Origin of the sequence: Allobosea sp. WAO (assembly GCF_001509835.1) — a bacterium.
Classification (GTDB): Bacteria; Pseudomonadota; Alphaproteobacteria; order Rhizobiales; family Beijerinckiaceae; genus Allobosea.
This window is the reverse complement of record NZ_JXTJ01000006.1, coordinates 166,958-220,855: the sequence shown is the minus strand read 5'-3', so window position 1 is coordinate 220,855 and position 53,898 is coordinate 166,958. Positions and strand designations below refer to the sequence as shown.

The 53,898-nt window shown below is 67.5% G+C and carries 61 protein-coding genes (2 of these 61 only partly in view); 33 read left to right on the top strand and 28 right to left on the bottom strand.

Annotation, left to right across the window (positions count from 1 at the left end; all coding sequences use genetic code 11):
* On the bottom strand, positions 1–1,138 hold the 5' portion of the coding sequence (locus DK26_RS10120) for a lytic murein transglycosylase (RefSeq protein WP_066471350.1). 41 nt of this gene lie to the left of the window's left edge; only the first 1,138 of its 1,179 coding nucleotides appear in the window; its start codon is at positions 1,136–1,138; the stop codon falls past the left edge of the window.
* Positions 1,139–1,303: 165 nt separating this feature from the next.
* On the opposite strand from DK26_RS10120, the gene DK26_RS10115 reads away from it, so the two are divergent.
* From DK26_RS10115 to DK26_RS10100, 4 genes are read left to right on the top strand one after another with little or no spacing between them, the layout of a single operon-like run.
* Complete coding sequence (locus DK26_RS10115) at positions 1,304–1,564, top strand: SemiSWEET transporter (RefSeq protein WP_083533122.1); 261 nt, start codon at positions 1,304–1,306, stop codon at positions 1,562–1,564.
* Between the two features lie 55 nt (positions 1,565–1,619).
* Positions 1,620–1,976 (top strand): DMT family protein, encoded by a 357-nt coding sequence (locus tag DK26_RS10110; protein ID WP_066471346.1) that lies wholly within the window; start codon positions 1,620–1,622, stop codon positions 1,974–1,976.
* A gap of 5 nt (positions 1,977–1,981) precedes the next feature.
* Positions 1,982–2,743, top strand: a complete 762-nt coding sequence (locus DK26_RS10105; protein ID WP_066471345.1) for a class I SAM-dependent methyltransferase — start codon at positions 1,982–1,984, stop codon at positions 2,741–2,743.
* A gap of 28 nt (positions 2,744–2,771) precedes the next feature.
* A complete protein-coding gene (locus tag DK26_RS10100) occupies positions 2,772–3,074 on the top strand; it encodes a hypothetical protein (protein ID WP_066471342.1) in 303 nt (100 codons plus the stop codon).
* 3 nt (positions 3,075–3,077) lie between these two features.
* Here DK26_RS10100 and DK26_RS10095 read toward each other — a convergent pair whose 3' ends face one another.
* The 4 genes from DK26_RS10095 to DK26_RS10080 all read right to left on the bottom strand — a co-directional run bounded on the left by DK26_RS10095 (position 3,078) and on the right by DK26_RS10080 (position 7,877).
* Positions 3,078–4,199, bottom strand: a complete 1,122-nt coding sequence (locus DK26_RS10095; RefSeq protein WP_066471339.1) for a PQQ-dependent sugar dehydrogenase — start codon at positions 4,197–4,199, stop codon at positions 3,078–3,080.
* Positions 4,200–4,390: 191 nt separating this feature from the next.
* Entirely contained in the window at positions 4,391–5,332 is a 942-nt protein-coding gene (locus tag DK26_RS10090) for a phosphatase PAP2 family protein (RefSeq protein WP_066471337.1), read from the bottom strand.
* A gap of 114 nt (positions 5,333–5,446) precedes the next feature.
* A complete protein-coding gene (locus DK26_RS10085) occupies positions 5,447–6,748 on the bottom strand; it encodes a Gfo/Idh/MocA family oxidoreductase (RefSeq protein ID WP_066471335.1) in 1,302 nt (433 codons plus the stop codon).
* Between the two features lie 154 nt (positions 6,749–6,902).
* Positions 6,903–7,877, bottom strand: a complete 975-nt coding sequence (locus DK26_RS10080; protein WP_066471334.1) for a tripartite tricarboxylate transporter substrate binding protein — start codon at positions 7,875–7,877, stop codon at positions 6,903–6,905.
* 138 nt (positions 7,878–8,015) lie between these two features.
* Here DK26_RS10080 and DK26_RS10075 point away from each other — a divergent pair, with 138 nt between their 5' ends.
* The gene (locus tag DK26_RS10075) at positions 8,016–8,828 is read left to right on the top strand and encodes a crotonase/enoyl-CoA hydratase family protein (RefSeq protein WP_066471332.1); all 813 of its coding nucleotides are present in this window, start codon (positions 8,016–8,018) and stop codon (positions 8,826–8,828) included.
* Here the strand turns inward: DK26_RS10075 and DK26_RS10070 are convergent.
* On the bottom strand, positions 8,825–9,304 hold the full coding sequence (locus DK26_RS10070; protein WP_066471330.1) for a YaiI/YqxD family protein: 480 nt from the start codon (positions 9,302–9,304) through the stop codon (positions 8,825–8,827). The two genes, DK26_RS10075 and DK26_RS10070, sit on opposite strands and share 4 nt — an antisense overlap.
* Before the next feature lie 132 nt (positions 9,305–9,436).
* Between DK26_RS10070 and DK26_RS10065 the strand changes: the two genes are divergently transcribed.
* From DK26_RS10065 to DK26_RS10035, 7 genes are all read left to right on the top strand, one after another.
* Positions 9,437–9,622 carry a hypothetical protein gene (locus DK26_RS10065; RefSeq protein WP_066471325.1) on the top strand — a complete coding sequence of 62 codons (186 nt, stop codon included), beginning with the start codon at positions 9,437–9,439 and terminating at the stop codon, positions 9,620–9,622.
* A 9-nt stretch (positions 9,623–9,631) separates the two neighbouring features.
* Positions 9,632–9,862: a hypothetical protein gene (locus tag DK26_RS10060; protein WP_066471322.1), complete on the top strand. Its 231-nt coding sequence runs from the start codon at positions 9,632–9,634 to the stop codon at positions 9,860–9,862.
* A gap of 35 nt (positions 9,863–9,897) precedes the next feature.
* Positions 9,898–10,101, top strand: a complete 204-nt coding sequence (locus DK26_RS10055) for a hypothetical protein (RefSeq protein WP_066471319.1) — start codon at positions 9,898–9,900, stop codon at positions 10,099–10,101.
* Positions 10,102–10,244: 143 nt separating this feature from the next.
* Positions 10,245–11,447: a pyridoxal phosphate-dependent aminotransferase gene (locus DK26_RS10050; protein ID WP_066471318.1), complete on the top strand. Its 1,203-nt coding sequence runs from the start codon at positions 10,245–10,247 to the stop codon at positions 11,445–11,447.
* A gap of 53 nt (positions 11,448–11,500) precedes the next feature.
* A complete protein-coding gene (locus tag DK26_RS10045; RefSeq protein ID WP_066471316.1) occupies positions 11,501–12,100 on the top strand; it encodes a sugar O-acetyltransferase in 600 nt (199 codons plus the stop codon).
* Positions 12,101–12,174: 74 nt separating this feature from the next.
* On the top strand, positions 12,175–12,594 hold the full coding sequence (locus tag DK26_RS10040) for a rhodanese-like domain-containing protein (protein ID WP_066471314.1): 420 nt from the start codon (positions 12,175–12,177) through the stop codon (positions 12,592–12,594).
* A gap of 302 nt (positions 12,595–12,896) precedes the next feature.
* Entirely contained in the window at positions 12,897–13,280 is a 384-nt protein-coding gene (locus DK26_RS10035) for an ACT domain-containing protein (protein ID WP_066471312.1), read from the top strand.
* An 83-nt stretch (positions 13,281–13,363) separates the two neighbouring features.
* On the opposite strand, the gene trmD is transcribed toward DK26_RS10035, so the two are convergent.
* The 6 genes from trmD to ffh all read right to left on the bottom strand — a co-directional run bounded on the left by trmD (position 13,364) and on the right by ffh (position 18,452).
* Positions 13,364–14,053 carry a tRNA (guanosine(37)-N1)-methyltransferase TrmD gene (trmD, locus tag DK26_RS10030; RefSeq protein WP_066471311.1) on the bottom strand — a complete coding sequence of 230 codons (690 nt, stop codon included), beginning with the start codon at positions 14,051–14,053 and terminating at the stop codon, positions 13,364–13,366.
* A 77-nt stretch (positions 14,054–14,130) separates the two neighbouring features.
* The gene (gene catB / locus DK26_RS10025; RefSeq protein ID WP_066472578.1) at positions 14,131–14,775 is read right to left on the bottom strand and encodes a type B chloramphenicol O-acetyltransferase; all 645 of its coding nucleotides are present in this window, start codon (positions 14,773–14,775) and stop codon (positions 14,131–14,133) included.
* A gap of 229 nt (positions 14,776–15,004) precedes the next feature.
* Positions 15,005–15,676: a beta-phosphoglucomutase family hydrolase gene (locus tag DK26_RS10020; RefSeq protein ID WP_066471308.1), complete on the bottom strand. Its 672-nt coding sequence runs from the start codon at positions 15,674–15,676 to the stop codon at positions 15,005–15,007.
* Positions 15,666–16,193 carry a ribosome maturation factor RimM gene (gene rimM, locus DK26_RS10015; protein ID WP_066471305.1) on the bottom strand — a complete coding sequence of 176 codons (528 nt, stop codon included), beginning with the start codon at positions 16,191–16,193 and terminating at the stop codon, positions 15,666–15,668. Before rimM ends, DK26_RS10020 begins: the two co-directional genes overlap by 11 nt.
* Before the next feature lie 150 nt (positions 16,194–16,343).
* The gene (gene rpsP / locus DK26_RS10010) at positions 16,344–16,694 is read right to left on the bottom strand and encodes a 30S ribosomal protein S16 (protein WP_066471303.1); all 351 of its coding nucleotides are present in this window, start codon (positions 16,692–16,694) and stop codon (positions 16,344–16,346) included.
* A gap of 180 nt (positions 16,695–16,874) precedes the next feature.
* Positions 16,875–18,452, bottom strand: a complete 1,578-nt coding sequence (gene ffh, locus DK26_RS10005) for a signal recognition particle protein (protein ID WP_066471300.1) — start codon at positions 18,450–18,452, stop codon at positions 16,875–16,877.
* Between the two features lie 306 nt (positions 18,453–18,758).
* Here ffh and DK26_RS10000 point away from each other — a divergent pair, with 306 nt between their 5' ends.
* Together DK26_RS10000 and DK26_RS09995 are read left to right on the top strand one after the other, a co-directional pair.
* Entirely contained in the window at positions 18,759–19,172 is a 414-nt protein-coding gene (locus DK26_RS10000; RefSeq protein ID WP_066471298.1) for a hypothetical protein, read from the top strand.
* A 99-nt stretch (positions 19,173–19,271) separates the two neighbouring features.
* Positions 19,272–19,859: a CAP domain-containing protein gene (locus DK26_RS09995; protein ID WP_184231652.1), complete on the top strand. Its 588-nt coding sequence runs from the start codon at positions 19,272–19,274 to the stop codon at positions 19,857–19,859.
* 9 nt (positions 19,860–19,868) lie between these two features.
* Here DK26_RS09995 and DK26_RS29335 read toward each other — a convergent pair whose 3' ends face one another.
* Positions 19,869–20,312, bottom strand: coding sequence for a mannan-binding protein (locus DK26_RS29335; protein ID WP_066471293.1), 444 nt, complete (start codon positions 20,310–20,312; stop codon positions 19,869–19,871).
* A gap of 219 nt (positions 20,313–20,531) precedes the next feature.
* On the opposite strand from DK26_RS29335, the gene DK26_RS09985 reads away from it, so the two are divergent.
* From DK26_RS09985 to DK26_RS09975, 3 genes are all read left to right on the top strand, one after another.
* Positions 20,532–21,152: a LysE family translocator gene (locus DK26_RS09985; RefSeq protein ID WP_066471291.1), complete on the top strand. Its 621-nt coding sequence runs from the start codon at positions 20,532–20,534 to the stop codon at positions 21,150–21,152.
* A gap of 10 nt (positions 21,153–21,162) precedes the next feature.
* Positions 21,163–21,762 carry a class I SAM-dependent methyltransferase gene (locus DK26_RS09980; RefSeq protein ID WP_066471289.1) on the top strand — a complete coding sequence of 200 codons (600 nt, stop codon included), beginning with the start codon at positions 21,163–21,165 and terminating at the stop codon, positions 21,760–21,762.
* Between the two features lie 74 nt (positions 21,763–21,836).
* Positions 21,837–22,895 (top strand): MBL fold metallo-hydrolase, encoded by a 1,059-nt coding sequence (locus tag DK26_RS09975; protein WP_066471286.1) that lies wholly within the window; start codon positions 21,837–21,839, stop codon positions 22,893–22,895.
* Between the two features lie 111 nt (positions 22,896–23,006).
* Here the strand turns inward: DK26_RS09975 and DK26_RS09970 are convergent, their stop codons facing one another.
* Complete coding sequence (locus tag DK26_RS09970) at positions 23,007–23,585, bottom strand: GyrI-like domain-containing protein (RefSeq protein WP_066471284.1); 579 nt, start codon at positions 23,583–23,585, stop codon at positions 23,007–23,009.
* Positions 23,586–24,043: 458 nt separating this feature from the next.
* On the opposite strand from DK26_RS09970, the gene dapF reads away from it, so the two are divergent.
* From dapF to DK26_RS09955, 3 genes are all read left to right on the top strand, one after another.
* Complete coding sequence (dapF, locus tag DK26_RS09965; protein WP_066471281.1) at positions 24,044–24,925, top strand: diaminopimelate epimerase; 882 nt, start codon at positions 24,044–24,046, stop codon at positions 24,923–24,925.
* Between the two features lies 1 nt (position 24,926).
* Positions 24,927–26,198 carry a tRNA (N(6)-L-threonylcarbamoyladenosine(37)-C(2))-methylthiotransferase MtaB gene (mtaB, locus tag DK26_RS09960; protein WP_066471279.1) on the top strand — a complete coding sequence of 424 codons (1,272 nt, stop codon included), beginning with the start codon at positions 24,927–24,929 and terminating at the stop codon, positions 26,196–26,198.
* Between the two features lie 82 nt (positions 26,199–26,280).
* A complete protein-coding gene (locus DK26_RS09955) occupies positions 26,281–26,853 on the top strand; it encodes a hypothetical protein (RefSeq protein WP_066471277.1) in 573 nt (190 codons plus the stop codon).
* A 79-nt stretch (positions 26,854–26,932) separates the two neighbouring features.
* Here the strand turns inward: DK26_RS09955 and DK26_RS09950 are convergent, their stop codons facing one another.
* The 4 genes from DK26_RS09950 to DK26_RS09935 all read right to left on the bottom strand — a co-directional run bounded on the left by DK26_RS09950 (position 26,933) and on the right by DK26_RS09935 (position 32,806).
* Complete coding sequence (locus tag DK26_RS09950) at positions 26,933–28,648, bottom strand: AMP-binding protein (RefSeq protein ID WP_066472574.1); 1,716 nt, start codon at positions 28,646–28,648, stop codon at positions 26,933–26,935.
* A gap of 211 nt (positions 28,649–28,859) precedes the next feature.
* Positions 28,860–30,938 (bottom strand): elongation factor G, encoded by a 2,079-nt coding sequence (locus DK26_RS09945; protein WP_066471275.1) that lies wholly within the window; start codon positions 30,936–30,938, stop codon positions 28,860–28,862.
* A 232-nt stretch (positions 30,939–31,170) separates the two neighbouring features.
* Positions 31,171–31,959 carry an SDR family oxidoreductase gene (locus DK26_RS09940; RefSeq protein ID WP_066471273.1) on the bottom strand — a complete coding sequence of 263 codons (789 nt, stop codon included), beginning with the start codon at positions 31,957–31,959 and terminating at the stop codon, positions 31,171–31,173.
* Between the two features lie 106 nt (positions 31,960–32,065).
* The gene (locus DK26_RS09935; protein ID WP_248309924.1) at positions 32,066–32,806 is read right to left on the bottom strand and encodes a sulfite exporter TauE/SafE family protein; all 741 of its coding nucleotides are present in this window, start codon (positions 32,804–32,806) and stop codon (positions 32,066–32,068) included.
* A gap of 216 nt (positions 32,807–33,022) precedes the next feature.
* Here DK26_RS09935 and rplS point away from each other — a divergent pair, with 216 nt between their 5' ends.
* Positions 33,023–33,415 carry a 50S ribosomal protein L19 gene (gene rplS / locus DK26_RS09930; protein WP_066471271.1) on the top strand — a complete coding sequence of 131 codons (393 nt, stop codon included), beginning with the start codon at positions 33,023–33,025 and terminating at the stop codon, positions 33,413–33,415.
* 149 nt (positions 33,416–33,564) lie between these two features.
* The gene (locus DK26_RS09925) at positions 33,565–35,106 is read left to right on the top strand and encodes a hypothetical protein (protein ID WP_066471268.1); all 1,542 of its coding nucleotides are present in this window, start codon (positions 33,565–33,567) and stop codon (positions 35,104–35,106) included.
* 11 nt (positions 35,107–35,117) lie between these two features.
* On the opposite strand, the gene DK26_RS09920 is transcribed toward DK26_RS09925, so the two are convergent.
* The 3 genes from DK26_RS09920 to DK26_RS09910 all read right to left on the bottom strand — a co-directional run bounded on the left by DK26_RS09920 (position 35,118) and on the right by DK26_RS09910 (position 38,305).
* Positions 35,118–35,369 (bottom strand): phosphopantetheine-binding protein, encoded by a 252-nt coding sequence (locus tag DK26_RS09920; protein ID WP_066471266.1) that lies wholly within the window; start codon positions 35,367–35,369, stop codon positions 35,118–35,120.
* Positions 35,370–35,380: 11 nt separating this feature from the next.
* Positions 35,381–36,961 carry an AMP-binding protein gene (locus tag DK26_RS09915; RefSeq protein ID WP_184231653.1) on the bottom strand — a complete coding sequence of 527 codons (1,581 nt, stop codon included), beginning with the start codon at positions 36,959–36,961 and terminating at the stop codon, positions 35,381–35,383.
* A gap of 120 nt (positions 36,962–37,081) precedes the next feature.
* A complete protein-coding gene (locus tag DK26_RS09910; protein ID WP_066471259.1) occupies positions 37,082–38,305 on the bottom strand; it encodes an aminotransferase class V-fold PLP-dependent enzyme in 1,224 nt (407 codons plus the stop codon).
* A gap of 103 nt (positions 38,306–38,408) precedes the next feature.
* Between DK26_RS09910 and kynA the strand changes: the two genes are divergently transcribed.
* Entirely contained in the window at positions 38,409–39,248 is an 840-nt protein-coding gene (gene kynA, locus DK26_RS09905) for a tryptophan 2,3-dioxygenase (protein WP_066471256.1), read from the top strand.
* Positions 39,249–39,391: 143 nt separating this feature from the next.
* Here the strand turns inward: kynA and DK26_RS09900 are convergent, their stop codons facing one another.
* The gene (locus DK26_RS09900) at positions 39,392–39,790 is read right to left on the bottom strand and encodes a hypothetical protein (RefSeq protein WP_066471253.1); all 399 of its coding nucleotides are present in this window, start codon (positions 39,788–39,790) and stop codon (positions 39,392–39,394) included.
* A gap of 223 nt (positions 39,791–40,013) precedes the next feature.
* On the opposite strand from DK26_RS09900, the gene DK26_RS28945 reads away from it, so the two are divergent.
* The 5 genes from DK26_RS28945 to leuD all read left to right on the top strand — a co-directional run bounded on the left by DK26_RS28945 (position 40,014) and on the right by leuD (position 43,087).
* Entirely contained in the window at positions 40,014–40,190 is a 177-nt protein-coding gene (locus DK26_RS28945; RefSeq protein WP_157089604.1) for a hypothetical protein, read from the top strand.
* 90 nt (positions 40,191–40,280) lie between these two features.
* Positions 40,281–41,699 (top strand): 3-isopropylmalate dehydratase large subunit, encoded by a 1,419-nt coding sequence (leuC, locus tag DK26_RS09895; RefSeq protein ID WP_066471251.1) that lies wholly within the window; start codon positions 40,281–40,283, stop codon positions 41,697–41,699.
* 27 nt (positions 41,700–41,726) lie between these two features.
* Positions 41,727–41,972: a hypothetical protein gene (locus DK26_RS09890; RefSeq protein ID WP_066471248.1), complete on the top strand. Its 246-nt coding sequence runs from the start codon at positions 41,727–41,729 to the stop codon at positions 41,970–41,972.
* Positions 41,972–42,436 (top strand): metallopeptidase family protein, encoded by a 465-nt coding sequence (locus DK26_RS09885; RefSeq protein ID WP_083533119.1) that lies wholly within the window; start codon positions 41,972–41,974, stop codon positions 42,434–42,436. Before DK26_RS09890 ends, DK26_RS09885 begins: the two co-directional genes overlap by 1 nt.
* Before the next feature lie 48 nt (positions 42,437–42,484).
* Complete coding sequence (leuD, locus tag DK26_RS09880) at positions 42,485–43,087, top strand: 3-isopropylmalate dehydratase small subunit (RefSeq protein ID WP_066471245.1); 603 nt, start codon at positions 42,485–42,487, stop codon at positions 43,085–43,087.
* A gap of 125 nt (positions 43,088–43,212) precedes the next feature.
* On the opposite strand, the gene DK26_RS09875 is transcribed toward leuD, so the two are convergent.
* The 3 genes from DK26_RS09875 to DK26_RS09865 all read right to left on the bottom strand — a co-directional run bounded on the left by DK26_RS09875 (position 43,213) and on the right by DK26_RS09865 (position 46,954).
* Positions 43,213–44,460, bottom strand: coding sequence for a DUF1501 domain-containing protein (locus tag DK26_RS09875; RefSeq protein WP_248309923.1), 1,248 nt, complete (start codon positions 44,458–44,460; stop codon positions 43,213–43,215).
* Positions 44,461–44,462: 2 nt separating this feature from the next.
* Entirely contained in the window at positions 44,463–45,908 is a 1,446-nt protein-coding gene (locus DK26_RS09870) for a DUF1800 family protein (RefSeq protein ID WP_066471241.1), read from the bottom strand.
* 257 nt (positions 45,909–46,165) lie between these two features.
* Complete coding sequence (locus DK26_RS09865; RefSeq protein WP_066471238.1) at positions 46,166–46,954, bottom strand: DUF4394 domain-containing protein; 789 nt, start codon at positions 46,952–46,954, stop codon at positions 46,166–46,168.
* A 201-nt stretch (positions 46,955–47,155) separates the two neighbouring features.
* On the opposite strand from DK26_RS09865, the gene DK26_RS09860 reads away from it, so the two are divergent.
* The 3 genes from DK26_RS09860 to sugE all read left to right on the top strand — a co-directional run bounded on the left by DK26_RS09860 (position 47,156) and on the right by sugE (position 48,982).
* Entirely contained in the window at positions 47,156–47,719 is a 564-nt protein-coding gene (locus DK26_RS09860) for a sigma-70 family RNA polymerase sigma factor (RefSeq protein WP_066471231.1), read from the top strand.
* On the top strand, positions 47,716–48,471 hold the full coding sequence (locus DK26_RS09855) for an anti-sigma factor (protein ID WP_066471228.1): 756 nt from the start codon (positions 47,716–47,718) through the stop codon (positions 48,469–48,471). Before DK26_RS09860 ends, DK26_RS09855 begins: the two co-directional genes overlap by 4 nt.
* A 193-nt stretch (positions 48,472–48,664) precedes the next feature.
* Positions 48,665–48,982 carry a quaternary ammonium compound efflux SMR transporter SugE gene (gene sugE, locus DK26_RS09850; RefSeq protein WP_066471226.1) on the top strand — a complete coding sequence of 106 codons (318 nt, stop codon included), beginning with the start codon at positions 48,665–48,667 and terminating at the stop codon, positions 48,980–48,982.
* A 112-nt stretch (positions 48,983–49,094) separates the two neighbouring features.
* Here the strand turns inward: sugE and DK26_RS09845 are convergent, their stop codons facing one another.
* Together DK26_RS09845 and DK26_RS09840 are read right to left on the bottom strand one after the other, a co-directional pair.
* On the bottom strand, positions 49,095–50,117 hold the full coding sequence (locus DK26_RS09845; protein ID WP_066471223.1) for an amino acid ABC transporter substrate-binding protein: 1,023 nt from the start codon (positions 50,115–50,117) through the stop codon (positions 49,095–49,097).
* A 48-nt stretch (positions 50,118–50,165) separates the two neighbouring features.
* Positions 50,166–51,146, bottom strand: coding sequence for a N(4)-(beta-N-acetylglucosaminyl)-L-asparaginase (locus DK26_RS09840; RefSeq protein WP_066471220.1), 981 nt, complete (start codon positions 51,144–51,146; stop codon positions 50,166–50,168).
* A 238-nt stretch (positions 51,147–51,384) separates the two neighbouring features.
* Between DK26_RS09840 and DK26_RS09835 the strand changes: the two genes are divergently transcribed.
* Positions 51,385–52,086 (top strand): GntR family transcriptional regulator, encoded by a 702-nt coding sequence (locus tag DK26_RS09835; RefSeq protein WP_066471218.1) that lies wholly within the window; start codon positions 51,385–51,387, stop codon positions 52,084–52,086.
* A 195-nt stretch (positions 52,087–52,281) separates the two neighbouring features.
* Positions 52,282–53,517, top strand: a complete 1,236-nt coding sequence (locus DK26_RS09830) for a hypothetical protein (protein WP_066471211.1) — start codon at positions 52,282–52,284, stop codon at positions 53,515–53,517.
* A gap of 67 nt (positions 53,518–53,584) precedes the next feature.
* Here the strand turns inward: DK26_RS09830 and DK26_RS09825 are convergent, their stop codons facing one another.
* A protein-coding gene (locus tag DK26_RS09825) for an ATP-dependent RecD-like DNA helicase (protein ID WP_066471207.1) crosses the window boundary here: on the bottom strand, positions 53,585–53,898 show its end. Its footprint extends 778 nt past the window's final position; only the last 314 of its 1,092 coding nucleotides appear in the window; the start codon falls outside the window, past its right edge — the gene reads right to left on this strand; the stop codon is at positions 53,585–53,587.

Genomic DNA, 53,898 nt, shown 5'->3' with positions numbered 1-53,898 from the left:
CCGGCCGACCGGTCTGCTCCATGCCGATCTTGCTCTCGATATCCTTGATCGCCGCCCGCGTCAGCGAGCCGACGGCGCCGTCGGGCTCGCCGACATTGTAGCCGCGCGCGATCAGGAGGCGCTGGAGCTCGCGGCGCTGCTCGCGCGACAGCGGCAGGTCGTCGGTCGGCCAATCGCCCTGCACACCCGGCCGGCCGCGCAGCCGGTCGGAAAGCAGGGAGATGGCGAGGGCATAGGAATCCGCGCCATTATAGCTGAAGGCCGCGTCGTAGTTCTTGAAGACCAGGAAGGCCGGACCGTTGCGCCCCGCCGGCATCAGCAGGCCGGCATTGCCGGTGCCGTTCAGGGCCGAGCCGTCGAACTTGACGATGCCCTGGCCCGCCCAATGCGACACCGGCCGCTTCGGGTTGCGCCCGGTCGCGCCGGAGTAGCTGCGCGGCACGCGGACCTCGTAGCCCCAGGTCGCGCCGGTGACCCAGCCGGCCTTGTCCATGAAATTCGCGGTCGAGTGCAGCGCGTCCGGGATCGAATCGACGAGGTCGCGCCGCCCGTCGCCATCCCCGTCGACGCCGAGCCTGAGATAGGTCGAGGGGATGAACTGGGTATGGCCGAAAGCGCCGGCCCAGGAGCCGGTCAGCCGGTCGGCGCGGACATCGCCGCGCTGGATGATCTGCAGGGTCGAGATCAGCTCGCCCTTGAAGAAAGCATTGCGGCGTGGCGCGAGGCAGGCGCCCGTCGCCAGCGCCTGGACCAGCGGCCAGCGGCCCTTGGCCTTGCCGAAATCGCTCTCGACGCCCCAGACCGCGACGATGGTGTGGCGGTCGACCCCAAAGCGGCTTTCGGCGGCTGCCAGCGTTGAGGCGTGCTGGCGCAGCATGGCCCGGCCTTCGGCGACCTTCTCGTCGTCGACCAGCGTGCCGAGATAATCCCAGATCGGCGTCTTGAACTCCGGCTGGTTGTTCATCGCCTCGATGATCTTCATGTCGGGCGTCACGCCCGCCATGGCCCGGTCGAAGGTCGCGCCGGAGACGCCCTTGGCCGCCGCATCCGAGCGCAGGCCGGCGACGCAGCGGTCGAAATTGGCAAAGGCCGCCGGAGCGGCGAGGACGAAAGGCAAGGCCAGGATCAGAGCGCGCATAGGTCCACCGAATCGCAGGAATGGCACGAAACTAGGGCGCTCCGGTTAAAGGAGGTTAACCATGCGGCCTTTCGCGCCCACGCCATTCTCGCGCCTTGCCTGTCGCGCGCAGGCGCGGCCTGATCTATGCCTGCGCAGACAGCGCGAATCGCCCCCGGACCAGCCATGCAGCCTGCTCTGATCGAGACCCTCGGTTTCGCCGCCGCGACGCTGACGACGCTGTGCTGGCTACCACAGGCTGTCCAGACCATCCGCACTCGGGACACCCGCGCGATCTCGCTCTGGACCCAGGCGATGTTCGCCAGCGGCATCGTGCTCTGGCTGGTCTATGGCCTCCTCATCGCCTCCTGGCCGCTGATCGGCGCGAACGCCATCTCGCTTTGCCTGGTTTCGGTCATACTCGCGATGAAGCTGCGCCACGGCTGAGTCGCGCCAGCACCGCTTCGAGACGCCAGGCCCCGCCCGCCACGGAAAACCCGCCATGCCCGCTATCACGACCGCGCATCTCCTGCCGATTGGCATGCTGATCGGCTCGAACGTCTTCATGACTTTCGCCTGGTACGGGCATCTTTCCTACAAGAGCACGGCGATCTGGCTGGCGATCCTGGCGAGCTGGATGATCGCCCTGCCGGAGTACATGCTCGCCGTGCCGGCGAACCGCATCGGCCACGGCGTCTATTCGGCCGCCGAGCTGAAGACGATCCAGGAGGTCGTCACGCTCTGCGTCTTCGCGCTGTTCTCGGTGTTCTGGCTCAAGGAGCAGCTCACCTGGAACCACGCCATCGGCTTCGCGCTGATCGCAGCCGGGGCCTTCTTCATCTTCCACGCCAAGGCCTGAGCGCGATGGCTCCCGTCCCGCAATCCGGCCACCCCGCCGTCGAGGCCTATCTTAACGACGGCTATGAGCGCGTCGTCGGTATGTCCTCGCGCTTTGCCGCCGCGATCTGCGCGCGGCTGCTGCGATTGCAGACCGAGGAAGGCGTCGCCGGGCCGATCGCCGAGATCGGCGCCTTCGAGGGCCGCTTCTTCATCGCCCTGGCACATGCGCTCGAGCCCGGCGAGATCGCCCTCGGCATCGACATCTTCGAATGGCCGAACCCTGAGGTGAAGGACCGTTTCGAGGCCAATTGCCTGAAATACGGCATCGCGCCCGAGCGCCGCGTCACCATCAAGGGCGATGCCGGCGCCATGACGCCGGCCGAGCTACTGGCCCATGCCCGCGGCGAAAAACTGCGCTTCATCCATGTCGACGGCGAGCATTCGCGTGCCGCGCTGTCGAAGGACCTGGCGCTCGCCACCGCCTGCCTTTCGGAGGGCGGGCTGATCGTGCTCGACGACATGCTTCATCCCGGCTACCCGACGCTGATGGTCGCCGTGCAGGACTATCTCGAAGCCAATCCCGGTATCGTTCCCCTGTGCATCATCGACCGCGAGACCATTGTCGGCGCGACCAAGTTCGTGCTTTGCCAGCGCGACTGGTTCGAACGCTACCAGGCGGCACTGCTCGAGATCTTCAAGGAGCAGATCTGGCCGCTCGGTGCCGATTTCGAGCCGCATTGGTGCCTGGTCCTGTCGCTCGACACCAGGCTCGCCGAGATCACCTGACCATCCACATCGATCAAGGGCTACCAAGATGAAGAAACTGGCATTGATCGCCAGCGCGCTGACTGTCGCCGCCGCCCCTGCTCTTGCCGGGCCGACCTGCTCGCCGAGCGACGAGCGCGCCCGCATCCTCGCCTCGGCCTCACCGGCCAACATCCATCGCGACTGGAAGGCACCGAACCATGTCGGCTATGGCTGGTCGCTGCAGGTCGATCGCAGCGTGCGCGATGCCGCCGGCACGGAATACTATGTCGGCGATCTCTACGACACGCGCGGACAGCTCGCGACCCGCAAGGTCTTCGTCGTCGAGCGCGAATGGGATTGCGGGCCGTGAGGCTCAGCGCGCCGGCCGGACCCTCAGGATCTTGCCCTTGGCATCGTCGCTGAGCAGGTAGAGATAGCCGTCCGGCCCTTGCCGGACGTCGCGGATGCGCTCGCCGATATCTGTCAGCAGCCGCTCCTCGCCGGTGACCCTTTCGCCCTGGGTCGAGACCCGGACCAGCATCTGGCCGGCGAGCGCGCCGACGAAGAGCGAGTTCTTCCAGGCCGGCCAGCGCTCGCCGGTGTAGAATGCGGCGCCCGACGGCGCGATCGACGGATCCCAATAGAACAGTGGCTGCTCCAGCCCGGCCTTGGCCGTGCCCTCGCCGATCCGGAGGCCGGAATAATCGATGCCATAGGTGATCACCGGCCAGCCATAGTTCAGCCCGGCCTTCGGGGTGTTGATCTCGTCGCCGCCGCGCGCGCCGTGCTCGGCCGTCCAGAGTTGGCCGGTCTGCGGATGCAGCGCCGCGCCCTGGACATTGCGGTGGCCGATCGACCAGACTTCCGGCTGCCAGCCCGGCTTCTTCGGATTGCCCTCCGCCGCGCCGCCCTCCGGGCGGATGCGGATGATCTTGCCGATATGGTTCTCCGGGTTCTGCGCCTGGTCACGCTGGCTGTAGCGGTCCCCGGTGGTGACGAAGAGCGCGCCGGTCCGGTCGAACACTAGTCGCGAGCCGAAATGCATGTTGCTGCTGACCGTCGGCATCTGCTGGAAGACAACGCTCGTCCCTTCCAGCGCCGTGCCGGCCGCGTTCAGCCGGCCGCGCGCCACGCTGGTACCGTTGCCGCCGGCCCGTGGCTCCGAAAAGGAGAGGTAGACGAAGCGGTTCTGCGCGAAACCGGGATCGAGCACCACGTCTAGCAGGCCGCCCTGGCCGCGCCCGGTGACATTGGGGACGCCGGAGAGCGGCGGCGAGAGCTTGCCGTCGATCGAAACCAGCCGCAGCCGCCCCGGCCGCTCCGTCACCAGCATGCGGCCATCTGGCAGGAAGGCGAGGCCCCAGGGGTTTTCCAGGCCACTTGCCACCGTCTCGACCAGCAGCTCGCCGGCGCTGGACGGGAAGCGTTGCTGGGCGGAGGCTGCATTCAGCGAAAGCCCGAAGGCGACGACAAGGGTTGAGATGATCCCGCGCATTTCGCCTCCGTAGCCCGGCCTGGCCACCTTACATAGGCAGGCCAGCGAGCCTGACAACAGGGGGAAACGCGGTTTGTCCCTCCGCCGAACGAGAGCACTTCCGCGACTCACGGAATCGCGGAAGCACTCTAATTTGTTGTTTTGTCGCGTTTTCTTCACACGAGCCGGTGCCCGATTCGCTCGAACATGCTCTAGGGGCGCACCGGGACGGCAGCGCCCTGCGCGGGCTCCGGCACCGGCGCCACCCGGCTGGGAAACAGGCAACGGCGCGCCGCGGCATGGCAAAGCAGCGCGAGGCCGAGCCCTGCGAAGACGTCGATGAAATAATGGCCGCCATCGATCGGCGTCGCCGCGATCATCAGCAGGTTGATGATCACGAAAGGCCAGCGCAGAAGGGGATGCGTCCAGCCCGCGAGCAACATCAGCAGGGCGAGCGCGGCGTGATAGGACGGAAAGGTGATGATGCCTTCCGCCCTGGACAGGTCGACGAGAAACGACGCGCCCGAACGCAGCGCCTTGATGTCGGCGACATGCACGAAGGCCGCCCCGGGGTTGAGGTTGGGATAGTCCGCCGGAGTCAGGCCCAGATGAACGAACATCGCCACGGCCGGCATCAGCCCGGATATGGCGATCGACACCAGCGCCGAAAGCATCATGGCGAAGACCATGATCCGGGCCGCGTCTCCCCGCCCGGAGAAGGCCAGCGCAATGACCAGGACGACGATCTGCGGCAGGATGCTGGCATAGGCGAGGCCGAACATCGTTCCGAGCCAGGGTCGGGCGTCGATCGCCTTCAGATAGGCAAGCCAGTCGAGACCTAGGCTGCGGTCGAGCGCATAGAACAAGGCGTCCTGCTCGGGAAAGCTCATCGTCGCCGCCAGATAGGACAGCAGCACGCCCGTGATCATGAAGGCCATGACCTGGCCCATGCAATCCAGCGCATCGGCGAGCTTGGTTTCGGCGCGGAACGCCCGATAATAGCCGGCGAGCAGTGCGCAAGCCACGCCCGCTGCAACCGGGCCGATCAGCGACAGCGGCACGATCGAGACATTGGTGAAGGGCAGCCAGGCGAGGCAGGACAGCAGCACTGCGACGATCAGCGCCCAGCTCGCGATGTTTGCGCGGATGCTCACCCGCCTTCCCCCTCGCCATCAGCCGAGACCCGTCGGCTCGGCCCGTTCTAGGCCGGACCGGCTTAAGGCGCGGTCAATCGCGATGGTTAAAGTCTGCCCTATCTGAGCGCCGTTTCAGGGCAGCGTCGCGAGTTCCCGGCGCAACGCGACGATCTGCGAGGCCTCGTCGAGCACGACGTCGTCCGCCGTCACGACCGCTCCGGCTGCCACGTCGCGCTTCAGCTTGACGTGGTGCGCGAGCCCGATCGGCAGCGCGCCGGCAGCGCGGCTCGCGGCGGCCGACATCAGCTTGCCGTAGACGGTGTAGCCGCCCTCCCCATCCAGCGTCTCGCCGGCCTTGAGCGCGCGCTTGGCGGTAGCGACCGCGTCACCACGCCAGCCGCGCGTCGCGCCGGTCGCCTCGCCGCGCAGGGCCGCATTCAGCACCGAGATCGAGAGCTCGAGCCCGATCAGGTGGAAGGGCTTGTACATCGCCGCATAGAGGCCGGTGGAATCGGTCGGCAGGCCGTATTGCTTGAAGCAGGCGGCGGCATAGGCGTTCGGCGCCTTCAGCACGACATAGACGCCCCAGCGCAGGTCGCGGAAGACCGGCCGTCCGTCGCGCTCCAGCGAGGACACCACCTCGACCATGCCGTCGCGCTCGAGCTGGCCGCCAGCCGCCTTCGGCCGCAGCACATGGGCGAGATCGTCGACGCCGCAGGGCGGGAAGGACAGCCCGTCCTCCGGCACGTCGAGCCCGCAGGCATTGGCGATCGCCGCCATCTCGATCGCCGACTTGGTGCCGTCGAGGAAGGAGTTGAACATTTGCGGGTTCATGCCGGCCGCCTTGGCCGCATCCGGCGTCAACCCGTAATGGCCCCAGACCTCGTCAGGCGTCACCCGGTGATAGGCCGGCAGGTATTTGGTGCCCTTGCCGGCGGCAGCGACGGTGAAGCCGGTCGCGCGCGCCCAGTCGACCATCTCGGAGACCAGCGCCGGCTGGTCGCCATAGGCCATCGAATAGACCACGCCAGCGGCCTTGGCCTTCGCCGCCAGCACCGGGCCGACCAAGACGTCGGCCTCGACATTGACCATGACGACATGCCGACCGGCCGCGATCGCTGCAAGCGCGTGCCGTGCACCGGCGGCCGGATGTCCGGTCGCCTCGATCACCACCTCGACGCCGTCCATTTCGGCCGCGGCAAGCCCGTCATCGACGAAGCGGGTTTGGGCGATGCGGGCCTCGTCCCAGCCGACGGTGCCGCAGGCGTTGCGCGCCCGCTCCGGGTCGAGATCGGCGATCGCCGCCACCTCAAGCCCCTCGATATGCGGCACCTGGGCGAGGAACATCGAGCCGAACTTGCCGGCCCCGATCAGGGCGCAGCGAACGGGGCGGCCGGCCTCGGCACGGGCGGCGAGCTTGGGCATCAGGTTCATCCAGTCCTCCCGAAAACAGCGCAGCCCTCATCCTGAGGAGCCGCGCAACGGCGTCTCGAAGGATGTTCCAGAGCACGCTGGAAACATCCTTCGAGACGCGATCTGCGATCGCTCCTCATGGTGAGGGCTGCGGGTATCAAAGCCTGAAACTAAATCACTCCGGCTTCACGCCGGCTTCCTTGATGATCTTCTCCCAGGTCGCGATCTCCTGGAGATGGTAGGGCTTGAAGGCGGCGGGGTCGCGCACCTTCAGGGTGAAGCCGAGCTTCAGGATCTTCTCGGTGATCTCGGGCTTGGCGATCGCCGCGATCACCGACTGCGAGAGCTTCTCCAGCACCGGCGCCGGCGTCGCCGCGGGTGCGAAGAACGCGGCCCAGCTATCGGCGTCGGCATCGGAGACACCCTGCTCGCGCAGCGTCGGAATGTCCTTGGCGCGCGGGTTGCGCTCAGGGGAAGCCAGCGCCAGGGCCCTGAGATTGCCGGCATTGATCTGCTCGAGCACCGAAGGCAGCGTCGAATTGGCGATATCGATGCGCCCGCCGATGATCTCCTGCACCAGCGGCGCCGCGCCGCGGAACGGCACATGCGTCATCCTGATGCCCGTGCGCTGCATGAACAGCTCCATGGCGAGATGCGAGCCGGAGCCGACGCCTGTCGAGCCGTAGTTCAGCTTGTCGGGGTCAGCCTTGGCGAGCGCGATCAGCTCGGCGATGTTCTTGGCAGGCAGGTCCTTGCGCACCACGAAGGCATGCTCGAAGGCGCCGACGCCGGCGACCGGCGCAAAGTCCTTGACCGCGTCATAGCCCGGCTCCTTCAGCAGGAACATGTTGTTCCCATGCGTCTGGTTGTTGCCGAAGATAAAGGTGTGGCCGTCCGGATCGGCCTTGGCGACGGCGCGCGTGCCGACTGCGCCCGAGGCGCCGGCGCGGTTGTCGACCACGACGTTCTGGCCGATCGTCGTCGACATCTCCTGCGCCACGAAACGGGCGATCGCATCGGTCGGCCCGCCCGCCGGATAGGGCACCACCAGGGTGATCGGCTTCGACGGGAAGCTCTGTGCCCGGGCGATGGCCGGAGCGAAGACGGCGCCGGCGACGAGGCCGAGCGTGGAGCGGCGGGTAAGCGTCATCAAATTCCTCCCGGAAGCCCGATGAAGCCACGGGCGTTGGGCCGAGGATTACGGGCAAAGCACCGATGCGTCCAGCACTGGCGGGCGCAGCGCCGCTACCTGTAGCCTGCGACCGAAGAAGCAAGGGAGGAATGCCGCATGACCGTCCGCATCGAACGCCAGGGCAAGGTCGCGACCGTGATCCACAGCCGCCCCGAGGCGCGCAACGCCATGGACCCGGACAGCGCCGTCGCGTTGACGCAAGTCTTCCAGGAACTCGATGCCGACCCGGCGACGGCGGCGATCGTCTTCTGGGGCGAAGGCGGCGCCTTCTGCGCCGGCTGGGACCTGAAATATGCCCGGGCTTTCACCGATGCCGCGCGCTTCCAGAGCGAGATCGTCGACGACCTCGCCTTTCCCGAGGGCGACGCTCCGGCGCCGCGCGGCCCGATGGGTCCGTCGCGACTGGAGATGAACAAGCCCCTGATCGCCGCCGTCGAGGGACCGGCCGTGGCCGGCGGCATGGAGCTCGCGCTCTGGTGCGATGTCAGGGTGATGGCGCATGACGCCTATTTCGGCGTCTATTGCCGGCGTTGGGGCATCCCGCTGATCGATGGCGGCACGGTCCGCCTGCCGCGCCTCGTCGGCCAGGGCCGGGCGCTTGAGATCATCATGACCGGGCGCAAGGTCGAGGCGCAGGAGGCGCTCCGCATCGGGCTCTGCGAGCAGGTCGTCGGCCGCGGCCAGACCCGCGCCGCCGCCGAGGCGATGGCGCAGCAGATCGCCCGTTTCCCGCAAGGCGCGATGCTCGCCGATCGCAGGAGCGCCATCGCCGGCCATGGTCTGCCGGTTCGCGAGGCGCTGGCACGCGAATGGGCGGGCGGCGTCCAGACCATCGCGACGGAAGGGGCTGCCGGAGCCGGCCGCTTCGCCGCCGGAAAGGGCCGCGGCGGCGATTTCGGGGATATCTAGGCTGCGAACCCCGCCCGCTTCAGGCGCTGGATCGCCAGGTCGAGCGCCTGCAGGAAGGCCGAGCGGTCCTTCGGCGAGAACGGCTTCGGCCCGCCACTGGCTGCCCCCATAGCGCGCAAATCCTCCATCATGTCGCGCGTCGCCAGCGCCATGCCGATCGAGGCCTCGGTGAAGGGCTTGCCGGTCGGGCCGATCACGTCGGCGCCGGCCTTGAGGCAGCGATCGGCGAGCGGGATGTCGGCGGTGACGACGACCGCGCCGCGCGAGACCCGCTCGGCGATCCAGTTATCCGCGGCATCAAACCCGTCGGAGACGATGACGCGCTCGATCCAGGGCTCGCGCGGCACCTGCATGAAGCTGTTTGCGACGACGAACACCTTGAGCCTGTGCCGCTCGGCGACACGGTAGATCTCCGGCTTCACCGGGCAGGCGTCGGCATCGACATAGATCGCGATGGTCTTGGGGCTCTCATCCATGGAGAGGGCCATCGCAGGGACGCAGCGCGCATGCAAGCCGGTCCTTATGCCGGCCTTATGCGCCGCCGCACCTTCCGCATGGCGGCCTTATCGGGGTCGGACCTACATCCAAGGGCCTCAACGGAGGTCGAAATGTCGACTGATACTGCCCTCAGACGCAACGCCCAGCAGCGTCGCGCCCACGCCGTCTACAGCAGCCTCGCCCATAAGCGTCCGGTCATCGGCATCCTCTGCGCCGAGATGGTCGCGCTCGCCGTCCTGACGCTCGCCGTCGCCGGCATCATCGGCCTGCGCGCCTGGCTCGCTCTGCCGAACTGAGACCCCGCCATGCCACGTTCAAAATCTCTTCTGCCGCTCGGCCCGGAAAGCCACCTCTTTCTCGTCGGCCAGTCGAAGCGCGGCTTCTGGGTGGCGCGCGATCTCGAAGGCCGCAGCGAAGGCATCTTCCGCGACCAGAAGGAAGCGATGCGCTTCGCCCTCTACGAGGGCGGGCACGCCAATGCCGTGCTGCTCTCCCCGGCCCCGGTCGAGCCCTCCTTCGGTACAGGCATCCACTGACCCATCCCCGTCATGCCGAGCGAGCAGCGCGCGCTTTGGAGCGCGCGCTGCTCGAGATCTTCCTGGAAGCGGCGGGCGCGCTGATCGACCAGCTCGTCGAGGCCGGCATCCATGATCCCGCCGATATCGCCCGCCGGCTCAATCGCCGAGGCTTTCCCTGCTATGGCCGCCCGCGCTGGAACGCCCTCGCCGTCGCGACGGTGCGGCGCCGACGCCAGCGCCTGGCGGAAGCCGGCTGAGGCAGTCGTCCGGCCGATTGCGGCCCGCCATTCGCGTTGCTTCTGGCCGATATCAAGGAGTTGCGCTTGCGGTACCGGCGCTTGGGTCCTAAACCACGCCCGCGCCTGAAGGCGCGCCCTGCAAGCTCCCGGAGATATGGATCATGGCTTTCCTTGCCGACGCCCTGAAGCGCGTGAAGCCGTCTGCGACCATCGCCATCACGCAGAAGGCGCGCGACCTGAAAGCGCAGGGCAAAGACGTGATCTCGCTCTCCGTCGGCGAGCCCGATTTCGACACACCGGACAATATCAAGGAGGCGGCGATCGCCGCCATCCGCCGCGGCGAGACGAAGTACACGCCGGTCGCCGGCATCCCGCAGTTGCGCGAGGCCGTCGCCGCCAAGTTCAAGCGTGAGAACGGGCTGGACTACAAGCCCGGCCAGACCATCGTCTCGACCGGCGGCAAGCACGTCATCTACAACGCGCTGCTCGCCACCCTGAACCCCGGCGACGAGGTGATCTGCGTCGCGCCCTACTGGGTCAGCTATCCCGACATGGTCCAACTCTGCGGCGGCAAGGCGACCTTCGCCAACACCCGCATCGAGGACAATTTCAAGCTCCAGCCGGAAGAGCTCGAGCGCGCCATCACCCCGAAGACCAAATGGGTGATCATGAACTCACCCTCGAACCCCTCGGGCGCGGCCTACACCTATGACGAGATGAAGAAGCTCACCGACGTGCTGATGCGCCATCCGCATGTCTGGGTGCTCTCGGACGACATGTACGAGCATCTGGTCTATGGCGAGTTCCAGTTCGTCACCCCGGCCCAGGTCGAGCCCGGCCTGTACGAGCGCACGCTCACCATGAACGGCGTCTCGAAGTCCTATGCGATGACCGGCTGGCGCATCGGCTACGCGGCCGGCCCGCAGCAGCTGATCACCGCGATGGACACCGTGCAGGGCCAGCAGACCTCGGGCACCTCGGCGATCTCGCAATGGGCCGCCGTCGAGGCTCTGAACGGGACGCAGGACCATCTGCCGGTGTTCAAGAAGGCGTTCGAGCGTCGTCGCGACCTCGTCGTCTCCATGCTGAACCAGACCCGCGGCCTGAAGTGCCCGGTTCCGGAAGGCGCCTTCTACGTCTATCCCGACTGCTCGGCCCTGATCGGCAAGACCATGCCGAACGGCAAGAAGGTCGAGACCGACGAGGACCTGGTGCTCGGCCTGCTCGAGACGGAAGCCGTCGCCGCCGTGCACGGCTCCTCCTTCGGCCTCGGCCCGAACTTCCGCATCTCCTACGCGACCGCGGACGAGACGCTGGAAGAGGCCTGCCGCCGCATCCAGCGCTTCTGCGCCGAGCTGCGCTGACAGTGAAAGCCGAGGCCGGCGGTCCAGACTGCCGGCCTCGACTCTGCTCCGCGATGAACCTCGAAGAACTGCGCGCCCTGATGCGCTCCGGGCGGATGTACGACGATCTTTCGCCCGAGCTGGTCGCCGCCCGGGCGCGCGCCGTCGGCCTGACCGACGCCTATAACCGCAGTCTCGGCCAGCCGGCCGCCGAACGCGAGACGCTGCTGCGCGCCTTCCTGCGCGAAGTCGGCAAGGGTGCATTTTTCGAGCCGAACTTCCGCTGCGAGTTCGGCTTCAACATCACGATCGGCCGCAACTTCTACGCGAATTTCGACTGCGTCATGCTCGACGGCGCCGAGATCACCATCGGCGACAATGTCCTGCTCGGCCCCCGCGTCGGCATCTATACCGCCAACCATGCGATCGACCCGGCCGAGCGCGTCGCCGGCGGCTGCTATGCCAGGCCGGTCACCATCGGCAACCGGGTCTGGATCGGCGGCGGCGTGCAGATCAACCAGGGCGTCACCATCGGCGACGACAGCATCGTCGGCGCCGGCAGCGTCGTGACGCGCGACATTCCCTCCGGCGTGATCGCGGCGGGCGTGCCCTGCAAGGTGCTGCGCGAGATCACCGAGGCGGACAAGACGGGGTTTCGCACCACGCGCGGCTGAGCGCCGCAGTCGCAGCGCGCTGCTTCCAGGCATCGTGAATTGCCGGCTGGGCGCGCATTCGCTAACGCTCCGGCATGAAACGCCGCGCCTTCCTCGCCGCCGCTGCCCTCGCCCTGCTGCCGACCCTCGGCCGTGCCCAGGCCCCCGCTCCCTCGCTTTCGGTGCGCGAGGCGCATGAGGCCGCGAAGGCCGGCCGCCTCGTTCTCGTCGACATCCGCACGCCCGAGGAATGGGCCGATACCGGCGTGCCCGAGGGCGCGATCAGGCTCGACATGGAAGGCAGCGGCTTCGAGGCCCGCCTCGCCGGCGTGAAGCTCGACCATCCCGGCAAGACGATCGCGCTGATCTGCCGGACCGGCAACCGCTCGTCCAGCCTGCAGCGCAAGCTCGCCGGCCGCGGCTGGCGCGATGTCGTCGACGTCCGCGGCGGCCTGCTCGGAAACCCGAGGGACAAGGGCTGGCTCAGCGAAAGCCTGCCGGTAACAACGCCTTGAGGCCCGACTTCCGCAACCGACGGATTGACGAAGCAGATCGCCGATCACATGCTTGCGCAATGTATCTCGGTTCCCGCCCCGCGCACATCGCTCGACGCCGACGCTGCATCAACCTGCAGCGGGGCGTGCCGATTGCGCGACGACGAGAGCTCCGGAGGCTTTAGCCTCCCTCCCAGCGTCGAAGAATTGCCTGCAACCCGCCACCTCCCGGTCGGCGGGATTTTTGTTGCCCGACATCGTCGCTTTGCAACCGGCGCAATGGCTCTCCGAGTACAATCTCATCAGGAAAGGTCACGTCGCAAATGGCGTCCAGCATCTCGCTCAAAGCACTAGCCGGCGCCTACGGCGTAGCACGGCTGGGTCCGTCGGATCCGATTCCAGCCTGGGCCGATGGCGGCGGCTTCGTCAGCATCAGCCGCAGCGATGACGAACTGTCCATCGTCTGCCCGCAGGACCGTATCCCGCACGATGTGCGCATGGATGGCGGCTGGTCCTGTCTCAAGCTGCAGGGGCCGTTCGCCTTCGGCGAAACCGGCATCGTCCTGTCGGTGATCAGGCCGTTGTCGACCAACGGCATCGGCATCTTCGTGGTCTCGACCTTCGATGGCGATCATCTCTTGGTGAAGGCCGTCGATTTCGAGAAGGCGTGCGCGTTGCTGGTCGAGGCTGGACACAGGCTGGCCTGACCAGTCGACGGCGGAACAATTCTCACCAAGCGCGCGGGGCGATCGATCGCAACGCCGAGAGCCGGAGCGGCGCCTGCGGCCCTTCAGGAGCGGTCGCCAAGCAGATCCGGCCGCCGCTCGCGCGTGATCTTCTCCGCCTGCTCACGCCGCCAGCGCGCGATGCGGGCATGGTCGCCCGACAGCAGCGCCTCCGGCAGGCCCCTGCCCTCCCATTCGCGCGGGCGGGTATAGTGCGGGTATTCGAGCAGCCCGTTCTCGAAGCTCTCCTCCTGCCCGGAAGCCTGCTTGCCCATCACGCCGGGGATCAGCCGGACGCAGGCATCGAGCAGAACCATCGCCGCCATCTCGCCGCCAGAGAGGATGTAGTCGCCGATCGACACTTCAGTCAGGCCGCGCCCCTCGATGACGCGCTCGTCGACCCCCTCGAAGCGCCCGCAGACGATGACGACGCCCTCGCCCGCCACGAAATCGCGGACCATGCGCTGGTCGAGCCTGCGCCCGCGCGGCGACATCAGCAGGCGCGGCCTCGGGTCGTCAGCGGGAACGGCTGCATCGATCGCCGACGCCAGCACGTCGCAGCGCAGTACCATGCCGGCGCCGCCCCCGGCCGGGTTGTCGTCGACATTGCGATGCCGGCCGATGCCGTGGTCACGGATTTGGTGGGTGTCGAGCGACCAGAGCCCGCTGCGCAGGCCTTCGCCGGCCAGCGAGGCGCCAAGCGGGCCCGGGAACATGTCGGGGTAGAGCGTCAGGATCGAGGCATGAAAGGTCATGCCCTCTGCTGGCACGAAACGATGGCCGCGTCATCAGCGCGGCGCAGCCATCGCTTCATGCCAGACACGGAGGCGCGCTATGCCGCCCCCTCCTGCCGGATGCGCTCGCGCCAATGGGCATGTAGCCCCTCGATGTCGACGCTGGTCAGCAGCGGCATGGCATCGCGCAGATGCCCGTCGCTCCAGTCCCACCACGCCATGTCGAGCAGCATCGCAATCCTGGCCTCGTCGAAGCGCTTGCGGATCAGCTTCGCCGGATTGCCGCCTACGATGGCATAGGGCTCGACATCGCGGGTGACCAGCGCCCGCGTCCCGATCACCGCGCCATGGCCGATCGTGATGCCCGGCATGATGATCGCCTCGGAGCCGATCCAGACATCGTTGCCGATCGCAGTATCGCCCGCCGGGAGATAGCCGTCGCGCGCGGCGGCGAAATGCGGCTGGTCAGGCACGTAGTGGAACGGGAAGGTGCTCGCCCACTCGTTCCGGTGGCCCTGATTGCCGGCCATGATGAAGGCGGCGCCCGAACCGATCGAACAGAAGCTGCCGACGATCAACCGGTCGGCGCCTTCGTTCGGGAGCAGGTAGCGGGCGCAATCGTCGAAGCTGTGGCCGTGATAGTAACCGGAATAATAGCTGTAGCGCCCGACGACGATGTTGGGATGGCGTACCTGCTCAGCCAGCGGAATGCCCTTGAACGGGCTTTCGAAGTAATTGGTCATGAGTTTCTGCTCGCAAAGCCGCGCGCGCTCGCGTGGCGCCACCGGCTGGAAGACATGGGAAAAGTGGGCGCGCGGCATGGCCGTCGCCCTCCGGTCTTCGTCCCCTGGCTCAGAGGCGCGGGGACGCGATGCAGCTGGTACAGTGCGCCTGCTTCATGATGCCCGAGCATAGCCGCGGCGACAGCGGCGGCGCAAATCGGCGGGACCGGAGGCGACCCGGCCCGGCATCTCAGATGAACTGCAGCGCCGGCAACCCGTCCAGCGCGTTGAAATCCGGCACGCTGGCGATGACGTTGTCGAAGCCGGTGAAGGCTTCGGCGTCCAGCATCGTCAGGAGCGCGACCGCGCGCATGCCGGCGCGCCGCGCCGCCTCGACGCCGTTCGGCGCATCCTCGAAGACGAGGCAGTCGGCGGGGTCGACGCCCATGCGCTCGGCAGCCGCGAGGAACATGTCCGGGTGCGGCTTGCCGGGATAGCCCTGGCTCGGCGAAACGATGGTCGCGAAGCGCTCGCGCAGCGTGAGGGTGTCGAGGATGAGCGAGATATTGGCTGGGGCAGCGGCAGTCCCCACCGCCATCGGCACGCTGCGGCTACGGGCTCGGTCGAGAAGCTCGACGAGACCCGGCAGCGGCGCGACATGCGGCCGGTAGGTCTCGCGGTAAAGGCTCTCCTTCTCCTCGGCGAGCCGGTCGAGCTCGGCCGCATCGGCGCCGGGGAAATGCGGGCCGATGATATCGGAGATCGCCATGCCCGCGGTCTGCGCCGAGAAGGTCGCACGTTCGAAGGGCAGGCCACGGCCACCGTACCACTGCTCCCAGGCATCGTCATGGAAGCGCATATTGTCGACGATGGTGCCGTCCATGTCGAAGATCAGGGCCTTGGCCGGCATGTTACGCAGCATCGTCGTCCTCGAACAGGCCGGCCGGCGGCAGCGTCTCGATCCGCCTTCCGGCGATGTCGATGCGCGGCGCGAAGGCCTTGGTGAAGGGCATCAGCACCGAGCGGCCGTCAGGCGTCTCGATGTCGAGCAGGTCGCCGGCGCCGTAGTTGGCGACGGCGGCGATGGTCCCGAGAATGGCTCCATCGGGGCCGATAACCGAGCAGCCGACGAGATCGGTCTGCAGGAACTCGTCCTCGTCCTCGGGCTCGGGCAGGCGCGAGCGCTCGACGAAGAGCTTGACGCCGTTCAGGGTTTCGGCGCCCTCGCGGCTGGTCACGCCCTTGATCTGGGCGACGACCACTTCCTTGGCTGGGCGGATGGCGGCGATCTCGAAGCGCCGCCCCTGCTCGTCGCTCAAGGGGCCGTATCCGGCCAGCGCCAGCGGATCGCCGGTGAAGGTCTTGATCCGGACCTCGCCGCGCACGCCGTGCGGCGCGCCGACGATGCCGAGCAGGACGAGGGAGACGTCAGCAGCCACGGCGCACACCACCACGCAAGGACAAACTCCCCGTCATGCTCGCCCTAGTGGCGAGCATCCACGTCTTGAACACCGCATGAGGCTGGCGAAGCCGTGGATGGTCGGGACGAGCCCGACCATGACGACCGGCATCGCAGGCCGCGATCGGCATCACTCGGCCGAAGCGCCGGCCTTCTCGGCCTTGGCGGCGGCGCGCTCCTTGGCCTTCTCGCCCGGCTCGGCCTTCTTCGGGTTGCTGCGCGCCGGGCGCTTGGCGATGCCGGCGGCGTCGAGGAAGCGCAGGACGCGGTCGGTCGGCTGGGCGCCCTTGGCGAGCCAGGCCTGGGCCTTCTCGACGTCGAGCACGACGCGCTCCGGCGAATCCTTCGCCTTCATCGGATCATAGGCGCCGATCTTCTCGATGAAGCGACCATCGCGCGGCGAGCGGGCGTCGGCGACGACGATGCGGTAATAGGGGCGCTTCTTGGCGCCGCCACGGGTCAGGCGGATCTTCAGGGACATGGTCTTCTTCCTTCAGTCTTGCTTCTTGCTTCATTTGACCGGCCATGAGGCCGGCGTCTCTCCGTCATGCTCGGGTTTGTCCCGAGCATCCACGTCTTGAACACCACACGCGGCCAGCAAAGACGTGGATGGTCGATACAAGGCCGACCATGACGCCCTGAGCGCAGGCAGGTGAACCTCTCACTTCTTCTTCCCGAACGGATTGCCGAGACCGGGCAGACCTCCGCCAAGGCCCGGCAGTTTCGGCATCATCCCGGCGGGCGGGGTGACGCCCTTGGGCAGGCCCGGAAAGCCACCCGGAGGCAGAGAGGGAAGTCCCCCGCCTGCACCGAGCTGCTTCTGGAGTTCGGCGAGCTGCGCCGGGTCCATCTTCGAAGGATCGGGCATGCCGGCTGGCAAACCGCCCATGCCGCCGCCGAGCCCGAACATCTGGCCGAGTTTGCCGAGCATACCGCCCTTCTGGCGGGCCATCTGCTTCATCATGTCCGCCATCTGACGGTGCATCTTGAGCAGCTTGTTGATCGCCTCCGGCGTGGTGCCGGAGCCGGCGGCGATGCGCTTCTTGCGGCTGTTCTTCAGCAGGTCGGGATTCTTGCGCTCGGCCGGCGTCATCGAGTTGATGATCGCGATCTGCCGGCCGATGACCTTGTCGTCCATCTTGGCGTTGGCGAGCTGGCTCTTCATCTGCGCCATGCCGGGCATCATGCCCATCAGCCCGCCGAGACCGCCCATCTTCTCCATCTGCTGGAGCTGCGAGCGCAGGTCGCCGAGATCGAAATTGCCCTTGGCGAGGCGCTGCGCGAGCTCCTGCGCCTTGTCGGCGTCGACGGTGGCGGCGGCCTTCTCGACCAGGCCGACAATGTCGCCCATGCCGAGGATGCGGTTGGCGACGCGCGAGGGATGGAAATCCTCGAGCGCATCGGTCTTCTCGCCGGTGCCGACGAGCTTGATCGGCTTGCCGGTGACGGCGCGCATCGAGAGCGCGGCACCGCCGCGGCCGTCGCCGTCCATGCGGGTCAGCACGATACCGGTCAGGCCGACGCGGCCGTCGAAGGCGCGGGCGGTGTTGACCGCGTCCTGGCCGGTCAGCGCGTCGGCGACGAGCAGGACCTCATGAGGATTGGTCGCCGCCTTGACCTCGGCGACCTCGGCCATCAGCGCCTCGTCGAGCGTGACGCGGCCGGCAGTGTCGAGCATGACGACATCATAGCCGCCGAGCTTCGCAGCCTCGACGGCGCGCCTTGCGATCTGCACGGCGGACTGGCCGGCGATGATCGGCAGCGTCTCGACGCCGACCTGCTTGCCGAGAACGGCGAGCTGCTCCATCGCGGCCGGGCGCCGCGTATCGAGCGAGGCCATCAGGACGCGCTTCTTGTTGCGGTCGGTCAGGCGCTTGGCGATCTTCGCCGTGGAGGTGGTCTTGCCCGAACCCTGCAGGCCGACCATCAGGATCGGCACCGGCGGCACGGCGTCGAAGGTGATGCCCTCGCCCTCGCCGCCGAGCGTGTCGATCAGGACGTCGTTGACGATCTTGATGACCTGCTGGCCGGGTGTGACCGACTTCAGGACCTCGGCGCCGACGGCGCGCTCCCTGACCTTGTCGGTGAAGGAGCGGACGACCTCTAGCGCGACGTCGGCCTCCAGCAGCGCGCGGCGGACCTCGCGCAGCGCGGCGTTGACGTCGTCCTCGGTCAGCGCCCCCCTGCGGGTCAGGCCCGAGAGGATGCCGGAGAGTCTGTCGCTCAGCGTGCCGAACATGCGTTCCTGCTTACTGCCTCAAATGCCGGCCCGACCAGGCTCAGCCCCCAAGCGGTTTCGCGCCCGAGGGCGCAGACGCGCTGTCGGGCGTTGACCTCCGGGCTCATGGAAGCTCTATGAGCGGCCCGGTCGGCGGATGAAGTCTCGTCGATGCGGCGAAACGGATGGCGCGTTAAAGCGGAAGATTGCGGCGAAAGTCAAGCTAAAGCCCACAATAGCGCAGCGGCTGCCGGCGAGCGCACCTCGCCCGGCGGCTTTTCTGCCCCCCGAAAGCCATCCCCGCCCTAACCCCACGACGGAGACGACATGAAGCTCTTGGCTACCACCGCGACAATGCTGGCGCTCGGCCTCGCCCAGGCGCAGGCCCAGTCCTGCGAGGGCAATTTCTCCGTGGTCGGCACGCCGATGCTGACCGGCCTGACCTACAAGACCTGGGACAGCATCGCCAAGCGCGCCCCGGCGGCAGTGCTCAAGGACCTCGCCGCCGCCGTCTCGGCCGAGGGCTTCGCCGATATCCGCATCGACAAGGCCACGAGCTCGGTGCTCGCCGTGCAGGAGACCTCCGGCTCGGGCCGCCCGCAGACCTTGCGCATCACCGCCCGCAAGAGTGGCGGCGGCACCCGCGTCGATGCCGCCTTCGTCGTCCAGCAGGGCCAGGTCGCGCCGGAAGCCTATACGCGCGCCGCGCTCTGCCGCGTCATCGACGGCGGACGCGGCTGAGCGTCGCGACATTCTTGAGGGCAGCGACATTCTCGCCCGAATCCGGCATTAGGCCGTCCCGCTGACCGCATGCGGCGGGACGGACAAAGATCGATGAGCATGATGACACGTTCGGGCGCAGCCCTTCTGACCGCCCTGCTGCTGGCCGGTTGCGCGACGCAGCAGCGCGAGACCACCGCACCGAATGCAAAGCGGCAGGAACGCCTCGCCGCCGTCAGGCTCGATTCGGCCGAAGCGGTCCGCATCCTCAACGCCCATCGCGCCGAGCGGGGCCTCGGCGCGGTTCGACTCGACCCGAGCCTGACCACCATGGCCCAGCGCCAGGCCGATGCGATGGCGGCGAACGACAGCCTCTCGCATGACGCCGCCGGCACCTTCAACGCGCGCGTCCATGCGGCCGGGCTGGACACGGTGCGGGCGGCCGAGAACCTCGGCGCCGGCTATTTCTCGACGCAGGAAGCCTTCGAGGGCTGGAAGAAATCCTCCGGCCACGCCGCCAATCTCGTCATGCCGCAGGCGACGCGCATGGGCATCGCCCTCGCGAAGAATCCGCAGACCCGTTACGGCGCCTGGTGGACGATCGTGCTCGCCGCCGAGCCGGAAAAGCGCCAGGAACTCTCCGCCGGGCCGCTCGTGCCGGCCAGCGGCCGCGGCACCACGACCTTCCGCTGGGGGCCGTCGCTCTGAGCCCAGCGGCTAGCGCGTGACGCAGCCGCAGACCGAACGCCCCGGTCCGATCGTCTGCCAGTTGCCGTTCCAGCGACCGACTCGGTTGCAGACGCCGGGGCATTTGTTCTGCGCATCGCCATTGTGCCAGATCGGCCCGGCATCGACCTGCACCGTGCGCGCCCCGCGCGGCCTGTCCCAGCCGCCGCGGCGCTGATCGACGCCGCGGTCGCCCGAGCCATAACCGTAGCCGCCCCCGCTCCAGCGGCTGCCGCAATTGCAGATCGCCTCGAAGCCCGGGCCGGTCTGGCGCCAATTGCCGTCCCAGCCATCGCGGCCGCAGACGCGCGGGCACTTGCCGCGCGCATCGTCCGCATTCCAGACCGGCCCCGCCCGGCGCCATTCCGCCTGGGCGACGGAGCTGGCGAAGCACAGCATCACGGCGAGAAGGATGCGCGAGAGCAGTTTTGGCATAGGCGGCCTTGTTGGAAGACAGGCAGCATCTGACGCAAGGGAAGAAGATCAGTCCACAGGGTCGGCGCCCGCCTGCGCCACAGGCCCAACGAGCGGTTCCCGCAATGCCTCGACTTTTCGCTTTCGTCATGAGGACGGCGCGGGAATCCGGCCGAACCACCCTCTTTACAAACCGCCCCGGCTGGTGATGGCTCTGGTCCTTAACCGGAGCATCTTTCCATGACCTTCGAAACCTGGGCCGCCTTCGCCGCCGCAACCGCCGTGCTGCTCGTCATCCCCGGCCCGACCATCCTTCTGGTGATCTCCTATGCGCTCGGCCAGGGCTGGCGCACCGCCTTCCCGATGGCTGTCGGCGTGGCGCTGGGCGACTTCACGGCGATGACCCTCTCCATGCTCGGCGTCGGCGCCCTGCTCGCGACCTCGGCGACGATCTTCACCGCCCTGAAATGGATCGGCGCCGCCTATCTCATCTATCTCGGCATCAAGCTCTTCCGTGCCGGCGGCAGCCTCAACGCCGAGCCGCGCAAGGATGCGACCTCGGCCTGGAAGATGCTCGGCCATGCCTGGCTGGTGACGGCGCTGAACCCGAAGGGCATCACCTTCTTCGTCGCCTTCCTGCCACAGTTCCTCGATCCGAAGGCCGACTTCTGGACGCAGATGCTGATCTTCGAGGCGACTTTCATCGGCCTCGCCTTCGCCAATGCGCTAGGCTACGCGCTGATCGCCTCGCGCGCCCGCTCGGTGGTGAGCAATCCGCGCGCCATCGGCCTGTTCAACAAGGCCGGCGGTACCCTGCTGGTCGGGGCCGCCACGGTCGCGATGCGCTCCAGCAGCCACTGAGGCCACCACTATGCCCGCCCGCGACAGCGCAACGCTCGGCTTCTACGCCGAGGAAGCCGAGACCTATGCCGGGCGCGAGCGCGAAGCCGACCGCGCTCGCATCGAGCGCTTCGCCCGCCTGCTTCCGGCCGGCGGACAAGTGCTCGAACTCGGCTGCGGGGGCGGACAGGACAGCGCGGCGCTGCTGGCGCGCGGCTTCGACGTGACACCGACCGACGGCTCGCCGGAACTCGCGGCGCAGGCCGCGCTCCGGCTCGGTCGGCCAGTAGCGGTCCTGCTCTTCGAGGACCTCGCCGCCAGCGCGGCCTATGACGGCATCTGGGCCAATGCCTGCCTGTTGCACGTGCCGCGCGCCGCCCTCCCCGCCATCGTCGCCAAGGTCCACGCCGCCTTGCGGCCGGGCGGCGCCTTCTACGCCAGCTTCAAGGCCGGCGATGCGGAAGGGCGGGATCGTTTCGGGCGCTACTACAACTACCCCTCGGCGGAATGGCTGCGCGAAGCCTATGGCGCTGGCGCCTGGCGCAGCCTCGACATCGCGGCGGAATCCGGCGGCGGCTATGACGGCGAGCCGACCCGCTGGCTACACGCCTTCGCGATCAAAAACGCTTGAACGCAGGTGCTTCCGCTGCTTTCCCGCCAGGCCGGCGACTTGAAACCATCCGATCGCCGCCCACATCGGCTGTCATGAACCGCCGCAAATTTCTCCGCTTCCTCGGAATCCCCGCGCTTTTCGCCTCCGGCGGTGTCGCCTGGGCCTCCTATGCCCGCTCGCGCAATCCCTATTACCAGGGGCCGGTCAGCGACCATTTCAACGGGCTGACCTTCAGCGACGGGCGCCCGGTGAAGAAGGGGTTGCTCGACTTTCTGCGCTGGCAGACCGGCAATCGGCAGCGGGAGGCGTTTCCGGCACATTTCCCGGCGCCGCCGCAGGATGTGCCGCCGGCCAGCGTCGAAGGCCTGCGCCTCGCCCATCTCGGCCACGCCTCCTTCCTGCTCCAGGCGTCCGGCCTCAACATCCTGGTCGACCCCGTCTATTCGGAGCGCGCGAGCCCCTTCTCCTTCTTCGGGCCCAAGCGGGTGAATGCCCCCGGCGTCGCCTTCGCCAACCTGCCGAAGATCGACGTCGTGCTGGTGACCCACAACCATTACGACCATCTCGATGTCGACACGCTGGCGCGGCTGCACCAGCGCGACCGGCCGCGCATGATCATGCCGCTCGGCAATGACAGCATCGTCAAGGCGCGTGACGCCGCGATCCAGGCCGAGGCTCACGACTGGGGCACACGCCTGACACTGTCCGACAAGGTCGCCGTGACCTTGGTGCCGAGCTATCACTGGTCGGCGCGCGGTGCCTTCGACCGGCGCATGGCGCTCTGGTGCTCGTTCGTGATCGAGACACCGGCCGGCAAGCTCTTCCATATCGGCGATACCGGCTTCCATGACGGCTCGCTCTATCGCGAGCTCGGGGAAAAGCACGGGCCCTTCCGCCTCGCGCTACTGCCGATCGGCGCCTACGAGCCGCGCTGGTTCATGGGCGACAACCACATGAACCCGGAAGAGGCGGTCGAGGTGATGCGCTTCCTGCGCGCGGAGCAGGCGCTCGGCCATCACTGGGGCACGTTCCAGCTCACCGACGAGGGCGTCAGCCGCCCGGCCGAAGCCCTGACCGTCGCACTGGACAAGGCCGGACTGCCGCCCGAGCGTTTCCAGGCGATGCAGCCCGGGCTGGTCTGGGAAGCGTAGGCCACCGCCCCGCCATGCTCGCCCTTGTGGCGAGCACCCATCTCTCGAACACCGCGTGAAACGAAGACACCATGGTCGGGACAGGCCCGACCATGTCGGCAAGGCCATGCGCTACTTCGGCTGGACGTAGACGTTGATCTCGAGATTTGGGTCGCCGGGATCCTTGAGCTCGCCGACATACTCCTCGAGGAAGGCGTCCTTCACGACGATGTTCTTGGCCTCGAGATAGGCGGTGATCGTCTCATAGGTCGAGTCGATGTCGTCATAGGGGGCGGTATGGACGAAGCGCAGCGAACGCCCCGACGGCGACAGGCCGGCCCGCACGCCATTCGCCAGCGCGCCCGACGCGGCCGCATCCGGCGCACGGTCGACCGGCAGCATCGCCTCGAACTTGAAGCCGTTGTCGTCGGTCTCGACGAACAGGGCGAGCGGCCGCCCGGCGATCTTCAGCCCGGCCTTCGTCGCCTCCGCACGCAAAAGGTTGATGCTCTCGGCGAGGCGCTGGAACCCTTGGTCCCAGCTCGATTGTCCCGGCAGGGTCAGCACCGGCCGGGCGGTGAGCGCGACCTCGTCGACATCGGACGGGTCGCCCGGCTTGCCGGCCAGCGTCGCATTGGGATTGGGTGCGCCGGTCTGCTGCTGCGCCGGCGGCGCCGGCAGCGGATTGGGCAAGGTCGGCGGCGGCTGCACCGGCTGCGGCTCGGCTGGCGCCGGCGGAGCGGGTTGGACCGGCTGGGGCGCGGCGGGAGCGGGCAGGGTCGGCGGTGGCTGGACTGGCTGGGGCTCGACCTGAGTCGGCGATGTCTGGCCCTGGCCAGGCTGAGCCTGGCCTTGCTGCGCCGGAGTAGACGGCGCGCTTTGCGCCGGCGCGACCGCTCCGGGCGGCGGGGCCAATGGCGTGCTTTCGACGCTTGCCGGGGGTGCGACCCTGCTCTGGGCCGGCGCGGCTACGGGAACCGCAAGGCCGGCCGCCAGGGCGATCATGTACAGGTTGGAGTGTCGCATCCCGATAGTCCCGACCTGACACGACCGAATCGCGTCGTTGCGCCGCAAGCTACGCTGTTCGCATGCGCAGACAAGAGCCTCACAGGGTGGCGTTTTTTCGGCGTCTCGGTCATAGAGCCGCATCATCATGGACATGTGACGATATGAACGCTCTCGCGCATCGCCGGTTCCTCAGGATGAACGGCCTCGGCAACGAGATCACCGTGCTCGACCTGCGCGGCACCAAGTCTATCGTATCCGAGGCGGAGGCGCGTGCCATCGCCGCGGCGCCCGGGATGCATTTCGACCAGTTGATGGTCCTGCATGATCCGAGAACGCCCGGAACCGACGCCTTCGTCCGCATCTACAACACAGACGGCTCCGAAGCCGGTGCCTGCGGCAACGGCACGCGCTGCGTCGCCTGGGCGATGATGGCGGCCCCTGAGATGGGCGATCCCGCGAAAAGGACGCTCATGCTGGAAACCAAGGGCGGCCTGCTGCCTTCGACGCGCGTCACGGACCTCGTCTTCACCGTCGACATGGGCAAGCCGCGCCTTGCCTGGGACGAGATCCCGCTCGCCGAGCCCTTCCACGATACCAGCGGCTTCGAATTGCAGATCGGCCCGATCGATGCACCCGTCCTGCACACGCCGGGCGCCGTCAGCATGGGCAACCCGCACGCCGTCTTCTTCGTCGACGACCCCTATCGCTTCAATCTCGAGCAGATCGGCCCGTTGCTCGAGAACCATCCGATCTTCCCCGACCGCGCCAATATCGGCCTCGCAGCGGTCAAGGCGCCCGACCATATCGTGCTTCGCGTCTGGGAACGCGGCGCCGGCATCACCCGCGCCTGCGGCTCCGGCGCCTGTGCGGCGCTGGTCGCCGCCGTCCGGCGCGAGCTCAGCGACCGCAAGGCCACCGTCAGCCTGCCTGGCGGCGATCTCGTGATCGAATGGCGCGAGAGCGACGGCCATGTCCTGATGACCGGCCCGGTCGAGCTGGAACGCGAAGGCGTGCTGGAGCCGGCGCTCTTCGCCGCCGCCTGAGATGCCGGTCGAGACCCTCACCTTCGGCTGCCGCCTCAACCTCGTCGAGAGCGAGGCGATGCAGGCGCAGGCTGAGGCGGCCGGCTTGCGCGACATCGCCATCGTCAACAGCTGCGCCGTCACCGCCGAGGCGGTCCGCCAGGCCAGCCAGGCGATCCGCCGGCTGGCGCGCGAACGGCCCGAGCGGCCGGTGATCGTCTCAGGCTGCGCGGCGCAGATCGAGCCCGACCGCTTCGCGGCCATGCCGGAAGTCGCTGCGGTACTCGGCAATGCCGAGAAGCTGGAGCCGGAGAACTGGCGCCGGCTCGCGGCCTCCAACAGCCTGCGCGGCACCGATCGCGCGCCTTCAGACAAGCTGCTGGTCGGTGACATCATGCTGGCGCGGGGCGCCGCGCCGCAGCGCACGCGCGCCCTCGCCAATCACACCCGCGGCTTCCTGCAGGTCCAGAACGGCTGCGATCACCGCTGCACCTTCTGCGTCATCCCGCTCGGCCGCGGCAACGCCCGCTCGGCCGCCATCGAGGACGTCGTGGCGCAGGGCCGTGCGCTCGTCGCCGAAGGCGCCCGCGAGATCGTGCTGACCGGCGTCGATCTGACAAGCTATGGCCGCGAACGGCCGGAGGCTCCCTCGCTCGGCAGACTCGTCCAGGCGCTACTCGCGGCGCTGCCCGATCTGCCGCGCCTGCGCCTTTCCTCGCTCGACGCCGTCGAGATCGATGACGAACTGCGCGACCTGATCGCCAGCGAGCCGCGACTGATGCCGCATCTGCATCTTTCGCTGCAATCCGGCGACGATCTCATCCTGAAGCGCATGAAGCGCCGCCACGGCCGGGCCGACGCCATACGGTTCTGCGCCGAGCTGCGCGCCCTGCGGCCGGAGATCGTCTTCGGCGCCGACCTGATCGCCGGCTTTCCGACCGAGGACGAGGCGATGTTCGCCCGAACGCTCGCCCTGATCGAGGAATGCGGCCTGTCCTATGTCCACGGCTTCCCGTTCTCGGCCCGGCCGGGAACGCCGGCGGCGCGCATGCCGCAGCTTCCCGGCGAGATCGTGCGGGAGCGTGCCTCGCGCCTGCGCGACGCCGCGCAGGCCGCCCACCAGCGTCACCTCCAGGCCCGGGTAGGCCGCAAGCTCGCGGTCCTGACCGAGCGCGGCGACAGCGGCCGGGCCGAGGATTTTACCCTCGTTCGCTTCGGGCACAGCGTCGCCGCGGGGCAGATTCTACCGGTTACGGCACAATCCTGCGGCGACAAGGCGCTGCTCGCAGCTTGACGCGCCGCCCGCTTCCCCTTCATGCAGCGGCGTACGCGCAGACGTCTCGCCCATGTCGCAATCTGGACCTAAGCCTCACGCCATGATCCACCGCTTCCGCAAGACCGCCTTCCTCGCCGCCCTGCCCTTCGCCCTCGGCTGCACCGTGGCCAGCGCCCAGTCCTATGGCGACCCGGCCTCTGGCCTCTCGGTGTCGCCCCCGAAGCCCTTCATCGGCAAGGCCGGCAAGCCGCATCCGCAGTTCGACGTCACCATCGACATCGATTCGAGCACGGGCACGCCGAAGGCAGTCAACGCCGATGGCCGGCTCTGCACGCTCGGCTTCAAGCCCGCCGCCCAGAACGCCCAGCTCAACCGCGAGACCATCAATGCCCAGATGGCCAAGCCGGAATGGCAGAAGCTCTACCGCGACATGTTCGAGACGATCGGCACGGTCTCGGACCTCAAGCTCTTCGAGCATCAGGGCTTCAGCGGCATCGAACTCATCGTGACGCCGAAAGCCGGCCCCAATGCCGAGAATGTGCGGATGTTCACCTCGACCCTGGAGACGTCAAAGGGCCGCACGGCGCTGATCTGCGTCACCGACAAGGCCGGCCTCGCCTCCTCGCTGGCACAGCTCAAGGCGCTGCGGGCGACGATCCACGCCCCCGAATAAGCGGCGCGTCTGCGCGAGCGAGCCTGCGCCCCGCCTCTTGTCGATTCAACGCTTGGCTCGCTGCAGCACTTGGCCCGCTTCAGCGCTTGGCCGCGTTCGCAGCGACCTCTTCGCGCAAGGCGCGGCGCAGCACCTTGCCGACATTGGTCTTCGGCAGGGCGTCGCGGAAGATGATCTGCCTGGGCACCTTGTAGCCGGTCAGGCTGTCCTTGCAGAAGCTGCGCAAGGCATCGGCCGTCAACGCCGGATCCTTCTTCACCACGAAGGCGGCGACGGCCTCGCCGGAATGCTCGTCCGGCAGGCCGATCACTGCCGCCTCGAGCACGCCGGGATGGGCGGCGAGCACGTCCTCGACCTCGTTGGGATAGACGTTGAAGCCGGAGACGAGGATCATGTCCTTCATCCGGTCGACGATCTTGACCTGCCCGTCCGGCAACATGATGCCGATGTCGCCCGAACGGAAATAGCCGTCCGTCGTCATCACCTTGGCGGTCTCGTCCGGCCGTTTCCAGTAGCCGGCCATCACCTGCGGGCCGCGAATGCAGATCTCGCCCGGCTCGCCCAGCGGCGTCTCGTTGCCGTCGGCATCGCGGATCGCGATGTCGGTCGAGGGCAGCGGGAAGCCGATCGTGCCGGAGAACTCGTTGATGTCGGGACGATTGACCGAGGCCATCGGCGACGTCTCGGAGAGACCATAACCCTCGATGATCGGCTTGCCGGTCACCTCGCGCCAGCGCTTGGCGACGATCGCCTGGGTCGCCATGCCGCCGGCGACCGAGAAGCGCAGTTCCGAGAAATCGACCTGTCCGATGTCGGGATGATTGCCTAGCGCGTTGTAGAGCGTGTTGACGCCGGAGAAGAGCGTGAACCGGGTCGACTTCAGCGTCTTGACGAAGCCGGCGATGTCACGCGGATTGGCGATCAGCAGCCCCTTGGCGCCGATCCGCAGCATGAACATGCAGCAGCAGGTCAGCGCAAAGATGTGGTAGAGCGGCAGCGCCGTGACCATGGCGTGCTGGTAATCGCTGCGCCCGAGCGGCGGCTCGACCGCCCAGCCCAACCAGAGCCGCGCCTGCTCGACATTGGCGGCGACATTGCGGTGCGTCAGCATCGCGCCCTTGGCGACGCCGGTGGTGCCGCCGGTATATTGCAGGAAGGCGATATCGTCCGGCACCACCGTGACCGGCGCCATCGTGGCGGGGCCGGCCAGGATCGCCTTGAGCTGGAACGAGCCCGGCAGGTTGAAGGGCTTCACCACCTTCTTGACCTTGCGGGCGACGAAATTGACGATGCTGCCCTTGAAGCCCATCAGGTCGCCGGCCGTCGCGATGACGATGGCGTCGAGCTTCAGGTTCGGCCGCGCCTCCTCGACGACATGGGCGAAGTTCTCGATCACCACCAGCGCGCGGGCGCCTGAATCGGTCAGCTGATGCGTCAACTCGCGCGCCGTGTAGAGCGGGTTGACGTTGACGACGGTGTAGCCGCCAAGCAGCGCGCCGAAGATCGTTGCCGGATAGGCCAGGATGTTCGGCATCATCAGGGCGATGCGGTCGCCCTTCTTGAAGCCCTGCGCCTGCAACCAGGCGCAGAAGGCCCGCGCCGCACGGCCGGTCTCGGCATAGGTCAGGTTCTTGCCGAAGCTCTCGAAGGCATTGCGCTGCGCATAAAGCTCGCAGGCCGAGCGGATCAGTTCAGCCAAGGTCCCGGGCGCGGCCGGATCGATCTCCGCCGGCACGGCCGCAGGATAATGCGCCAGCCAGGGCCGCGGGTCCGGAGTGGTGTCCGCGGCGGTCATCGCGTTCATCGTCGTCCTCCCTTAGCGCTCCGCGCCCTGTTGCCGGGCTTGGGGAGCTGTCTGCGGCCGGTCCAACCCGACACGTCACCGGGGGAAAGCCGTCTCATCGCATGGCTTGTACTACAGTGCGAAATGCTCGCGGCGGGTGCAAGCACCCGCCGCGTCTCCGCACAAAAAAGTTTATATATGAACGTTATGCGTCGCAACCCGGTTATCGCGCCTGCGCCATGGCCTGCGCGGCCACCACAGCGTCCGCCGGCTTGCCGGCGAGTTCGGAGAGGTGGTCGAAGCGAGCGCTGAACGAGCCGACACCGGAGGTCGCCGAGCGTAGCTCGACGATCAGCCCACCCATCTCCGCCTCGGGCACCTGGGCATTGATCTGGTCCCAGCCGCGCCAGCCCGGCCGCGCGTCATAGCCGAGAATCTGGCCGCGCCGCGCCGAGACCAGCGCCGAGGCCCGCGACATCGCATCCGAGGGAATCACGATCTCGACCGCGAGAATCGGCTCGAGCAACACCGGCTTCGCCTGCGGGCAGGCCTCGCTCATCGCGATCCGCGCCGCCTGCCGGAAGGCCATGTCCGAGGAATCGACCGTATGATAGGAGCCGTCGGTCAGCGTCACCTCGATGTCGACCAGCGGAAAGCCGAGCGGCCCGCGCTGGCAGAAATCGCGTACGCCGGCTTCGACCGAGGAGATGTACTGGCGCGGCACGACGCCGCCGGTGATCTTGTCCACGAAGCGGATGCCCTCGCCGCGCGGCAGCGGCGCGATCTCGAGCACGACATCGCCGAACTGGCCATGGCCACCGCTCTGCTTGCGGTGCCGGCCGCGCGCGCTCGCCTTGCCGCGAATGCTCTCGCGGTAGCCGATCTCGGTCGCCGCACTCTCGACCGCGACGCCATAGCGGCCGGAGAGTCGCTCCAGCGCGACACGCAGATGCATCTCGCCCTGGCCCGACAGGCGCATCTCGCTGAACTCGGAGAGATGCTGCAGGCTGAGCCCGGTATCCTCCTCGATCAGTCGGGCCAGCGCCGCCGCCAGCCGGACATCGTCCTTGCGCTCCTTCACGGTCACCGCCAGCGCATGCACCGGCTCGGGCGGCACGACTGCGCTGATCGCGTCCGGCCTGACCTTGCCGGCGGCGATCGCATCGCCGGTGCGCACGCCTTCGAGCCGCGAGAACGCCGCGACCTCGCCCTCCTCGGCGACCGGCTGGCGCTGCTGCTCCGCACCCTTCAGCTCGAGCACGCCGCCGATCCGGGCCTCGATGCCGGCCGAGGAGGTGACGGTGTCGCCTTCGGAAAGCCGTCCGCGCAGCACTCTCGCGAGCGAGAGCTTGCCGCCCTGGCCGGAATGCCAGGTCTTCATCACCAGCCCGAGCGGCGCGCCGCTGTCGACGACGCCGATCCGGCCGCGCGTCGCCTCCAGGCCCGGCGCCTCATGGCGCAGCGCCTTGAGCAGGCGCGTCACGCCATTGCCGCGCTCGGCCGCACCGATCAGCACGGGCACGACATGGCGCTCCCTGAGCTCGCGGGCGAGATCGTCGAAGATCAGATCGCGCGGCGGCTCGATGTCGCCGAGCAGGTCCTCCATCAGGGTATCGTCGTAATCGGCGAGCTTTTCGAGCATCGAGAAGCGGGCGTCCCGCTCCCGGTCGACCTCTTCGGCCGCGAGCGGCACCACTTCGCTCGGCGCATGCTCGCGGTAGACGAAGGCGCGCTCGAGGGCGAGGTCGATGAAGCCGACCGCGATGCCGTTGCGCCAGATCGGGATCTGCCGCAGCAGGAGCGGCGTGCGCGAAGCGCGCTGCAGCAAGGCCAGGGTCTCGCGGACCCGGCGCGTCGCGGTGTCGATCTTGTTGAGGAAGAGGAAGCGCGGAATGTCGGCTTCCTCGAGCTCGCGCAGCACCAGCTCCAGCGCCGGCGCCTTGCGGTCATCGGCCTCGCAGACCACGACTGCAGCATCGACCGCCATCAGGACATGGCGCATCTCGTGCAGGAACTCGACCGAGCCGGGGCAGTCGATGAAGGTGAAGCGCTCGCCGAGGAAACTGACGGTGGCGACATTCGGCTCGGTGCTCATCTGGTGGGCGCGGGCCTCCGCCGAGGCATCCCCGACACTGTTGCGGGTCTTGACCGAGCCGGCGCGCGAAACGGCGCCGCAGCGTTCCAATATGCTCTCGAACAGGCTGGTCTTGCCGCTCTGGAAGGGACCCACGATCGCGATGCATCGCGGCCCCCTGCCTCTGACCCCGGATGTCGTTCCTCCATTGGCGGAAGTCGTTGCCATGTCGTCCTCCTTCGGTTCTGGCCGCGCGGAGACGCCAAGGCTGAAGGCCTCGCTCCCGGCGGCGGAAGACCGGCGGGAACGAAAAGCGCCCACGCCGGCGAGGCGGCGGTCGCTCGGGCCCGACAGGGTCGGGCGGCCGTCGAAGAGGGATGTCAGGCCAAAGGTTCGCGCCGAATGAGGGCCGGCGCAAGGAGAATGTTGTCGCGGCTGACCCTGCTGCCCTGCCCGCCGCTCAGCGGTTGCGGCGCTGCCCGCGCAGCGTCGGCAGGCCGATGCCGACGGCGTCGAAGCCGCCATCGACGGCGAGCACCTGGCCGGTGATGTAACTCGCCCTGTCGCTGCACAGGAAGAAGATCGCCTCGGCGAGCTCCTCCTCCAGCCCGTAGCGGGCGAGCGGGATCGCGTCGTGGTAGTCGGCGCGGATCTCCGGCGAGTGCACGGCCTTGGCCATCGCGGTCTCGACCGGGCCGGGGGCGACCGCATTGACCCGGATGCCGAGCCCGGCGAGCTCGGCCGCCTGCTGCTTGGTGAGATGGGCGAGCGCCGCCTTGCTGGTGCCGTAGGCGACGCGCAGCGTCGAGGCTCGCAGGCCCGAGATCGAGGTGATGTTGACGATGGCGCCGCCGCCATTGTCGGCCATCGCCGGCGCGGCGGACTGGGTGGTCAGGAAGGGGCCGGTCAGGTTGACGTCGAGCACCCGCTGCCATTCCTGGTGCGTGGTCTCGAGCAGCGGCTTGAACACCGCCGTCCCGGCATTGTTGACCAGCGCGTCGAGGCGGCCGAAGCGCTCGGCCGTCGCATCGACCGCTGCGGCGACCCCGGCGGGGTCGGCGACGTCGCAGACCAGCGACAGCGTCACCGTCGGCGCGTCGAGCTCCGCCATCGCCTCACTAAGGCCATGCGCGTCGATGTCGAGCAGCGCGACGCGCCAGTTGTCGGCGAGGAAGCGCTTGACCGTCGCCAGTCCGATGCCGCGCGCGGCACCGGTGACGAGGACGGTCCTGATCGAGCTTTCCGACATTGCGCTTCACTCCCGGCGACATGCTTTCGCCTTCCATACAGCCGCCGCCCGCCAGCCGGAAGCGCGCTTGCCGGCAGGTGGCGCTGCGACGAACGCCGCTCAGAAATCAGCGAAAGGCGGCGGCGATCAGGAAGAGGCCCGAGAATAGCATCATGCCGTCGAGCAGGAGCTGGAAGGTCGCCCTGTCCATGCGCATCACCAGCGCCTTGCCGGCGAAAGTGCCCAGCATCAGCGACGCGCCGACGATCAGGCCCTTGGCGAGGATGGCGAGCGGCATCGCACCCAGCGAGCGGAAGGTCGCGACCTTGGTGATGTAAATGAACAGTGAGGTCGCGGCCTCGGTCGAGAGCAGCGCGCCCTTGGTCAGCCCGTAGGCCATGAAGGCGGGAATGCTGAGCGGCCCGGTCGAGAGCACGAGCCCGGTCAGGAAGCCGATCGCCGCCCCGGCCAGGCCGAGCTGCCAGAGCGAGAGCCTGATCCGCCGCGCCTCCAGCCAGCGCCGGCCGGGAATCATCGCGAGGAAGAACAGGCCGAGGCCGACATCGATCGCTGCCGAGGGCAGGCGCAGCAACGTGCTAGCCCCCAGCATCGCTGCCGGGATGCCGGGCAGTCCGTAGGCCAGGAAGGCGCGCCAATCGACTTCGCGCCACCAGGCCAGCAGACGCGCCAGATTCGCCATCACAGCGGCGACCGCCATGATCGGCACCGCCTGCTTCGGCCCGAAGGACCAGACCAGCACCGGCAGGAGCATGATCGACGAGCCGGTCCCGACCACGCCGCCGACGACGCCCGCCGCCAGTCCGACCAGCAGCGTGAACAGCGAGGCATAGGTCAGGATATCCGCCACTCTGCCTCACCTCGCCGCCAACGGGCCGATGGCCCACCGCACCCGATTCTGCTATTGCTGTGCAAGTCCTGCGGCCTGCGCGCCGCGCTGATTTCGTTCGCGGCATCAGCAACGCTCGACAAACCCCTCGCGCTCCTGTATGGGCCGGCACTCAACTGAAAACAGCGCGCCGTAACGCCCGCGTGAACACACGCGACAACGGCCATGGAGAGAACCATGAACATCATCGAGCAGATCGACCAGGAACAGATCGCCAAGCTCGCCGAAGGCAAGGAAATCCCGCATTTCCAGCCGGGCGACACCGTGCAGGTCAACGTCAAGGTCAAGGAAGGCGAGCGCAGCCGCGTTCAGGCCTATGAGGGCGTCGTGATCGCCCGCAATGGTGGCGGCCTCAACGAGAGCTTCACCGTCCGCAAAATCTCCTATGGCGAGGGCGTCGAGCGCGTCTTCCCGCTCTATTCGCCGAACCTCGACTCCATCAAGGTCGTCCGCAAGGGCAAGGTTCGCCGCGCCAAGCTGTATTACCTGCGCGATCGTCGCGGCAAGTCGGCCCGTATCGCCGAGCGCGTCGAGGCCAAGCCGGCCAAGGGCAAGAACGGCGCGAAGTAAGAGCCGCGCCAAGCCGGCGCTGCCAGCAGCGAGTTTTTCCGGAACGCGGCCTCTCGGGGCCGCGTTTTGCGTTTGAGGCCGTTCACGCAACGGAAATTTGAGGAAACCCGGCTAATCGCTGCGCAGGATCGAAGCGGGCGAGATGGCTGGTGCGCGACACGGCAGGACATGGCGATGGCGTACCGGGCGACAGCACAGCGCACGGGCAATCGCAGCGTATCCCCTCGCCTGCCGCAGGCCTGAGATTCGCGCCGCCCCACTGGCGCCGGGTCTGGCTCGGCCTCGATCGCAACGAAGCCGTACTCGCCTTCGTCGCGACCCCGCTCGGCATCGTCCTGCTGCATGCGTCCTTCTTCGCCGCGCTCGCGCTGAGCTTTCAGATCTCGCTCTCTGCCGTGGCGCTGATCGGCCTGACCCTACTCGGTTGCGCGCTCTTCCCAGCCCGTCGCCTGCTCGTCATGGCCATTTCCGGCTTTCTCTACATCCTTCTCCGGCCGTTCCGGAGTCAGCAGCAGCAGGAATTCGCCGAGAAGCTGCGCGAGACTACGCCGGAACTGGTCGAGCTGCCGCATCTCGCCTGGCAGGCACCTCTCGCCATGGGCTTCCTGCTGCTCTGCGGCCTCGCTTTGCGCCTGCAGCGGCGTTACCGCGCCAGTCTGCTCGCCCGCCGACCGGTCCTGACCCAGTTCGCGGTCCTCGCGGCGCTCATCGCCGGCACCGGCCTGCTCGAGCCCGAAACTCCGGCTTACGCGGCGCTCTGGACCTTAGTCGTCATATACGCCGCCTCCTTCTTCTTTCTGTCCTATGCCTTCGTCGACCAGCGCGGCCGGATCGAACGCCCGGTACCGCTCCATCTCGGCTTCATGCGCCCGTTCTGGGGCGGGCCATCGATCCCGTTCAAGACGCTGACCTATCTCGGCACCTTCGAGGCGAAAACGCCGGCCGAACTCGCCGCAACTCGGCTACGCGCGCTGAAGCTCGCCATCTGGGCCGCGATGCTCGCGGGGCTGCACGCGCTGCTCTCGGCGGCCTTCTATGATGTCGCCGACTGGCCGACGCTCAACGAGGCGCTGACGATGACGGCGCAGGGCGAGGCGCCGGCCATAACCGCCGGCTGGCTGATCGTCGCCAAGAACTTCATCCTGACCGTGCTGGCGACCGCGGCCTTCGCCCACGTCTTCGTCGCCATCGTGCGCATGGCCGGCTACGGCATTCCGCGCAATACGGCACGGCCGCTGAGCGCCCGCAGCATCGCCGAATTCTGGAACCGGTACCTCTTCTATTTCAAAGAGTTGTTGCTGGATTTCTTCTTCTATCCGGCCTTCGCGCGCTGGTTCAAGGCGCATCCGCGCCTGCGCATCGCCTTCGCCACCTTCTGCGCGGCCTTCGTCGGCAACCTGCTCTTCACGGTGATTTCGCAGGCCCATCTCGTGGCCGAGCACGGGCTGCTCGGCGCCGTCATGCGCTTCGAGAGCTATGTTTTCTACGCGGCGCTGCTGACCCTGGCACTGGTGCTGTCGCAGCTGCGCAAGCGCAAGCCAAAGCCGGAGGACGGCTTCTGGCGCTATGAGGTCACGCCGCGGCTCACCGTCATCGGCTTCTTTGCGGTGGTGCAGATCTTCGCCGATGAGAGCGGCCATCTCGGCCTGGCGGAGCGGACGGACTTCCTGCTCCACCTCTTCGGTATCTGAGCGCGGCCTCTTCAGACGCGCGCGCCGATCAACCCCTCGATCTGCGCCAAGGTGTCGAGCTGGGTGATGTCGAAATCCGCATCGGCGAGATCGATGCCGATCTCGCGCTCGAGCAGCATCAGCACTTCCGTCGCCGCCATCGAGTCGAGCTTGCCGCTGAAGAACAGCGAGTCATGGTCGGAGATAGCGCCGCGATGACCGCGCTCGGCCAGCATGGCGAGCACGGCCTCCCTGACGATGGCGACAGCCGAAACCTTGGTCACGATATCCTCCTTCAGGCCGCAGCTTCAGCCGCGCGACCGCTTTCCAGCAGTGCGACCAGCGCCCGCCTGTCGACCTTGCCATTGACGTTCTGGGGCAGTGTTTCGAGCCGGTGGATCGCCCCCGGCACCATGTAGCGCGGCAGGCTCTCCAGCATCGCCTCGCGGATCGCCTCCGGCTCGTGCTCGCTGCCGGCGACGAAGCTGACCAGCCCCTCGGCCGAGCCGTAGCTCACCGGCCAGGCGACGGTGGCGACGAGCTCGCTGCCGGCGGCGCGGCGCAGATGCATGTCGACTTCCTCGAGCTCGATCCGGTTGCCCTTGACCTTCACCTGGTTGTCGACACGGCCGAGATGATGAAAGACGCCGTCGGCATCGCAGCTGCCGAGATCGCCGGTCAGGTACCAGCGCCGCCCGTCGAGCATACGGAAGCGGTCGGCGGTAAGCTCCGGCTGGCCGAAATAGCCGATCGCGACCTGCGGTCCGCAGAGTGCGATCTCGCCCGGCATACCTGGCGCAACCGGCTGCTGCCGCTCGTCGAGGATTCCCACTTCCATGGTCGGATAGGGCTCGCCGATCGCGACGATGCCGCGCGACGGCGTCACCACCGGCGGCTCCGTCAGCGTCTGCCGCATGCAGACTACCGTGCACTCGGTCGGCCCGTAGATGTTCTCGACGCTGCCGTTCGGGGTCGCCGCTGCCCAGGCTTGCGCCGCCTCGGCAGGCAGCGGCTCGCCGCAGAAGATCGACATCCGCAGGCTCGGGAACAGATCCGGCTTGAGCGCCCCACTCTTGCGCATCAGGCCGATCACCGTCGGCACCGACATCCAGACGGTCAGTTCATGGCTGCGGATGAAGCGGGCCGGCGCCATCAGCTCGAGCTGCGACATGACATGCAGGGATGCACCGGCCTCGGCGCACAGGAAGAGATTGTGGACCGTCAGGTCGAAAGTGACGTCACAGGCCTCGCCGATCCGGTCGTCCGCGGTGTAGCGCGTCCAGAACCGGCTCTGGGCGATGTAATGGTCGAGCGAGCCGGCCGAGATCATCACGCCTTTCGGCATGCCGGTCGTGCCCGAGGTGAAGATGATGTAGCCGACCGCGTCGGCCCGCACCTGCACGGGGCCGGGCAGCGGCGGCGTGTCGAGCGCAGTGCGCTCGCTCACCATCTGGCCTGGCCGTGCCGCCTCCTTCGCCGCGCCGGCAGGCAGCACGACGAGATCCGGAGCCGCCGCCAGCACTGCCGGCGTCAGCAGCGCCGCGCCATTCTCGTCGACGACGAGCGCGTCGAGCTCCAGTGCCTGCAACAGGGCGACCAGCCGCTCCTCCGGCCATTTGAGATTGAGCGGCACATAGGCGGCGCCGGCCCAGCAGGCTGCGAGAATGCCGACATAGGCTTCGAGGCTGCGCGTCGCCAGGATGCCGACGCGGCGCGATTGCAGCCGAGGCGCCAGCGCGCCGGCGAGATGCGCGACCTGCTGCCCCAGCTGTCCATAGCTATATTCGCGCCCGGCGACGGCGAGCATGACGCTCTCAGGGGAAAAAACCGTCTGCCTGGCGAAGGGCAAGGCGAGGTTGAAGTCTTGTTCCGGCACGTTCGCTCCCGATGCGCGTGACAAGTGCCGCATCGTAAGGCAGATAGTTACTCCGCGGGTTAACGAAACACGCCATGAGCGCATTCGTCGCAACGCGATCGGAATTGTTGTGGATATCCCCTAGGGAAGCTGGGCCAGTCGCGCCAGCAAAGCCCCGGCATCGGCGGCATTCTGATAGAGCCCGAAGCCCAGCCGCAGCCGGTTGCCGCGCAGATCGGCGGTGATGCCGGCCTGCTTCAGCCGCTGGTGCCAGTCAGCCGCCTGCTCATGGCGGAAGGTCAGGAAATTGCCGCGCGCCGGCTCGTCCATAGGCACGACCAGGTTCTCCAGGGCGAGCACGCCGCACGGCCTTCGCGCCAGCCCGTCCGCGACGATCCTCTGCAGGGCATGGGCGTGAGCGTGGATCGCCGCCGCGTCGAGCCCCTTGTCATCGAGCCAGTCGAACACGGCACCCATGCGGTAGAGCCCGGAGGGATCGAAGGTCGCCCCCATGAAGCGCCAGCCGTTCTGCGCATAGCCGATCTCGCCCTGCGCCCCTGAAAGTGCGCCGAAGGAAGCGTACCAGCCGGTATCGCGCGGCCGCATACCGAAGCCCGGCGGGCAATGCATGAAGCAGGCGCCCTCACCCGACATCGCGTATTTGTAGCCCCCGGCAATGTAGAAGGCCTTGTCGGCAATGGCCGAGAGGTCGGTCGGGCGCGCCAGGAAGCCGTGATAGCCGTCGATGACGACGAGGCGGCCGGGCGCCGAAACGCCCTCGACCAGCGCGTCGAGATCCGTCAGCGCGCAGCCGGAATTGAAATGGACCTGGCTGACGAACACCATGTCGATGCCGGCATCGGCTCCTGCCGCCGCGACCAGCCGTTCGGGCAAGGTCGCAAAAGGCTCGGCCGGCACAGAGACGAGCTCGACCAGCCCGTCTTCGGCGAGCCGCTCCACCTGTCGGCGGAAGGAATGGAATTCGGCATCGCTGGTCAGGATGCGGGCCTTGCGCTCGCGCGGCAGGCAGGAGAGCAGCCGGTTGACGAACTCATGCGTGTTGTTCGCCGGCACGAGGCCGTCGATCCCGGGCAGGTTCAGGTGCTTTGCGACGCCTTGCGCGACGCGCTGCCACACCGGTCCGAGCACCTCCTCCCATTTGCCGTCGACCAGCCGGGCCGCTTCGTCCCAGCAGCGTAGCTGCGCCGCACGCGTCGCGTCCGGCCAGAAATGATGGCTGTGCGCTGCGAAATGCAGCCGCTCGGGCCAGTTCTGCCGAAAGCGCGAGAACTCCGCCGAAAGGTCGAAGGGCGGCGCGCCGATCTCCGTCTTCGCTCCCACAGCAATCTCACCGGAAACCGTCATCGCAACCTCGCCGCAGCTTGTTCGCCCGTCGAAATACTTTAAACTTAAAATATCTGGCGCCCATCTCGCGTCAAGGCACCGGATCGCAGGCAAGGAGGCCGTGATGGCAGGCAATACGGGCAGCCGGATCGAAGCCGGCATGACGACCGACTTCAGGGACCGGATGGATTACGGCTCCTATCTCGGCCTCGACCTCTTGCTCGCGGCGCAGAAGCCGCTCAGCGACGCGCCCGACGAATTGCTGTTCATCACCATCCACCAGGTTCAGGAACTCTGGCTCAAGCTCGCGACCCATGAGCTCGACGGGGCGATCGCTGCGCTCCGCAACGACGAATTGCAGCCGGCATTCAAGTCGCTGGCGCGGGTCTCGCGCATCCAGGCCCAGCTGATCACCGCCTGGGACGTGCTCTCGACCATGACGCCGGCAGACTACCTCGCCTTCCGCGACGCGCTCGGCCAATCCTCCGGCTTCCAGTCCTATCAGTACCGCGCCCTCGAATTCCGCCTCGGCGCCAAGGACCCGCGCATGCTGGCGATGCACAAGCACCATGAGGCGCATCACGCCCATCTCGAAGCCCTGCTGGCGTCGCCGAGCCTCTATGACGAGGCCTTGCGGCTGTTGGCGCGGCACGGCCTGCCCATTCCGGCCGGATGCCTGGAGCGCGACTGGCGCCAGCCCCATGTCTCGAACGCAGCGGTGCGTGCCGCCTGGCTCACGGTCTATCGCGATACCCACCGCTATTTCGACCTCTACGAGCTTGCCGAGGAACTTGTCGACGTCGAGGACCAGTTCCAGCAATGGCGCTTCCGTCACATGAAGACGGTCGAGCGCATCATCGGCTTCAAGCCCGGCACGGGCGGCTCCAGCGGCGTGAAGTTCCTGAGGACGGCGCTGGAGCGGTCCTTCTTCCCCGAGCTCTGGGAGCTGCGCAGCGAGTTGTAGAAGCCTCTTCAGCCCCCATCCTGAGGAGGCCGCGCAGCGGCCGTCTCGAAGGATGCTTCAGTAGGTTCAAGCAGTTCCTGGGCCATCCTTCGAGACGCGCCTGCGGCGCTCCTTAGGATGAGGGTTGGGGGGCGAGCGAGAGCCTACTCCTGATTTCCAAAAGTCATGTCGCGCCGCGCCGTCAGGATGCTGATCGAATAGCCTGCGACGACGTCGACCAGCGACATCAGCGTGATGATCAGGAACGTGCCGGTGCCGAAGCCAGGCACGAACAGGAAAATCAGCCCGCAGGCGATGAACAGCACCAGCGACAGGCCGTGATTGAAGATCGAGCTCGATTTGGCGCTGGTCGCGTTCATGATCTCGAAGAACAGGACCACCGTCGAGATCGCGAGCAGGAGCTCGCTCATGGTCAGCGTGAACACCGACCCGGAAGGCAGCCGGAGATTGAGCAGCTCACGCGAGAGCGGCACGCCCATGGCCGCAACGGCAACGCCATAGGCGACGACCGCCAGCAGCATGAAGGGAAAGAACCGGGCCATCTCGTCATCCTGCCATTGCCGAACCCGCAACCAGTCGCTGCGGAATATCCGGAGCCGTTAAAGCATGTTCGCGCCCATGAGGAAGCAGTTTTCGGGCGCGAGCCGGCAAGCCGAACCGATCGCCGCCCGGGGCGCTTGCGGCGCGCCAATGCGCAACTGCCGCAAGGGCGCTCTGTCGCCGCTTCGCGTTGCCGCCGTAGATTGGAACTGATAGAACGACGCCATGAACAAGAAGCGGCACATTCAGGACGGTTGCCGGCGCGTGCTGCGCCGCACGCTGAATCCGCGCCGCTTCCCGACGACGCAGGGCTTCGCCGCGTTGCACGATCACGCCCGCTTGCCCTGGCGCTTCTTCGGCCGCTTCACCGCTTCGCTCGCAGCCGGCCTTAGCCTGGCCTGAGACCGGCCGTCCGGCCGGCGACAGGCCCGCTGCACGCGCCCCGGCCCGCCCGGCCGCCAGATCGATTTCCATACCGAAGGCACGAAGCCAATGACTGCGACCAAAGCCCCGACCACGCTCTACGACAAGGTTTTCGAGGACCACGTCGTCGACCGCCAGGACGACGGGACCTGCCTGCTCTATATCGACCGCCATCTCGTCCATGAGGTCACCAGCCCGCAGGCCTTCGAGGGTCTGCGCATGACAGGCCGCAAGGTCCATGCGCCGGAGAAGACGCTCGCCGTCGTCGACCACAATATCCCGACGACCGACCGCAAGGCCGGCATCGCCGAGGAGGAGAGCCGCATCCAGGTCGAGGCGCTGGCCAAGAACGCCAAGGAGTTCGGCGTCCTGTATTTTGACGAGCTCGACGTCCGCCAGGGCATCGTCCACATCGTCGGTCCCGAGCAGGGCTTCACCCTGCCCGGCACGACCATCGTCTGCGGCGACAGCCACACCTCGACGCATGGTGCCTTCGGCGCGCTGGCGCACGGCATCGGCACCTCCGAGGTCGAGCACGTGCTGGCGACCCAGACGCTGATCCAGAAGAAGGCCAAGAACATGCTCGTCCAGGTGGACGGCACCCTGGCCAAGGGCGTCACCGCCAAGGACATCACCCTCGCCATCATCGGCGAGATCGGCACCGCCGGCGGCACCGGCTCGGTGATCGAATATGCTGGCGACGCGATCCGCGCCCTGACCATGGAAGGGCGGATGACCGTCTGCAACATGGCGATCGAGGGCGGCGCGCGCGCCGGCATGGTCGCCCCCGACGAGAAGGCCTTCGCCTATCTAAAGGGCCGGCCGCGGGCGCCGCAGGGGGCCGCCTGGGACGAGGCCGTGCGCTACTGGGAGACGCTGCGCACCGACGAGGGCGCGCATTTCGACCGCATCGTCAAGCTCGACGCCAACAACCTGCCGCCGATCGTCTCCTGGGGCACGAGCCCCGAGGACGTCATCTCGGTCGCCGGTGCCGTGCCCGATCCCGAGCAGATCGCCGACGAGGTCAAGCGCGCATCGAAGAAGCGGGCGCTCGAATATATGGGCCTGACCGCCGGCACCAAGATGACCGACATCCCGCTCGACGTGATCTGGATCGGCTCCTGCACCAATGGCCGGATCGAGGATCTGCGCGCCGTCGCCAAGATCGTCGAGGGCAAGAAGATCCATGCCAGCCTGGACTACGCCATGGTGGTGCCGGGCTCCGGCCTGGTGAAGCAGCAGGCCGAGGCCGAAGGCATCGACAAGATCCTGATCGCCGCCGGCTTCGAATGGCGCGAGCCGGGCTGCTCGATGTGCCTCGGCATGAACCCCGACCAGCTCAAGCCGGGCCAACGCGCGGCCTCGACCTCGAACCGCAACTTCGAGGGCCGTCAGGGCTATCGTGGCCGCACCCACCTCGTCTCTCCCGCCATGGCGGCGGCGGCGGCGCTGGTCGGCCACTTCGTCGACGTGCGCACGCTGGGCTGAGCGCGGGGGCGGTCGCGGGAGGACGTCATGAGCACCGATCCCCGCGAAGCAGCCCGTGCCGGCGAGGCCAAGCAAGCCCTGGACCGCGTCAAGCGCGATTCGGAAAGCTTGCTCGGCTCGTCCATGGGCCGCGCCGCAGACCACTTCTCCGGCAAGGACGCACCAGAAGGCGACAATATCGAGCTCTGGGGCCGGCGTATCGGCCGCGGACTTTCGCTGATCGCCTTCATCGGCCTGTCCTGGTGGCTCGGATACCAACTGAAGATCTGGTGATGGCAAGCATTCCCTCGATCAAGGCGGCAGCGAGCAACTCGGCCGAGGCTGCATCGGAGCCCGGCTGGGACGATCGGCGCGCGCCTTCGATTGCGACCTTCGAGGAGCTGGCGCAGGTGGCCTATGACCGCCTGCCGGCGGATTTCCGCCAGCTCTGCGCCGGCCTGATCATCAACGTCACCGAGTTTCCCGAGGACGATGTCCTGAAGGAACTCGAGGCGGAGAGCCCGTTCGACCTGCTCGGCCTGTTCTCCGGCGTCGGCCTGCCGCAGCAGGGCTATGCGCCTCAGACCGGGCAGATGCCCAATACTATCCATCTCTACCGCCGCCCGATCCTCGATTACTGGGCGGAGCATGACGAAAGCCTGGGGGCGATCGTGACCCATGTCCTGGTGCACGAGATCGGCCACCATTTCGGCTTCGACGACGACGACATGGAAGCGATCGAGCGGGCAGCCGGCTGACCTGCCGCCGCAAGCCGCCTTCCCCACAGCATTCAGGAGACAAAGCCCATGCAGCCCTTCACCACCCTGACCTCGACGCCCGCCCCGCTGAAGGTGATCAATGTCGACACGGACATGATCATCCCCAAGCAGTATCTGAAGACGATCAAGCGCACCGGGCTCGGCACCGCGCTGTTCTCGGAGATGCGCTACAAGGAGGACGGCTCGGAGAATCCGGACTTCGTCCTGAACCAGCCAGCCTATCGCAAGTCGGAGATCCTCGTCGCCGGCGACAATTTCGGCTGTGGCTCGTCGCGCGAGCACGCCCCCTGGGCCCTGCTCGACTTCGGCATCCGCTGCGTGATCTCCACCAGCTTCGCCGACATCTTCTACAATAACTGCTTCAAGAACGGCATCCTGCCGATCAAGGTCTCGCAAGAAGACCTCGACAAGCTGTTCGACGATGCCGATCGCGGCTCGAACGCGACGCTGACGATCGACCTCGAGAGCCAGACCATCAAGGGGCCCGATGGCGGCACGGTGACCTTCGAGATCGACCCGTTCCGCAAGCACTGCCTGCTCAACGGCCTCGACGATATCGGCCTGACCATGGAGAAGGCCCCGAAGATCGAGGCCTATGAGGAGAAGCTGAAGGGCCGCGCCTGGGCGTGAGCCAATCTGCTCGACGACACCCGTCATGGTCGGGCTTGTCCCGACCATCCACGTCTTGGCTTCGCTAACGGCGTGAGGTGTTCAAAACGTGGATGCTCACCACAAGGGCGAGCATGACGGCGTCTTCAAACCACCACACCCTGCATGGGCGCGAGATCGCCGGTGCCCGGAAACACCCTCTCGGCCAGCACCGGCCCCGACAGCCCGAACAGGTCGGCGACGACGCCCTTGGCCACGGCACGGATATCCGTGGTGGGCTTGAGGTCGCGCTGCTCGTGCAGCTGCTCGGGCCTTAGCCCCGGCCAGTCGACGATCATGCGCCGGCCATTGACCGCACCGCCGATCAGGAAGGCGACCGTGCCGGTGCCGTGATCGGTTCCCACCGTGCCGTTGACGCGAGCGGTACGGCCGAACTCGGTGACGACCATCACCACCGAATCCTTCCAGACGGCTTTCAAGCCGTTCTCGAAAGTCGCGAGCGCGCCATCGAGCCCGCCGAGCAGCGTGGCGAGCCGGCCCTTGGCGCCGCCCTCGTTCGCATGCGTGTCCCAGCCCTCGAAAGCCAGCGCCGCGATGCGCGGGCCGTCCTCGGCGCCGACCAGCCGGGCCGCGCCCTCGGCGATGCGCCTCATGCCCTCGGCGCTGTCCGGGCCGCCGCCGCCACGCGCCTGCCCCTCCATACCCTGCCGGCTCGCGATCAGTTCGGTCTCGATCGCCTTTTTCAGCACCAGCGCCAGGGCAGGATCGCGCTCGCCATAGAGATCGCCTAGGCGCTGGACGAGACCGCCGCCGGCCCGCGCCATGCGTGGCGGCGCCCAGCCGAGCACCGGCGCAGAGCCCCGCACCACGAGCGGCGGCACGACGCCGATGCCGAGCGCCCCGCGCCGCGACACCGTCTCGCCCGCCGGCAGGCTGGCGATCAGCCGGTTGAGCCAGCCGCTATCGGTCTTGCCCGGTCCACTTTGCCCGCTTTCGAGCACGTCCTGCCCGTCGAAATGCGAGCGCTCGCGATAGCCGGTAGCGCTGGCATGGACGATCGCCGCCTGTCCGCCGGCATAGAGCCGCGCCAGGTTCGGCATCGCCGGGTGCAGATAGAAGAAGCCGTCGAGCGGCAGCGCCGCCTCCGGCCCGTCCTTTGTCAGCGCGATGCCCTCGCGCAGCGCGGCATAAGCGGGATCGCCGAGCGGCGGCACCGCCGAAAGCCCGTCGAGCGCGCCGCGCAGAACCACCAGCAGGAAGCGGGAATCGCGCGCGCCAGCCGCCGCATAGGCGAATTTCGGCATGTAGGACCAAGCGAAGAGAGCGCCCGCCGCCCCGAGCACGGCGCGGCGCGAGGGTGTCATCCGTTCGCAGTCGTCATCGGCGGCGGCCATGCTCATCTCCGCTGGAATTCGGGCGACATCAAAAGCAGCGCGAGCGCCTGCGCCTTGCTCTCGGCGCGCGCCACCGCCTGCCGCGTCTGTGGCGAGGCGAGCGGGCCGAGCACCTCCTCGACGAGCAGCCGGGGATCAGCGACCGAGCCGGCAGCCTGCCGGCCGAGCTGCGCCGCGACGTCGATACGGGTCTTGATCCCTTCCGGCGTCGCCCAGGCCGCATTGCTGTCCGGGTAGCCGTCCGGCCCCCCGGGCTGCCAGAGCGGCTGACCCATCACGCCGAGCGCTCCGGCGATCTGACCGAAATCCGGCTTGCGACCGAGCGCCCGGAAAGCTGCGATCAGGAATTCCTGAGGCGTCCGTAGCTTCGTCGTGGGCGCGCTCCAGGCGAGGTCCGACATCGCTAGAGCCCGCGCGAGCGCGGCGAGGTCACCGCCCGTTTCACGGAAGACGCGGGTGAGTTCGGCGACCAGCGCCTGCGGTGGCTCGTCGGCGACGAAATGCCGGGCAAGCTTGTGGGCGATGAAGCCGGCGGCGCTGGGATGGCGGGCGAGATCGGCCAGCGCCGCCATGCCCTTCTCCTTGCCCTCCTGCCGATAGACCTTGCCGAGCAGCTTCTGGCCGCCAGGGTCATGCAGTGCCGGATTGAAGGCGAAGGAACCGGGAAAGCCGAGACGGGCATCGCGCCCGACGATCGTCCAGCCGGTGATGATCCGCGCCAGTCCGGTCACGTCAGCCTGGCTGTAGCCGCCGGAGACGCCGAGCGTGTGCAACTCCATGATCTCGCGGGCGAGATTTTCGTTGAGCCCGCGCCCACGGCGCTTGCCGGCGCGCGAATCCGGGCCGATCGAGAGCTGGTTGTCGAGGAAGTTGAGCATCGCCGGATGGCTCTCGACCGCGATCAGCATTTCCTCGAAACGGCCGAAGACGTTGGGGCGGATCGCCTCGCGCTCGAACGCCCCGGCCATGGCGCGCACGAAATTGCCCTTGGCGACCGAAACGCAGAAATGGTTCGACCAGAACTGCACCAGCCGCTCGGCGAAGCCGGTCTCGGTCGCGAGCGCCAGATGGACCCGGGCGACGACTTCCTCGCGATAGACCTTCTGCGGAAAGGGCGGCTCGGCCGGCTGCGGCGCCGGCAAGTGGCTCTGGACCCGGCCCGGTTCCGGCGGCGCGGCTGCGACCTGCACGGCCTCGCTGCTCGGCTGTCCGGCGACACGGCGGGATTCGCGCGCCGCTCGCTCCTCATCCTCGAAGGCGTAGAGCGCCCTCCCGATCGGGGCGGCGCCGGAGAAGCTGACCTGCGGCTGCGGCGCGCCTTCGCTGCGGATCTCGTCCAGCAGGCGCTCACGAGCGTCGCCGGCAGGGGCAGCCTGCCCGGGCATCGGCCCGAGACCGAAGCGCTGCAGCGCCAGAACCTTCAGGCGCGGCTCCGACCGGTCCGCCATGCTTCGCCTCCGCCGCCTGCGTCGTCGGTCACAGGCTTCCTCACAACTATGGCGAAAGCCCGACGCGGTTTTCAACCGATCCCAAAACGAGAAGGGCCGCCACCTCTCGCGAGGCAGCAGCCCTTCCGCTTCGGCCCCCAGAGCCCGCTCCACTCGGCTTGCGGCGCAAGCCGAGCGGAAAAACGGTCTCCGCCCCAAAGCGACAGACGAATTCACCGATCAGACTGATGCAATCTGATCGGACACGGCTCTAGTGCTCACATCGCCGGCAGAGCCGCGATATCGCGCACCGTGCCGTTGAGGCCGCTGACCTTGCCGACCATTGCCGCCTTGCCCGTAGCAAGATCGACCTTGTGCAGGGCGCCATCGGCCAGCAGCCAACCGGTATTGCTGCCGTCGGAGGCGGTTTCGATGTCGAAGGCGATTGCTTTTGCGGCAACGCCGAGCTTGCCGATCGCGCCGAGCACCCCGTCGTTCGGCGGGGCCTGCTTGAGCAGCCCGCCGATCTTGCCGTCAATGTCGTAGAGCGCCGTTTCCTTGGTGCCCTTGACCGAATTGCTATAGGCGCCGGCGACCACCATCGGCGCCTCGCCCTTGTGCATGTCGGTTTCGGCGAATTTCAGCTTGCCGTCGACCGTGGTCTTGCCGTCCTCGACATTGACCCGGAGATTGGTGCCGTCCGAGCCGATCACGCGCAAACGGTCGGCCGCCGGGTTGAAGTCGACGGTCGCCATCGAGGTCGCGGCCAGCACCGTGTCCATCTTCGACTTCATCGTCGCCTTACCGGCCTTGTCGACCGTGTAGATCGTCCCGTCCGTCGCCAGCGCATAGAGCATGCCGTCGGCGGGGCGGACGTCGATGCCGGCGATCTTGCCGCTGATGCCGGTCACCTTCATCGACTTGCCGGCCTTCTGGGTCGTGGTGTCGATCATCGTCAGCGTGTCGTCGCCGGACAATGCGGCGAGCATGGCAGCCTGCGCCGCCAGCGGCGCGAAAGCCGCCGCGAGGACGGTCGAGGCGAGAAGCAGGGCTCGGGCGTGGCACATGGTCTTTCCTCCTGATCGCATCGGGGCTCGATGCCTGGACGAAGCCGCCTGGAGCGTGCCCGTCATGAGAGGTAGCGCCGCCGCGCCCCGGCGGATGCGCCGCAAAAAATAAAAGCCCCTGCTGCATCCGGAGGCCGGATTGCTGTGTAGAATCGCACTGGCGCGCGCCCGACGGCCCGCGCTGCCGACGAGGAGACGAGGATGGCGACGGGCGCCGTGCCAGCGCGCGGGATGGGCGAGATCGAGCAGGCGCTGCTGGCCTGTGCTTCCGGCGACAAATTGGCCCTACGGCGCATCTACGAGGCCGAGTCGGCGCGTATGCTGGGGGTGGCGCAGCGTCTGCTGAAGCGCCGCGCTCTGGCGGAGGAAGCCGTGCAGGATGCTTTCGTGCTGATCTGGCGCCACGCCGCCCGCTTCGACCCCGAACGCGGCGCCGGCCTGACCTGGATCTACGCCATCCTGCGCAACCGCTCGCTCTCTATCCTGCGCGACGAAAGGCGGACCGAAACGCGCGATGCCCCGCTCGCCGAGGAGACGCCGAGCGAGGAGGACGATCCGGAGACGGTGATGTCGAAGCTCTCGGATGCCAGTGCGCTGCGCGCCTGCCTGGAGACCTTGGCCCCGCAAAAGCGTAGCCTCGTCCTGCTCGCCTTCGTCCAGGGGCTGACCCATGGCGAGATCGCCGGCCGCCTGAAGATGCCGATGGGCACGGTGAAGTCCTGGATCCGCCGCTCGCTGATCTCGCTCAAGGAGTGCCTCGGATGAGCGCCTCCGCCGAAGCCCCCCTTCCTCCTGCCGAACGCGATGCGCTGGCCGGCGAATATGTGCTGGGCCTGATCGAGGGCGCCGAGTTCGCCGCCGCCGAGCGTCGCCATGCCGAAGACCGCGACTTCGCAGGCGCCGTCGAATTCTGGCGCGGCCATCTCGCCGAGGTCGACGCGAGCGCGACGCCGATTGCCCCTCCCGCCGATCTCTGGAGCCGGATCGAGGCCGGGATAGCCGGCCTTGTGACAGGCGCCGCGGCGGCACCCATGACGTCCGGGGCGGCTTCGGTGCCGCGCAGTCGCTTCGCCGATTGGTGGAACAGCCTGTTCGTCTGGCGTGGCGCTGCCTTCGCCGGCGCGCTCGCGGCCCTGCTGCTCGCGATCGGCCTCGTCGGTGCGCTCGATCGCGCGCGGCGCCAGCCGGTGATGGTCGCGGTACTGATGACCGATACCAGTATCGCGGCCGCGGTGGTGAACACCTATGCCGATGGCCGCGTCGAGATGCTGCCGCTGCAGACGATCGACGTTCCCGCCGGCAAGGCCCTAGAGATCTGGACGCTCTGGGACCGCGCCGTCGGCCCGCGCTCGGTCGGCCTGATCGACCGCGCCCGCACCACGCCCTTGCGCCTCGATGACCTTCCGCTCGGCAAGGACCAGCTCTTCGAGATCACGCTGGAGCCGGCGAGCGGCTCGCCGACCGGGCGCCCGACCGGCCCGATCATAGCTAAGGGAACGACGGCGCAGAGGCTGTGAGGCAGCCAAAGCGCGAGCCTTGATGGCCAAGTCAGGCGAAGTGCGCCGAGCGGGGATGCCGATTTCGCCGGAATCGGCGGCCCCGGCCTTGAAAATTTGCTATCGCAGTGCAACATGAACGGGTGAGGACGACCTCCCCCATGACGGGCAGATTTGCTGGGACGACCCGGCCTGTCTCCATGGGAGAAGATAAATGGCCTGGATCTACCTCCTCGTCGCCGGCCTGCTTGAGATCGTCTGGGCGTTCTTCATGAAGCAGTCGGACGGCTTCACCAAGATCACGCCGACCGCAATCACCATCGTCACCATGATCGGCAGCTTCGCGCTGCTCGCCGTTGCGATGCGCAGCCTGCCGCTCGGCACGGCCTACACGATCTGGACCGGCATCGGTGCGGTCGGCGCCTTCCTCGTCGGCGTCTTCGTGCTCGGCGAGGCCGCGAACCCGATGCGTCTCGCCGCGGCCGGCCTGATCGTCTCCGGCCTGATCATGATGAAGATGTCGGCGCACTGACGCCGGCATGGCCTGCGGGGCGCGCTTGTTCGACCGGGGCACACTTCAAAAACAGTACAGGCGGACGATCGCTCGCCCGCCTGTACGCATCGTCAGCGCTCCTTGTCCGCCGTCAGCGGATCGGCGGGGCGAACTGGATGCCGCCCTTCGACCAGAGATTGTTCAGACCACGCGGCAGGTTGATGCGGCTGCCCGAGCCGAGGTTCCTCTCATAGGACTCGCCGTAATTGCCGACATGCCGGACGATCCGCGCCGCCCAGTCCGGCGTCAGGCCTAGCCCTTCGCCGAGCTTGGTGCCGACGCCGAGCAGGCGCTGGATCTCCGGATTGTCGGATTTCAGCATCTCCCCGACATTGGCCGAGGTCACGCCGAACTCCTCGGCATTGATCATCGCGAAGACGGTCCAGCGCACGATGTCGAACCACTGGTCGTCGCCCTGGCGGACATAGGGGCCGATCGGCTCCTTGGAGATCACCTCCGGCAGCAGGATGTGCTCAGCGGGATCGGCCATCTTCAGCCGGTAGGAGACCAGCTGCGAGATATCGGTCGAGATCGCGTCGCAGCGGCCGCTCTCATAGGCCTTCACCGTCTCGTCGATGCCCTGGAAGGCGACGACCTCGTACTTCATCTTGTTGACGCGGAAATAGTCGGCGAGGTTCAGCTCGTTGGTGGTGCCCTGCACGGTGCAGATCGAGGCGCCGTCGAGCTCCTTGACCGACTTGATGCCGGCTTTCTTGCGCAGCTGGAAACCCTGGCCGTCATAGTAGTTGACCGCCGTGAAATCGAGGCCCTGGCCAGCGTCGCGGCTGAGCGTCCAGGTCGTGGTCCGCGGCAGCACGTCGATCTCGCCGCTCTGCAGCGCGACCAACCGATCCTTGCTGGCCAGCGGGATGAAATTGACCTTGTTCGGATCGTCGAAGATCGCCGCCGCCAGCGCCCGGCAGACATCGACGTCGAGCCCCGACCACTTACCCTGCCCGTCGGCGAGGCTGAACCCGGCAATGCCGGTGCTGGTGCCGCAGAGCAGCTGGCCGCGCTCCTTGACCTTGGCCAGCGTCGTCTGCGCCAGGGCACCGGTGCTGATCAGCAGTGAGCCGGCCAGCGCCAGCAGCGCGGTCTTTCCGATCCGGGACATGAACTTTCCTCCTCCTGCGGTTGATGGTGATCGAGCCGAATTCGGCTTTCAGAGGCCCAGGCGCTCATAGCGCTGGTGGGCGGTGGGCTTGGGTGCAGGGTCGTCGCTGATCGCGATGATCTCGGCCGGATGGCTGGCGGGCGCGGCCTCGCCTTCACGCCAGAGCCAGTAGTGGTTCTCCGGCAGGCCGTTGACGGCGACGACCTTGTGACCACCGGCGGCGTCGATCGCATGGATGGTGACGCGGCCGATCAATCCGCCCTTCAGGGCGCGCATGTCGTCGACGGCCTCATGGACCGCCTCCTCCACGCTCATGCCCAGCTTCATGTAGAGCACCACGGCGCGGGCAGTGCCGGCCCGGATGCTCATCTCGCCGACGCCGGTGCAGGCGCAGGCGCCATAGCGGGTATCGGCATAGGAGCCGGCCCCGATGATCGGGCTGTCGCCGAGGCGGCCGGGATATTTCCAGCCCCAGCCGGAGGTGCTCGTCCCCGCGCCGATATGGCCAGCCTTGTCCTGCGCCAGGAAGACGGTGGTGTCGCGGCCGATCTCCGGGTCGATCGCCTGCTTGCAGAGCTCGGCCATCGGCACGTCGGGCCAGGCGGCACGATCGGCCACGCCGACCTCATCCGCGAACCAGCGGGCCCAGGCGGTGCGGGCATGCGGCATCAGAAGCTCCCCGGCCTCGGCACCGATCTCGGCGGCGAAGCGCCGTGCCCCCTCCCCGACCAGAAGCACATGTGGCAGCCGCTCCATCACCTGACGGGCGATACTGATCGGATGCAGATAGCCGCCGAGCGCCCCGATCGCCCCCGTGCGAAGCGTGGAACCATCCATGACTGACGCGTCGAGTTCGACCTCGCCGAGCAGATTCGGCCAGCCACCGCGCCCGACCGTCCGAACGCTCTCATCGGCCTCGACCAGCCGGACGCCTGCCTCGATCGCGTCCAGCGCCCTGGCGCCGCCGAGGAGTTCCCGTGCCGTCGCACCGATACCGCTGGCCCCCTCATTGTTGCTGATCGCGATCATTTCAGGCGCCTTTAGAAGAATTGAATATTGAATCCAATTTTTCTGTATCGGATGCAAAAGACATTCGCAACAGCGCCAATCTGAGGAAACGGCGCTCTACTACGGCGTCATTCGCAATAATTCATAGGATCCAAAATGTCCGCCATAGAGCGTTCATGGGGCGCCGGATTGAAAGAAGTCCGGTTTTCCGGCAGGAACGGAGGCAAGCCGCCGAGGCCGGGAATCCAGAAATCAGGCCATGACAACCGCGACCAGCCCCGAGAAGACCATGACGCTGCACCGCGTCACGACAACCGGCCGCGTCGTCGATCTCTTGCGCGAGCAGATCCTGTCCGGAGCCTTGCCGGAGGCGACATTGCTGCGACAGGAGAAGCTGGCGGCCGAGTTCGGCGTCAGCCGCGTCCCGATCCGCGAGGCGCTGCACCAGCTCGAGGCCGAGGGGCTGGTGACCATGCAGTCCCACAAGGGCGCAGTCGTCTCCAGCCTGTCGATCGACGATCTCGAGGAGGTCTACGAGATCCGGGCCCGGCTCGAGACCTGGCTGCTCGAGCAGTCCATGCCGCTGCTCGCGGAGCAGCGCTATCGCAAGGCCGAGGCCCTGCTCGCCCAGATGGTTGAGGATCGGCGCGACGAGCTCTGGTCAAACCTGAACTGGGATTTCCACGCGACGCTCTACGAACCGGCCAACCGCCCCCAGACCCTGGCGCTGGTGCGCAAGCTCTATCTCAACGCCTATCGTCACTTCCCGCTGCCGATCAGGCTGACCGGTTCGCGCGAGAAGATGAACCGCGAGCATCAGGTCCTGCTCGACCTTTGCCGGCAGGGCGACGTCGCCCGCGCCAGCGCGCATCTGGAGCAGCACATCCTGATGGGCGCCCGCCACCTGATCAGCCGGCTGAAGGCGCTGCGCCGGCAGGAGGGCGACGCCGGCCGCGCCTGAACGCAACAGCTGCTAGACCACCATCGTGTTCGTCTCGGCGGCGCGCGTCAGGCCGGTATAGAGCCAGCGCGCGAATGGCGTTGGGAGAATCTCAACCTCGTTGCTGAGATCATGTTGTTTTCGCCTCCCTGGTCGCACACTTTCCCGCCGAAGTTGCAAGATTGCTGGAAGCAAAGTGGCGGGCCTGTCTCCCCTATGAACACGCCTGCCCGCATTCTGTTTGGCGTTGTCGTCGCGCTCGCGGCGATCTGGGGATGGAGCAGCGAGTGGGGACAGCTCCTGCGCGGACGCTGGAGCTTCACCCAGTCGATCAGCCCCGACACCGGCACCTATTTCCGTTTGGAGGTAAAGGTTACCTATAAGGGCGAGCCGGTCGACTTCGACATCGTCGTCGGCTGCAATATCAGGCGCACCGGCTACAAGGATGGCAGCAGCAGCGTCGAGGTCGGCATGGTGCCGGTCGTGTTCGGCAAGCGCATGCCGGACAACAAGGGCCTGGTGGTACGCCCGCCGGATGCCTGTGGCGGGCGCTACATCAAGGAAGGCTGGATCCCGGACGACCTGCTGCCGGTGATGGTGGTCTATGATGACGCCGACACGCTTGCCTTTGGCACGGCCTATATGTCGGTAGACGCATATGCCAGCTCACTCTCGGAGCTGCGCTTCGAGCGGGCGACGATCGCCGCCGCGACACGCCAGGAGTTCGATACGTTCCGCAAGGAGCAAACGAATCTGGCCAACCAGGCCTCCTGGCGGTCCGTCATGGGATATCGTTGCCACGCTTACGCGCGCTATCGCATCCCCGAAGTGGCCCGCGATCTGGTGCATCAGGCGTGGCCCGCAGACCACCCGCGCTATTGGGACCCTGGTCCGACACCGGCCTTTGCCGCGGCCTTGTGGGATGCCGAGCGGCAACGCGACATCGGTGGCCCATTCCGGGGCCGACTGGGCTGGGCCGATAGCGGCGAGTCGCCGGCCAACAGGGGCGTTGCGCGGAACACAGGTGGTGGCCAGATTGGGCCGCCGCAGACCCGCAGCATCAATCGATGGGGACCGTCTTATTACCCGGTCTATTCGGACAACAACACTGGCCTAAAGATGCCGGCGCACGTAAAGGATTGGCCTGAATACATTCGCGGCCTTCCCAAGTTTATCGGCCAAAAAGTCGACTTCCAAAACGGCCTGACCCGCGGGCTAGCCTACTGTTACATTGCCCCATCTGTTCCAGATTCCACGCCGAGCCCTACGAAGCAGCACTGGGAATCAGTTCGAGCCTGGAACGAGAGCCCAGCTCTACACTTGGTTGACAGAGATCGGATTATCGGAGCCTCGCCTAGGCTCGCAAACAAGGTCGTTCGCTTCATCGAGCGAGACGAGTATTTCTTCGACATCGTCGAATTTTATCTCGAAGGCACGAGGGGCGACGTGTGATGCCTGTGACCAACGAACTTCATGTTGCTGCTGCGCTTGCAGCCCTCCCGTAACCAAAGCGGATTGCCTAAACAACCACGGTGATCGTCTCGGCGGCGCGCGTCAGGCCGGTATAGAGCCAGCGCGCCCGGTGCTCGCGGAAGGCGAAGGCCTCGTCGAACAGCACGACGTCGTCCCATTGCGAGCCCTGCGCCTTGTGGACCGTGAGCGCGTAGCCGAAGGTGAATTCGTCGGTGTGGCGCCGCAGCTCCCAGGGCACCTCTTCCTCGGTACCGTCGAAGAAGTTCGGCAGCACCGAGACCTTCACCGGCTTGCCGCCGGTGTCGTCCTCTGGCGTCACGCGCATGGTGACGAGCCCCTTCTTCGAGGTCTTCAGCTCCT

Coding starts and splice junctions, on each gene's coding strand:
- DK26_RS10115 (WP_083533122.1), top strand. CDS start 1,304: ATGCAGCCTGCTCTGATCGAGACCCTCGGTTTCGCCGCCGCGACGCTG.
- DK26_RS10110 (WP_066471346.1), top strand. CDS start 1,620: ATGCCCGCTATCACGACCGCGCATCTCCTGCCGATTGGCATGCTGATC.
- DK26_RS10105 (WP_066471345.1), top strand. CDS start 1,982: ATGGCTCCCGTCCCGCAATCCGGCCACCCCGCCGTCGAGGCCTATCTT.
- DK26_RS10100 (WP_066471342.1), top strand. CDS start 2,772: ATGAAGAAACTGGCATTGATCGCCAGCGCGCTGACTGTCGCCGCCGCC.
- DK26_RS10095 (WP_066471339.1), bottom strand. CDS start 4,199: ATGCGCGGGATCATCTCAACCCTTGTCGTCGCCTTCGGGCTTTCGCTG.
- DK26_RS10085 (WP_066471335.1), bottom strand. CDS start 6,748: ATGAACCTGATGCCCAAGCTCGCCGCCCGTGCCGAGGCCGGCCGCCCC.
- DK26_RS10080 (WP_066471334.1), bottom strand. CDS start 7,877: ATGACGCTTACCCGCCGCTCCACGCTCGGCCTCGTCGCCGGCGCCGTC.
- DK26_RS10075 (WP_066471332.1), top strand. CDS start 8,016: ATGACCGTCCGCATCGAACGCCAGGGCAAGGTCGCGACCGTGATCCAC.
- DK26_RS10070 (WP_066471330.1), bottom strand. CDS start 9,304: ATGGATGAGAGCCCCAAGACCATCGCGATCTATGTCGATGCCGACGCC.
- DK26_RS10065 (WP_066471325.1), top strand. CDS start 9,437: ATGTCGACTGATACTGCCCTCAGACGCAACGCCCAGCAGCGTCGCGCC.
- DK26_RS10060 (WP_066471322.1), top strand. CDS start 9,632: ATGCCACGTTCAAAATCTCTTCTGCCGCTCGGCCCGGAAAGCCACCTC.
- DK26_RS10050 (WP_066471318.1), top strand. CDS start 10,245: ATGGCTTTCCTTGCCGACGCCCTGAAGCGCGTGAAGCCGTCTGCGACC.
- DK26_RS10045 (WP_066471316.1), top strand. CDS start 11,501: ATGAACCTCGAAGAACTGCGCGCCCTGATGCGCTCCGGGCGGATGTAC.
- DK26_RS10040 (WP_066471314.1), top strand. CDS start 12,175: ATGAAACGCCGCGCCTTCCTCGCCGCCGCTGCCCTCGCCCTGCTGCCG.
- DK26_RS10035 (WP_066471312.1), top strand. CDS start 12,897: ATGGCGTCCAGCATCTCGCTCAAAGCACTAGCCGGCGCCTACGGCGTA.
- trmD (WP_066471311.1), bottom strand. CDS start 14,053: ATGACCTTTCATGCCTCGATCCTGACGCTCTACCCCGACATGTTCCCG.
- catB (WP_066472578.1), bottom strand. CDS start 14,775: ATGACCAATTACTTCGAAAGCCCGTTCAAGGGCATTCCGCTGGCTGAG.
- DK26_RS10020 (WP_066471308.1), bottom strand. CDS start 15,676: ATGCTGCGTAACATGCCGGCCAAGGCCCTGATCTTCGACATGGACGGC.
- rpsP (WP_066471303.1), bottom strand. CDS start 16,694: ATGTCCCTGAAGATCCGCCTGACCCGTGGCGGCGCCAAGAAGCGCCCC.
- ffh (WP_066471300.1), bottom strand. CDS start 18,452: ATGTTCGGCACGCTGAGCGACAGACTCTCCGGCATCCTCTCGGGCCTG.
- DK26_RS10000 (WP_066471298.1), top strand. CDS start 18,759: ATGAAGCTCTTGGCTACCACCGCGACAATGCTGGCGCTCGGCCTCGCC.
- DK26_RS09995 (WP_184231652.1), top strand. CDS start 19,272: ATGATGACACGTTCGGGCGCAGCCCTTCTGACCGCCCTGCTGCTGGCC.
- DK26_RS29335 (WP_066471293.1), bottom strand. CDS start 20,312: ATGCCAAAACTGCTCTCGCGCATCCTTCTCGCCGTGATGCTGTGCTTC.
- DK26_RS09985 (WP_066471291.1), top strand. CDS start 20,532: ATGACCTTCGAAACCTGGGCCGCCTTCGCCGCCGCAACCGCCGTGCTG.
- DK26_RS09980 (WP_066471289.1), top strand. CDS start 21,163: ATGCCCGCCCGCGACAGCGCAACGCTCGGCTTCTACGCCGAGGAAGCC.
- DK26_RS09975 (WP_066471286.1), top strand. CDS start 21,837: ATGAACCGCCGCAAATTTCTCCGCTTCCTCGGAATCCCCGCGCTTTTC.
- dapF (WP_066471281.1), top strand. CDS start 24,044: ATGAACGCTCTCGCGCATCGCCGGTTCCTCAGGATGAACGGCCTCGGC.
- mtaB (WP_066471279.1), top strand. CDS start 24,927: ATGCCGGTCGAGACCCTCACCTTCGGCTGCCGCCTCAACCTCGTCGAG.
- DK26_RS09955 (WP_066471277.1), top strand. CDS start 26,281: ATGATCCACCGCTTCCGCAAGACCGCCTTCCTCGCCGCCCTGCCCTTC.
- DK26_RS09950 (WP_066472574.1), bottom strand. CDS start 28,648: ATGACCGCCGCGGACACCACTCCGGACCCGCGGCCCTGGCTGGCGCAT.
- DK26_RS09945 (WP_066471275.1), bottom strand. CDS start 30,938: ATGGCAACGACTTCCGCCAATGGAGGAACGACATCCGGGGTCAGAGGC.
- DK26_RS09940 (WP_066471273.1), bottom strand. CDS start 31,959: ATGTCGGAAAGCTCGATCAGGACCGTCCTCGTCACCGGTGCCGCGCGC.
- rplS (WP_066471271.1), top strand. CDS start 33,023: ATGAACATCATCGAGCAGATCGACCAGGAACAGATCGCCAAGCTCGCC.
- DK26_RS09910 (WP_066471259.1), bottom strand. CDS start 38,305: ATGACGGTTTCCGGTGAGATTGCTGTGGGAGCGAAGACGGAGATCGGC.
- kynA (WP_066471256.1), top strand. CDS start 38,409: ATGGCAGGCAATACGGGCAGCCGGATCGAAGCCGGCATGACGACCGAC.
- DK26_RS09900 (WP_066471253.1), bottom strand. CDS start 39,790: ATGGCCCGGTTCTTTCCCTTCATGCTGCTGGCGGTCGTCGCCTATGGC.
- DK26_RS28945 (WP_157089604.1), top strand. CDS start 40,014: ATGAACAAGAAGCGGCACATTCAGGACGGTTGCCGGCGCGTGCTGCGC.
- leuC (WP_066471251.1), top strand. CDS start 40,281: ATGACTGCGACCAAAGCCCCGACCACGCTCTACGACAAGGTTTTCGAG.
- DK26_RS09890 (WP_066471248.1), top strand. CDS start 41,727: ATGAGCACCGATCCCCGCGAAGCAGCCCGTGCCGGCGAGGCCAAGCAA.
- DK26_RS09885 (WP_083533119.1), top strand. CDS start 41,972: ATGGCAAGCATTCCCTCGATCAAGGCGGCAGCGAGCAACTCGGCCGAG.
- leuD (WP_066471245.1), top strand. CDS start 42,485: ATGCAGCCCTTCACCACCCTGACCTCGACGCCCGCCCCGCTGAAGGTG.
- DK26_RS09875 (WP_248309923.1), bottom strand. CDS start 44,460: ATGGCCGCCGCCGATGACGACTGCGAACGGATGACACCCTCGCGCCGC.
- DK26_RS09870 (WP_066471241.1), bottom strand. CDS start 45,908: ATGGCGGACCGGTCGGAGCCGCGCCTGAAGGTTCTGGCGCTGCAGCGC.
- DK26_RS09865 (WP_066471238.1), bottom strand. CDS start 46,954: ATGTGCCACGCCCGAGCCCTGCTTCTCGCCTCGACCGTCCTCGCGGCG.
- DK26_RS09860 (WP_066471231.1), top strand. CDS start 47,156: ATGGCGACGGGCGCCGTGCCAGCGCGCGGGATGGGCGAGATCGAGCAG.
- DK26_RS09855 (WP_066471228.1), top strand. CDS start 47,716: ATGAGCGCCTCCGCCGAAGCCCCCCTTCCTCCTGCCGAACGCGATGCG.
- sugE (WP_066471226.1), top strand. CDS start 48,665: ATGGCCTGGATCTACCTCCTCGTCGCCGGCCTGCTTGAGATCGTCTGG.
- DK26_RS09845 (WP_066471223.1), bottom strand. CDS start 50,117: ATGTCCCGGATCGGAAAGACCGCGCTGCTGGCGCTGGCCGGCTCACTG.
- DK26_RS09840 (WP_066471220.1), bottom strand. CDS start 51,146: ATGATCGCGATCAGCAACAATGAGGGGGCCAGCGGTATCGGTGCGACG.
- DK26_RS09835 (WP_066471218.1), top strand. CDS start 51,385: ATGACAACCGCGACCAGCCCCGAGAAGACCATGACGCTGCACCGCGTC.
- DK26_RS09830 (WP_066471211.1), top strand. CDS start 52,282: ATGAACACGCCTGCCCGCATTCTGTTTGGCGTTGTCGTCGCGCTCGCG.